We start from the raw sequence: 47,233 nt of genomic DNA, 5'->3' as shown, positions 1-47,233 counted from the left end.
GCTCGTCGGGCTCATAACCCGAAGGTCGTCGGTTCAAATCCGGCCCCCGCAACCAATTGATGTGAGTCGTCCATCAAGAAAAGTGAAAGTAGTAAAAGATAGTCAAAAGTAAAAGCAAGTACGGACGCGGGGTGGAGCAGCCTGGTAGCTCGTCGGGCTCATAACCCGAAGGTCGTCGGTTCGAATCCGGCCCCCGCAACCAATTGATGTGAGTCGTCCATCAAGAAAAGTGAAAGTAGTAAAAGATAGTCAAAAGTAAAAGCAAGTACGGACGCGGGGTGGAGCAGCCTGGTAGCTCGTCGGGCTCATAACCCGAAGGTCGTCGGTTCGAATCCGGCCCCCGCAACCAATTCAGACTTCGTCAATAAAGAACAACGCGATAAAGCACCTTAACGGGTGCTTTTTTGTTTTCTGCACGACCCATGTTTTCTCTGCATTTTCTACGTACTACCCATTTCTAAAGGCATCACGTTGCTACGGGCAATATCCCACATGTTCCCTCTGAACCGCGCCTGCCAGACGCGGCCATCAGGTAACATTAAGCAGCATCAACTACCGCTGAGCCTGACTGGCAAAATAGGTTTTGATTCCTGCAAAAATGGATTCGGCGATTTGCTGCTGGAACTGACTGGTGCGCAACTTGCGCTCTTCCTCCAGATTACTGATAAAGGCCGTCTCAACCAAAACAGAAGGAATATCTGGTGCTTTCAGTACCGCAAAGCCTGCCTGATCGACGCTGTTTTTGTGCAGGCGATTCACTCGACCTAGTCGAGTAAGGATCTCTTTACCAAACTTCAGACTATCGCTGATGGTGACGGTCTGCACCAGATCGAACATGGTGTGATCCAGATAGCGATCGCCACTCATACTCACGCCGCCGATCAAATCCGATTCGTTCTGGGTCTCTGCCAAAAATCTGGCGGCGGTACTGGTTGCTCCTTTCTTCGATAGCGCAAAAACCGACGATCCTCTTGCCGATCGATTGGTAAACGCATCCGCATGAATCGAAATGAACAGATCGGCACGCTGCTTGCGCGCTTTCGCCACTCGTACACGCAGCGGAATGAACACATCTTCATTACGCGTCATATACGCCTTCATGTTAGATTCATTATCGATCAGCTTGCGCAGGCGGCGGGCGATTTGCAGCACGATGTCTTTCTCACGCGTTTTATTCTTGCCAATCGCACCAGGATCTTCACCGCCGTGACCGGGATCGAGCATAATAATCAGCGGACGATCCCGCCCGGCTTTCCCGGCTTTCGGTGCTTCTGCCGGTAGCGTACGTTCCAGCTCGCCTTTGTTGTAATCCTCCAGCAGCGCCAGCAGCGGATCGTCTTCGTTGTCGTAGCGCCCTGCGGCAGGATACAAATCCAGTACCAATCGGTGCTTGAATTCGGCCACTGGCCCCAGCGTAAAGACTTTGGTCGTCGCCTGCTGCTTGAGTTCCAACACCAAGCGCACCGTGGTTTTATCAAACTGACCAATGCGCGCCTCTTTAATCAGTGGATCGTTATCTGACGTAAACTGGCTGGCGATGTCCTTCAATACGCTGTTCAGATGAACATTTTCGATATCCACCACGATGCGTTCAGGATTACTCAGACTAAACTGTTTATATTTCAGCGGGTTATTGGATTCCAGCGTGACGCGGGTATAGGCAGAAGACGGCCAGACGCGCACGGCAACGACCTGTGTTGTCGCCGCTAGTCCTACACCACTTACGCTTAACAGCCAGGTTGCTGCTGCGCTTTGTAATAGACGCCGTCGAGTCAGATGATGATTCGAATGAGACATGCCACTCCGATTTGATTGCTGTGCGTTACCCTGCATTGCCGTGTTGCTGGTGCGCTGGCCAATATGCTGAATAGTGCTGTCAAAAAATGTAAAAAGGTAAAGATTGTCAAAAACTTTAACGAATCTGCTCTGCCCTGTCATGCAAAAATCATCTGCAAGCCTTATAACAGGCGGATATCATAAATTTGAGGCATTAACCTCGCTTTTCTAGTGAATACTTCCTCTTGCCTTTTACGCCATAAAGAATAAAAATACATAAATTACGAATAAAAATGCAAAGAGGGCTCGCAGTGAAGGAACGTAGTACAGAACTGGTTCAGGGCTTCCGCCATTCAGTTCCCTATATCAATGCCCACCGTGGCAAAACGTTTGTCATCATGCTAGGTGGCGAAGCCATTGAACATGCCAACTTCTCTAGCATCGTAAATGATATCGGGCTGCTGCACAGTCTGGGGATTAAGCTGGTGGTCGTTTATGGCGCTCGTCCCCAGATCGATGCCAACCTGACAACGCATCACTACGAGCCTCACTACCATAAAAACACCCGCATCACCGACAGCGCTACGCTGGAGCTGGTTAAGCAGGCGGCAGGGATGTTGCAACTGGACATCACCGCCAGACTGTCGATGAGCCTGAACAATACGCCGCTGCAAGGTGCCCATATTAATGTCGTCAGCGGTAATTTTATTATCGCGCAGCCGCTGGGCGTGGATGACGGCGTGGACTACTGCCACAGCGGCCGTATTCGTCGTATTGATGAAGAGGCCGTTCACCACCAGTTGAATAGCGGCGCGATTGTGCTGCTCGGGCCAGTCGCGGTGTCAGTCACAGGTGAAAGTTTCAATTTAACCTCGGAAGAGGTTGCAACCCAGCTCGCAATTAAACTGAAAGCAGAGAAGATGATCGGCTTCTGTTCGTCGCAGGGCGTGACCAATGAAGAAGGCAGCATCATTTCCGAGCTGTTCCCGGATGACGCACAGCAGCGGATTGATGTGCTGGAACAGGCTGGCGATTACCATTCGGGGACGGTCCGGTTCCTGCGTGGCGCAGTCAAAGCCTGCCGTAGCGGCGTACGCCGCAGCCATCTGATTAGCTATCAGGACGACGGCGCGCTGTTGCAAGAACTGTTCTCACGCGATGGAATCGGTACTCAGATCGTGATGGAAAGCGCCGAGCAGGTTCGCCGTGCGACCATCAATGACATTGGCGGCATTCTGGAACTGATTCGCCCGCTGGAAGAACAAGGCATTCTGGTGAGACGCTCGCGCGAGCAGTTGGAAATGGAGATCGACAAATTCACCGTCGTGGTACGCGATAACCTGACCATCGCCTGCGCAGCACTTTACCCGTTCCCGGAAGAGAGCATCGGCGAAATGGCCTGCGTCGCGGTTCACCCGGATTATCGCAGCTCATCACGCGGCGATATGCTGTTACTGCGCATTGCCGCTCAGGCGCGTCAGCAGGGTCTGCAAAAGCTGTTTGTGCTGACGACGCACAGCATCCACTGGTTTCAGGAGCGCGGCTTTTTACCCGCCGAAGTGGAGATGCTGCCGAAGAAGAAACAGGCACTATACAACTATCAGCGGCGTTCAAAGATTCTGGTGATGGATCTCTGAACTATTCCACTTGATGAGGCTTTTCGTGGCCGCTCGTAAAATCGGCCACGCATCTCTCCTCAGCTTATGGCTGCTTGCCAAACTCACAGCTCAGCATCGTCCACGTTCTGGCCTGTTCACTCAACGTGAACCCAAGTCCCAGACGATCGGATACCCACATACGCCCATCGCGCAATTCTAGCTGCTCGTTGAAGAGCGGATTCAGCCACTCGAAGTGTTCCAGCCACGGTTCAATCGGATAGGCCGCGGCCAAATGCAAATGTACTTCCATCGCAAAGTGCGGCGCCAGCTTACGACCATGCTTCGCCGCCAGATCCATGATTTTCAAGAAAGGAGAAATCCCGCCCACGCGCGGTGCATCCGGCTGGACGAAATCACTGGCGTTCCCGAGGATCAACTGTTCATGCTCGCGGAAGCTGGTCAGCATCTCGCCAGTCGCAATCGGCGTATCCAGCGCCGCCGTCAGCGCTGCATGGCCTTCCACATCGTAGGCATCCAGCGGCTCTTCAATCCAGATCAGATTAAAGGCTTCCATCTTTCTTCCCATCCGAATCGCCGTTTCGCGATCCCACTGCTGATTGGCATCCACCATCAGCGGGAAGTCATCTCCCAGCGCCTCGCGCACCGCCGTGAGGCGACGGATATCCTCTGCCGTATTCGGCTGCCCAACCTTCAGTTTTATCCCGCCGATACCGCTTTCACGCGAGATGACAACATTTTTTAATACCTGATCCAATGGCGTATGCAGGAAGCCACCGGAGGTGTTGTAGCACTGCACGGAATCACGATGTGAGCCCAACAACTTAGACAGGGGCAAACCTGCACGCTTGGCTTTCATATCCCACAGCGCGATATCAAGTGGAGAAATCGCCTGTACCGCCATGCCGCTGCGGCCAACCGATGCCCCGGCCCACAGCAGCTTGGTGTAGATCTTATCGATATCATTCGGATCTTCGCCCAACAGGTTATCCGCAATCTCTTTCGCGTGCGCATAAATTCCCTGTCCGCCCGCCCGCTTGGAGTAACTGAACCCTACCCCTTCAAACCCATCTCGACTGCGAATTTCCGCAAAAATAATGGCGACTTCGGTCAGCGGCTTCTGCCTTCCGGTCAGCACTTTCGCATCGCTAACCGGCGTGGCCAACGGCAAAAACGCCAGAGAAAGCTTTACCCATTCAATTCGATCGCCCGACTCGGCAGCCGTTCTGACGTTCGTGACTTTTGCATAGCTAACCGCCGCTGAATTTGCACTGATTGTCATGCCTCACCCCTCAAATGATTGCGCTAACATTTATAAATAAAAAGGAAGATAGAGATAAAAGAAGAAAAAAAACGCAATAAAGATCACAGAATAATCATCTACATGATCAATACGTTCATTACGAGATAAGAAAAATGATTGCGCAATCACCATAAAAAGTAAGAGGATACAGCGGGAATACCGCCCGGTAGCTCAAAAGCGAATTCGAAAACATGAGACCATACGCCAGGTTGTCAGAAACAACGGTGACTGGAAAACCATTGTGCCATCAACGATAATCCGGCAACGTGCGAATGCGCGCACAGCCTCAGAAGGTAACCCGTGATTGAAACGCGATAAGTACGCCAGTAGCTCCTCACCGCGTGCGCCCACGCTCGAAGATGTGGCACGTGCCGCAGGCATTTCCCCCATGACGGTCAGCCGCGCGTTGAACAACCCGAAAATTGTTCGTGAGGAAACCGTAAACAAAGTGATGGAAGCCGTCCGCACGACGGGTTACATCCCCAACATGTTAGCGGGCGGACTCGCCTCTCGTCGCAGCAAGCTAATTGCCGTCGTCGTTCCGCAAATCAATAACAGCATGTTCGTTGATACCGTTCAGGCAATAAGCGACGAACTGGCCGCGCGCGGCTACCACATGCTGCTGTGCGTCGCGGGCTATACCAATGAATCCGAGGCAGAGATTGTCGCTACCCTGCTTTCTCGTCGCCCGGATGGCATCGTCCTCACCGGGATTCACCACACGCCCGAGCTCAAACGTCTTCTGCTCAATGCGACGATCCCTGTCGTTGAAATCTGGGACCTCACACCGACGCCGCTTGATATGCTGGTCGGTTTTTCCCATGAAAGTATTGGGAACGCTATCGGGCATTATTTGCTGGATAAAGGACATTCACGCTTTGGCCTTGTTTGGACTGAAGACGCGCGGGCTGGGCTGCGTAAGAAAGGTATTTACGACGTCATACAAAAACAGCCGCATAGTTATATACGTGAGGCCATCGCCCCCTGGCCCGCCACGCTGGCCCTTGGGCGACAAGGGCTGAGCGATCTGCTCGCCGATGGTGAGGTATTTGATGCCATTATTTGCAGTTCCGATACGCTGGCACAAGGTGTGATGATCGAAGCCGCAGCCAGAGGATTAGCGGTGCCAAAGAATCTGGCAGTGATGGGATTTGGCGATCTGGACTTCGCCGCCCACAGCACACCGGCGATTACCACCGTCAGGATCGATCGCTGGAAAATCGGCACCGATGCAGCAGCAATGCTGGCGGAAAAGATTGAAGGGAAAAACGTCTCCTCTCCTATCGTGGATATTGGTTTTTCGCTGATTGAACGTGAGTCATCCTGACGCTCTATTCATCTGATGTGCTATCCACCCGACGTTCTATCCGCCACACGTCAGACTGCATGTACGTTGGCTTCCCTTACCGCCATGGGTCTTTCCTGTCTGCCATGCGAATAATTTAGGGTGTGTCGCCACTCATTAGTGCGCTAATTCGCGCTTCCAAACCGCTATAGCGCTGCGTTGGCGTCTTCACCGCACGACAGAGGATCCTGATGTCGGTATAGAGAGACAAACGCTGGCGCGCGCGGGTAATAGCGGTATACACCAACTCCCGCGTCAGCACCGGCAAATAGTGGTTCGGCAGCACCAGCGCCGTATGATCAAACTCCGATCCCTGCGATTTATGCACCGTCATGGCATAGGCCGTTTCATGCGGTGGCAGACGGCTTGGCGTGACATCTTTGGTTTCGCCATTCGGCAGGGCGAAAAACACGCGTAGCTCACCGCTCTCCCCCATCATGGCAATACCGATGTCGCCATTGGATAGGCCCAATGCGACATCGTTCCGTTCAATCATAACGGGTCGGCCAGGATACCAGCGGTTAAGCAGATTACGGCTGCGCAGAATCAACCCAGCCTGATGCAACGCCTGCTCAATACGCTGATTCAGCCCTGCGACACCAAACGGCCCTTCACGCAACGCGCACAGTTGGCGGTAACGCTGGAAGGCGAGTAGCACGGCATCCGGCGTTGCCCCCGCCGTAATAAGCTGTAGATAATTACGATACCCTTCGACACACTGTGCCAGCATGGCCTGATACTCTTCGGCCTCGGATAATGGACTACAGGTGATATCAGCAAACTCGCCGTTCAGCACCGCACGCACACGAGCATCATCGCCGCCGTTCACCGCCAGCGCCAGTTGGCCAATACCGGAATGCGGATCGAAGCGGTAGCTCCGGCGTAACAGACAGATACTGTCACTGACCGTCGTCTGCCCTTCAGGGCCGTTTTCATCCAAATGACAGCCCGTCAGCCTCTGCAATTGCTGCGCCCGCGCTCGGCTATAGCCAGCCTCGGCAAAACGGCAGATATCGCCCAATACCGCCCCCGCCTCGACGGACGCCAGCTGATCGCGATCGCCCAGAAAGATAATTCTGGCGTGTAGCGGAAGCGCAGCGATCACATTCGCCATCATCGGCAGATCGACCATCGACGCCTCATCCACAATCAGCACATCCAGATGCAGCGGATTGTCCTGATGGTGACGCAGACGCTGGCTATCCGTCACCGCGCCCAACAGCCGGTGCAGCGTTGTCGCTTCCTGCGGAAACGCATACCGCAGTTGAGGTTCCACCGCCAAACGACGCAGAGCCTGACCCAGCGACTCCGTAAGCCGCGCTGCGGCTTTCCCGGTCGGTGCGGCTAATTGAATACGTAACGCATCTCCCGTATTCAGTTCAATCAGTGCGGCCAGCAGTTTGGCCACCGTCGTGGTTTTCCCCGTCCCCGGGCCGCCGGAAATAATCGCAATGCGGCGCGTCAACGCGACAGCAGCGGCCACCTTCTGCCAGTCAATCGCTTCCCCCGTGTCAGGAAATAACCGATCCAACACCGCTCGGATCGCAGGCTCATCAACAGGTAGCGTATCGCGCTCGCTGGCGATAAACCGCGCCACGCGGCCCTCACTCTGCCAGCTACGCTGTAAATAAAGCTTTTCTTCTTGCAGCACCAGCGGCGTCGACGTGCTGCCGTCGCTGACGGCCTCAGACGCCAGCAAACGCTGCTGCCATGCGGCAACCGTGTTTAGCCCTGCCTCCGTAAGCAGCTGTTGTGCCAGTTCAGGCTCACGACCGTCAAACAGCGTCTCTGCCTGCAAATTCTCCAGCGGTAAACACACATGTCCCGCGCCCGAGTGCGCACTCAGGCAGGCGGCGACCAGCAGCAGATCGGGCTGCGTCTCATCTGCCAACATTCTGGCAAACTGCATATCCAGCGGGCGCAGCAGTCGCCGCGCCAATGCCGTTTCAAGCAAGGTAATCATGAGGAAATTCCTGTATCAGCATCGTCAGGCGTCTTTCCCTTAAAAAGCGCATCCAGCCCGAAAACCAATTCAGCGGAAGGACGACAAGCAAAGATCCCATTACCGGGGTGAGAATCCTCAACACCGCGTAAAAACAGATAAAACACCCCGCCAAAATGGCGCTCATAGTCATAATCCGCAATGCGATGACGCAGATAGCGGTGCAAAGCCAGCGTGTAGAGCTGGTATTGCAAGTCGTAGCGATGTTCGGCCATCGACTGCATCATGGCCGTTTGGGTGTACGCACTGGCATCAGGGCCGAGCCAGTTAGATTTGTAGTCCAGCAGGTAATAGCGCCCTTCCCAGCGGAACACCAGATCGATAAACCCTTTCAGCATGCCTTTCACCTGCTGAAAAGAGAGCGCAGGGCAGCGTGCAGATAGCGGATCGTGATGTTTTGCCAGCCGATCGAGCTGCGCCGCCTGTATCGGGGCTTCGATCGGTAGATAGAACTGTAATTCAGCCTGCTTATCGGCGTTATCCAGCACCGACAGTGTTATCCCTTGCTCGTTAAGCGGCGTATGCAAAAGCGTATCCATCCACGCCTTCAACACCGGATGCCAGTGCGCTTCAAATCCCTGTAGCTGTAACTGCTCCGCCAGCCAGCCATCATCGACGGGCTGAGTGAAATCCAGCGTTTCAAACAGGCTATGCAAAAACGTTCCCGGACTCGCACCGCGTGGAAACGTATGCGGCGTCAGTTGTGTTTCATCCGCTTCCTGACGCTCGCCTATCGCTTCAATATCCAGACGCGGCACCAGATCCTGTGCGTTTGCAGAACCATGTTGCTGAAGCCCCGAATAGCTGGTGACTCGCCAGCCATCGCGCAGTTGGCGTTCAATGTGGCGAGCCTGTAGCTCTGCCAATTCTGGTCTATCCGGCTGCCAGCGCTGTTCTTCCGTCGCCTGTAGCGGTGTCAATGCGACGCCGTCCCCGACCATGCCTTCCAGCTCGCTGACTAAGGTGGCAGCCTCAGCTTCTTTACCTCGCTGGAGCAAATAGCCCAGCGCGCTCTGATGCATATCGCTGCTGCCATCTTTCTTACGCGACCGCTGAACAGGCGCAACGCCCACGCTACAGTGGTAGATAGAACGGGTCAGCGCGACGTACAGCAAACGTAAATCTTCAGCCAGCCGCTCTTCTTCCGCCAGCATCTGACTTTCTGCATTATTTTGCAGATCCAATACGGCCTGATAGCTCTCGCGATCGTGATAAATGCCTTGCTCCTGCACACGGAAATTGCTGATGAAAGGCAACCACACCAGCGGGTACTCCAACCCTTTTGATTTATGGATCGTGACGATCTGCACCAAATGGCGGTCGCTTTCCAGCCGTAGCTGTTGATTCTCGACCTGCGGATTCGGCTGGACAATCTGTTGCGATAGCCAGCGCACCAGCGCATGCTCACTGTCGAGCGTTGCCGAGGCATCCTGCAATAGCTCACCGATATGCAGGATATCGGTAATGCGGCGCTCCCCGTCCACACTCGCCAGCAAGTTTTCCGCCAATTGATGTTGGCTCATTAACGCACGCAGCATCGGCAGTACACCTTTCTGACGCCACAGCGTACGGTAACCGGCAAACTCATCCACCAGTGCATCCCACGCGGCTTCGCTTTGCCCTAACGCATCAACCTGCTCGGCATCCAGCCCCATCAGCGCCGTCGCCATTGCACTACGTAACGTGCGCTCCTGCTCCGGTGCCAGCACCGCCTGCAACAGCCACAACATATCTCTGGCTTCCGGCGTGCTGAATACGCTGTCGCGATTGGACAGATACACCGAGGGAATGGACAAACGGCTCAGTGCATCACGAATCAGCGAGGCTTCACGTCGGCTGCGTACCAGCACACTCATGTCGGAGGCTTTGACCAAACGCCGGGAATCATCGCTGACCAGCCAGGCTTCATGACGCTGGCTGGCCACCAGCCAGTCACGAATCTGCGCCGCACACTGTCGCGCCATCTGCTGCTGATAATCCCCTATGCCGATCGGTTCTGAGCCCGTTAGCCAGAATTGCAGTGCAGGCTGAGGCTGCCCGGCAACTTCAAACACCAGGCCGCGTTTAGATTCGGCAGGTTTGACCGGCAGGAAAGGTATATTGTGGAAAATAAAAGGATGTTCGAGGCGTTCAAACAGACGATTAACGCCGCGTACCATCTGATGTGACGAACGCCAGTTCGTGCCCAGCGTATAATGCGCAGCCACTTCTCCGCGCGCGTGCATATAGGTAAAAATATCCGCGCCGCGAAACGCATAAATAGCCTGCTTAGGATCACCGATCAACAGCAGCCCACACTGCGGCTGTCCAACGTACAGCGTTTGGAAAATACGGTATTGCTGGGGATCGGTATCCTGAAACTCATCAATCATCGCTACCGGATAGCGCTCGCGAATGGCGCAGGCAAGTTGCTCTCCCCCCGGCTGCTGCAACGCAATATCCAGACGGCTCAGCAGATCGTCAAATCCCAGCTCCGCACGCTGCTGTTTCTCCTCTCGCACCGAATCCCGAATCGCCGACAGCGCACGCACAATCACTAAATCACGCAGCGATAGCGGCGTTTCCAGCAACCGCTCAGTTTCCTCAAATAGAGCATGAACAGGCGGCTCACCTTTCTTTGTCTTCTCGATCAGCGTTTGCTGGGCAAACCTCACCAGATCTTTCGGCAATTGATAATCCAGCGTCAACTGCTCTGCCCATCGCGTGATTTTCTGTAGCCAGTTGGGAAGATGTTTACTGCTGTAGCTGCGTTTATCGACACCAGAAGCGCTAATCAACGCTTCCAGTTCCGCTGCTGACGCCAGCCAGCGTTGTTTGTATTCATCGATCGTCGCCACAATCTTCTCATGCCGACTCTGCAACGTTTCGTCTTCTTCTGGCGGCAAGAGAAACGCAGGTGCTTCACCATGCAGATAAGGAGCCAGATCGGCCAGCAGGTTTTCCGGCCCTTTCCACTCCAAACCGACAATACGCGCGACCTCTACCGGCAGCGGATAGCAATAACGACGCCAAAAATCGGCGCAGGCCTGACGGCGCAACGGCTGCTCATGTTCTATCAGCACCTGTTCAAACAGCACGCCGGATTCAAACGCATTGGTGCTGAGCATACGCTGGCAGAAACCGTGGATCGTGTAGATTGCCGCCTCGTCCATTTGCCGTTCAGCCGCCAGCAAGACGTCGGCCGCATCGCGATGATCCGAAATCTCCATCAGCAATTGCGCGAGCGAAGCATCTTTAGGTTTCTCCGCTTCCTCCCCCTGTGCGCTTTTACGCAGGCAGGCGATACGCAAGGCATGGATTCTGGCACGAATACGCTCCCGTAGTTCTTCCGTCGCAGCCTCCGTAAAGGTCACAACCAGAATTTCCTCAACCAGTAGCGGACGTGGATACGCGGCTTGCTTACCCAGCCCCAGCAGCAACCGCAGATAAAGCGCAGCCAGCGTATAGGTTTTCCCCGTTCCGGCCGACGCCTCAATCAGCCGCTCCCCGAGGAGCGGTAACGTCATGACGTCTAATGATTGCGGCACGGCGTTTGTCATTGTGCTGTAACCTTACCGACAGCGTTCGATGTCTCGGTATCCGCCGCGGGCTGTGCGGCTGGCGCAGGAATCATCGCAGGCGCTTTCTCACGCGGTAACGTTTTCTGCAATGAAGATGCATCCGCGTAGGTGTGCCATCCTTTGGGTGCAGCATAGTCCGCTTTACCATGATGGCTACCGGAAACCTGCGACAGGATAGCCAGACCTTCAGGCTTCAGCGCCTGCTGGAAGAAGTCTGCCAGTTGTGCCACCGTCAGCGGTTTGATTTGTTCGAGCAGTTTCTCCCGCGAGTCAAAAGCAAAGTTTTCTCGATCCAAATCCTTACGCAGTCGGCTGACTTCTTCGCCCAATGTCTGCGGACGTTGATTCAGTTCATTCATCACACCTTGCTTATACTGTGCGAACTCTTCTTCACTCATTTCACGCAGTCGTTTTTGCGCTTTCAGGTAAAAATCTTCATAGCGCTGATACAGATAAGCAGGCTGTTTGCTGTTACTTTGTAGCAGGAAGCCGATACCCATCTGTCGGCCAACCGACATCGGGAAAGCAAACACCGCATAGCCCAACTGCTCTTCCGTTCTCAGTTGGCTATAGAACCAAGGCTGAATGATCTGCCCCAGCACCGAGCTATACGCCATGCTTTGCGTTTCCGAGTAACCCGTTGGTACATACACCGCCGCTAGCGCAGAATCCGTGCTGCTGCCTGGACGCTGTAGATTAGCGAGCTGCGGCTTGCTGACTTTGACATCATCACTGCGCGACAGATTTTCACCATTCGCCTTCAGATGCGCTTTCAGCGTCGTCGCTAACTCGGTCACTCGCGCCGGTGTCAGATTACCGACAACCAGCATTTCCGGCGTGGCTTTTTGCAGCAGATCGTTGCGATAGTTAACCACATCCTGTAAGTGAATATCTTTCAGCAATTTACGTCGATCACGGCGCTCGAAGTAAGGCAGTTGAGATACCGCCTGAATCGGCTGCATCGCCTGTTCAAAGGCTTTTGATTTTTCGACCGCATCCAACTGCTGCAAATACCAAGATTTTGCCTGCTCCAGTTGCGCTTCTGTCGAGGTAAAGGAGGCATAGCCATCCGCTAACGTGAGTAATAGCTGTGGTAAATGCTGGGTATAGCCGTCGGCGCTAATCACCAGACCATCATTGCTGCGGGTAGAGAAGCTAATGCCGCCAATCGACGCCTGATAGCTCAGTTCATCCAACGCCAGCCCCGCCAGATAGTCATTTAACGCGAACAACACCTGATTCCGTGCGGTACTGCGCGCTTCCTGATTACGCAGGAGCAGAGTGACTTCTGCTTTCGGCTCATCGGCGAAATAGTGGCTTGGCATGTACAGCACGCGTAACCCAGGCTGATTCAGCAGAAGCGTCGGCTTGGTTATCGACTTATCCGCTTTGATCAGAGAAAAATCATCTGGGATATAAGGGTTGATCGTTGGCAACGACAGCGACATTTTCTGCCCCAGCGTTTTCCATTTTGCGAATGTTGCTGACGAGATTTTATTCATCTCATACGGCGCATCAACAAAATAGGCCACTTTGTTATGCGGTTCATTCGGGCTGATGACCCAGACACGTGCGTTCTGCGGCATCATTTCGTCCAGACGTGCGGCAATCGCCTTCGGATCGTAGCGATCCGCAACATACTGCGCATCCAGCGTATGTTCGACTGGCACGCGCAGCATGGTATCCACCAGCCATTCGATGTAATCCATGTCCCGGCTGATGGATGGATAGCGGAAATCCAGATCCAGTACGTGTGCGATCTCATCAAAATAACGCTGTTGAATCCCCTCGGTGCGGATTTGTTGCAGGTAACGGAATATGGCTGCAACCACCTCATCACGCTGTGCCAGACCTTTATCGGTCAGCGAGACTGAAATAGCGAACATGCCACCGTTACGGTCGATGATCGGTGAAGAACCGGCACCAATAGACTCAACCAGCCCTTCTTTTTGTAACCAGTCAGAAAGCGTATTCTTACTACGGTTGCCGATCAGATAGCTAATGTAGGTATCCGTCTTGCTGCGAAATTCCTGGCTACTATCGCTGACACGAAATTCAATACGCAACTGCTTTCTCGGCTGCGCTGGGACATAGTGAATCATTACGCCGCGCTGCTTTTCCGTCGTGACAGGAACGGTAATCGCAGGAACGCTGGCGTTGTGATTAGCAATACGCCCGAATGTGTCAGCCGCCAGTTTCGCTAATTCAGGCAAAGGTTGATTGCTGTAAATCACCCCTTTCATCAGATTGGCCGAATAGTATTTCTGATAGAATTTCACCAGCTCATCATGCAGTTTGCTGCCTGGCTTATCGCTCAGAGTTTCAAGATTCCCCCCCGAAAAACGCGCGCTCGGGTGTGCCGGATTCAGCGTCTCTGCGCCTACCTGCGCCATACGGTGACCGTCACGCGAACGCGCCATCGTCAATTCCGCATTGACCGCGTTACGCTCGCGATCGGCATTCACCGGATCGAGCAGCGGCTCCGCAATCGCATCGGCCATCCGATCCACAGCGGGTCGCAGCGCATCATTTTCCACTTCCAGATAAAACGCCGTGCGGTAAGACGCCGTGCTGGCATTGTGGCTACCACCATGTTTTTTCAAAAACTCGGACAGCGCTTCCGGCTCTGGATAACGCTTCGATCCCATTAGCACCATGTGTTCAAGGTAGTGCGCTAACCCCAGTTGGTTATTGGGATCATCCAGTGAACCAATAGGCAACGCCAGTGATGCCAACGATTTAGGTGCCTGAGGATCGGAAACCAGCAAAACAGTCATGCCGTTATCCAGTTTGATCGCCTGATATTGCCGCGGATCTTTTTCGCTTTTTCGAATGGTCTGAGCCAGCGGCTGCCAGCCCGTTTGTGCCCAACTCGCCGGAAGCCAGAATGTGAATAAAAGAAACCACCCGGCAATCCAGACCCACTGTTTACGCATGCAATTCTCCAACCTCATATCCATCACTTTTCACGTTGCAGTGCGTTATCTTCTCGCACCTCAAAATCGACTCGGGCATTACCCAAAACAAATTCATCACGCCAGATTAGAGCGGAACGGCGGCAGTAGCCAGATTTGCGCCGCTTCAATCACTTCGTTCATACGTTTTTCATCAAACTCACGAATAATACGTTGCAGGTAATAATCCTCACCTTCACCCCGCATTCCCATATTGCCCTGCCAGGCTTGCATTACACGTGCGCGCGCTTTGTTCTGCGTCTCCTCATCCAACCGCAGGCTATCGCTTTCGCGATCATAACATTCAGTCAGCCAGGCGCTCCCCGCTTTATTGAGCAGTAACAGAGGTTTGCTCATTCCTTGACGATATCCATCCAGCATGAGGGCCAGATGTTCTCTGGCCTGCATTTCGGACAAGGCCGCAAATCGCCACGCGGTATCTTCCCGCCCATACAATCGGCTTTCGCCCTGTCCGCCCGTTGCGCAGTAGGCCAGATGCTCCAACCACAGCGTCATGCCATCCTTCATAGAAAGCGTGCCGGGACGCCAGCGCAGCAAGCCATCTGGCTGGACCTGATTCAACCAGCCGCTGATGCGCACACCGTTAAGGAGGATATCCACTTCCCAGCTCACCGATAGCGAGGGCGTTAACTCATCACGCACGCGCGCAGCCAGTTGCGCCATATCCTGCTGTTGTTCCTGCCAGTAAATTTCGCCAAACGCACCATAGGGAAGCTCGCCCGCCGCTCGGGCACGGCGATACAGTGTTTCCGTATCACCGTCATTAATCAACGTATTAAGCAACTCGCTGTTCAATTGATAGCGGTTAAGGCTATCAACCACAAAGGGCTCTTGATCCAGCAGTTCATCGCTGTGCAGCATAAAACTCACACCAAGCCGCAGTTGAAAAAAAGCTTGCACCGGATGACGATAAAAACGTTTCAGATCGTCCAGACTCACATTCCTATCATTCGCTCTTTCGGACAATGCCTCACGATCGAAATCAGGCTGGGCTTCCCCTTTTCGGTTCGCCGCCGCCAGCCACTCTGCCGCAAAGCTCAATGGCTGCGGTGCCGACAGGAAGTTATCTGCATCGAAAGGCATACGGCTATGTTCACGGCAGAGGTGTTTCACCACCCGCTCAGCGCTGCTATCGATATCCAATGTTTCATCGCCCGGCAGGACGTAACTTTGCGCGATATACTCCGTCAGTTCGCTCACCAATACGGAAGGATAGCGACGCGTATTATCCTGAATCGAGCGCCCGATATGGCTGATATAAAGTTTGTGCTGCGCCGACAGAAGCGCCTCGAGAAACAGATAACGGTCATCGTCACGTCGGCTACGATCGCCGCGCTTGATCTTCCGCCCCATCAGATCGAATCCGAGCGGCGGCATCGTCCGGGGATAGACACCATCGTTCATCCCTAGCAAACATACGACCTTAAAGGGGATGGAACGCATTGGCATCAGCGTACAAAAGTTGATCGCACCGGCCAGAAAACGCTGGCTGAGACGTTCCTGATCGAGACGTCGCGACAGTTCATCACGTAACCGGGAAATCGGCACCTGTTGCGGATAGCGCGCCATCATGCCCATACCAATCACGTACTGCCACTGTTTTTCCACCAATGCCAGCGCCGCTTCGGTCTCGCTATCAGCATCAAAGAAGGTTTCGATCAGTTCTCGACACAGTGGTAACCAGTCGACAAGCACGCGCGGCTGAGACAGGCGCTGATGCCATTGATGAATTTGCATCAGCAGTTCGGCCAGTTGACCAGCCAATTCCGCAATCAATCCACTGGATTCATCATAAGGCAGCACGCCCTGCCAGTCGCCAACCTGACTGTCCATCGCATAGCCCAGCAGCATTCTCGTCAGGCCAAAACGCCACGTATGCTGGCCCGTCGGCGGCAGCATAAGATCGCGCACGTTATCGTCATCCAGTCCCCAGCGAACACCGGACTCCACCACCCACAGGCGCAGACGCCGTAGTCCTTCTTCCTGAATACCGAAACGGGCAGCCAACGCGGGCACTTCAAGCAATGCCAAAACCTGTTCCGCCGTAAAACGGCTTGTTGGTAAATCCAGTAGACTGATTACCGCCTGCAAGGCGGGATGTGCATGCCGCGCACGCTGATCGGAAATGCTAAAAGGCAGATAACGGTTATCCGGCGCGTTGCCAAATACCGCCTGAATAAACGGCGTATAGCTGTCAATATCCGCCATCATCACAATGACGTCGCGCGGCATCAGCTCAGGATCATCTGCCATCATGGCCAGCAGTCTATCGTGAAGCACTTCCACCTCACGCTGCGGACTATGGCAGGCGTGAAAATCAACCGAACGATCGTCGAGTGCCAGCGGGCGTTTTTGCCTGCTGGTGTTCTGCGTCTCGTGACTAACAGCCACGACGGCGTGGTCTTCCAGTTCAAGAATATCGCGCTGCAAAGTTTGCAGCAGATTTTCGCCATCCGAATCAACAAAAGCGTCAACTTCCTGCACGTTATCCAGCTCAGCCAGTAGATAAAGGTTATCGCGCCCCAGTTTTCCCCACGACGCCAACAACGGATTATTAATCGACTGCTGACCGTCGTCGTTGAACAGCGTTTCTGCCAATGCAGGATCGCGAAAAAGCGGACGAGTTTCATCAGTCAGCTCATCGTCAAAACGATGTAAACGGCGGTGGCGGGCTTTTAGCTTCGCCAGAAATTTATAATCCTGAATGTCACTCCAGTAATGGCGGCAGGGGTTGGTAAATAGCAGGTGCACGTCAATGTGCCGCGCCAGTGCGTTCAACGCCTGTAAATAGATAGGGGGTAGCGCCGAAATACCGCAGATAAAAACGCGCGGCGGCAGACCGTGCGGGCACACTTTTTCCTGCTCTAACGCATTGATAAATCGTTGATAAAGAATCGCATGGTGCCACTCGGGCTGCGCCAGTTCTCGTGTGTAATCCACCAGCGCACGCCACAGCGCCGACTGCCACTGCTGGTTCCCGCCGAGATCGTCAACCTGTTTTCCCTCTTGCCAGGCTTTGATCCACTCAGGGCGATAAATCAGGTATTGATCGAAAAGATCCGCGACGCGCCCGGCAAGCTGATGCAGTTTTCGCTGGTTATCATCATCTTGCAGATAGTGATTAAGTGCCGAAAAGTCAGGTTGTGCCAATAAATCGGGCAACAAGTGCATGAGTTTCCACGTCATTGCATCTTTGCTGAAGGCGCTTTCTTTTGGAATATCTGGCAGCACGTGACGACACATATTCCACAAGAAAACACCGGGCAACGGGAATTGAATATTGGCAGCAATATCGAAGTGCCCAGCTAGTTCTATTTGCAACCATTGCGCCATCCCCGGACTTTGCACCAAAATCACTTCCTGCTGGAAGGGATCGGCAAGCGGCTGACGTTTTATCAACTCAACCATCAGTCTTTTCAGGATATCCAACTGATTGGAGTGATAGATTCTAAACATTCTGGCTCCTGCTACCGCTGCTTACGATTGATAACTGACAGTTGACTCAAACAGGCCTATTGAACAGGCGATGACTGGCAAAACCAACGGTTTAGTGTAGCCTGATAGCGGCGTGGCGTCATGACTCTTACCGTTACCTGACGGCATTCTCCGTTCTGTCGCAATTCTGACAGACTAAACTGCCAGTGTTTACTCGACTGGGATGCCGCATTATCAAGAGTAAACGGATGAGGCACTCCTGCTTCATAGGCCTCCAACTGCTGTATCGCAAACCGCCAGGCCTGACGCTGCTGCCACTGGTGCTGAAATGATTGCTGTAACATCTGGTGATATTGCAGTAATCCCATCAGCGATACGGCAAACAGCAGCGCCGCCACCAGCGTCTCCGGCAGGCTAAAACCAGCTTGATGATTCACGAATCTCTTGTTCACTGCGCTATTCCGTTACATCACAGCGTGTCACATCTTTATCAGGGCAAAAATCCAGCCAGCCGTTACCCAATGGTTGAATCGCTATCAGACCTGACGGCAACGACGAAAGTGACACGCGCTGGTACAGCGTCAACGGACGCGCCGAAGCGGGGAGCGCGCCTTCACCACGCAGTAGCCCCAGCGACCTATCCGAGGCAGCACGCAGGCACACTACAAGCTGTTCCGACGACAACTGCTGACACTGCCAGCTTTCCGTTAGCGCATTCCAACGCAGCCCTTTTCCCCAGTTCAGCGAGGACAATGCCTGATTGAAGGCGCGCAGATAATGCCGCTCGTCATTGCCTACCTGAATGGCAGTATCAAGCTGACGTTGCAAACCAGACATCAACAGCAGGCCGATAACGGCAATCAACAGCACCATAGCCAACGTTCCGCTTCCCGCTTGCAAGCCTTTCTTCATAGGTTACGCCCCAGTATCAGGCGGGCAATATGTTGCTTAACGGCAGGACGTTTGGCCCAGTATCCCGCCAGTTGCAATTCATACAGCGACACATCACTTTGCGCAGCCAGCCGCTGTAGCCGGAACATCGTGAGTACCACTTCCTGCGGATCAAACAGCTTCTCCCATCTGTCCCCCTGGCAGTTGTGCGCCCCGCTTTGAATTTCCAATGATCGACTGCGCAGGCGATAGCCAAAAGACTCGGCATCCTGTTGCTCTCCGCCATCCCAAATACCATTTCGGTTCAGATCGTAAGAGACATTCAGGCAGCTGTTTTCCATCTCTCCCGGATAGTTCCCTATGCTGATCGCCTTTCCCTGACAGGTTCCCGCACAAAAGCCCGCCCGACGGATGTCTTTCTCAATCCCCATCGCGACCTGACTGAACAACTGCTCCAGCCGGAAACGCTGTGCGCTGTCCTGACTTTGACTATGCAGCAGAGGGTACAATTGTGCCGCCGACAGCATAATCAGGCTGCCCAGGCTCAGCGCTAACAAGATTTCCGGCAGAGTGAAGCCGCACTGCTGGTTTCTCAGCCTTGGATGCCTCAATTCTGTTTGTCTCCACATCATCGGTTTCAGCATAGGGGGATCGCCAGAACAGCCTGCGACTCGCTGCACAGACGCATGCGTCCTCTCACCGAGATGATGAGACGCACCTGACCGACAGCATTCGACAATGAGATGTGTCCGGCCTGTGCCGCGTTACGCAAGCCAAAGAACGTAAACACGTTGCTTGTGAACGTTGCCAACACAACCTCCTGCGTGCGGCGAACGAACTGCCCCGGATGGTTCTCACGACACACCTCCTCCGCCTGTTTTTCATTCTGCCCCGCGACCATACACCATCGCTCTCCCTGCGATATGAGTTTCGCCGTGCGGGTTTCGTTATGCCAGTAGGCATTCGCCTGAACCCGACTCAGAAAATCCAGCAGTTGCTGCGCACTCTGTTCGAGACGGATGGCCTGCTGATACTGCATCCAGCTATGCAAGCCGCCGCCCGCCATCAACGCCACAATCGTCAGTACCACCAATAATTCCAGCAAGGTAAAGCCTCGCCGTTGTCGGTTCCCTGTTTTCATGAAAGCAGGATAGTGATTTCTATCTGTAAAAACAGCGCATTACTGGCGTTATTCGTAGCGGCTCGCAATGTTTTACTGCAACGATGTAACCACAAAGAAAACCTGCGAGGAGGTGGGGAATGTACAATGAAAAAACGGCATCTGCCCGCAGGGAAGACACCGTCTGGTTGGGTATATCGTTAAATCAGTGCTCGGTTACGCCCCGCCCCCCGTTCACCGTCGTTGGTAGCCCCTGACGCAGGGGACAATAGAGGATTAGCGGGACGGTTCAATACGTGCTCTGCCTGACGTACCCGCTTTCATTATTTTGTCCCGCGGACTTGCCCCATAGCGATAAACGGTACGGCCTGACCATCGCGGTCTCACAGCGTCACCCCCCCTCTGTGTACCGAGCTTCCCCGCTAATTATCCTTAAAACGCATCGCCAGCCACTGAGCCTGCTGTTGCGTCACCAGTAGTTGACCATTCTGCTCACGCCACTGAATATCCCCCTGGCTAAGGCAGCGCCTGAGCTGCTCCAGTGATGCCACCTGGAAACAGAGCGCCACCATTTTCGCCGGAGCCTGCGCGGCGACAGGCGGCAGCGCGAACTCCAGGCTTGCCTGCTGATGCGTGATGATACGCAGGCAGCAGGTTCCTGAATCAAGCACATAGCCACCGTTGGCCTCAGGGCTGAACGCCGTACTGAACAACTGACGATACAGCGCCAGTGTCTGTTCAGGTTGAGGCGAGGCAATAACGAACGCGGACAGCGCCTGTACGCCATTAGGATGAACTTGCCAGGCAGGCTGCCAAACGGATTGCGGCGTTTGATGTTCGCAGAAAAAACTGAAGCCGTATGCCAGCGCGCTGGCGCGGATCCGTGAGATACAGAATCGGGCCTCAGCCTGACGGCCATCCGGCAGTATAACGGGCCGGAAGAAGCGGGTCGGCGGTTCGCCATCGAGTTGGCACTGCTGGAGGTGCTGCCATACCGCATGCGCATCCGGGGTTTTCCAGACCAGTCCGGCAAGGCCTGGAGCAACGTTCCATAAACCGCGCGAGTCTGCCTGCCTGTCAGGCTCATAACCTAAAAGCTCCAGATAGTCATCTGCAAATACGGCCAGATGGTTGCTGGAGCCCATCGAGTGGTGTCCCCGCCTACTGAGTTGAAATCCCATCCGCTGGAACAAGCATTGCGCCTGATCCAGTTCTCCATCGACATTAATCACCGCGTGATCGATAACCGGGGTAATCGGCATGGCGTATTCCTTCTGTTCTTTTTATTGATCCTGTCAGGCGGCGCGACCGCCAAAATAGAGCTCACGCATACGGGGGTCGTCCAGTAGATCCCGCGCGTGGCCCTCCATCGCCACTTTCCCCAACGCCAGTACGTAGGCCCGGTCGGAAATGTGCAGAGCTTCCATGGCATTCTGCTCGACCATCAAAATAGTCACTTTTTCCTGACGGCGAATGGTTTGTATAGCGCTAAACACTTCCGCCAGCATTTTCGGTGACAGCCCGGCCGAAGGTTCATCAAGCAGCAGAACGGCAGGCTCGGGCATCAATGCGCGGGCGAGCGCGAGGATTTGTCGCTCGCCGCCGGAAAGCGCTGAGGCGGGTGATTGCCACTTTTTATGTAACACCGGGTAATGTTCCGCCAGTTGCGCCATCCGTTGCTTACGCTGGCCGGGCGGTAAAAACTGTCCCCCGGTTTGCAGATTTTCTTCCACGGTCAGCGTGTTGAAGACGTTGTCCAGTTGCGGGACAAATCCGAGAGCACATTCACGGATTTTCCGGTGTACCGGAATGTTTACCGTTTCCTGTCCATCAATTTCAATCCGCCCTTCACGCGGGGAGACAAAGCCAGCAATCGATTTCAGCAAGGTGGATTTGCCACAGCCATTTGGCCCCAGCAGCGTTACGATTTCCGCCTGTTTAACATGCAATGAAATACCGTGCAGAATATCAATCCCAGGGGTATAACCGGCGACCACGTTTTCGAGGGTAATCATACGGCCTCCTGCAATATTGCGGTACTGTGCCCCAGATAGGCCTCCAGCACCTGCTGGTTCTGCGCCAGTTCGTCTGGGCGGCAACTGGCGACAATCTGCCCGCGATCCAGCACAATGCAGCGCTGGCATAAGGCGTTGATAAAGTGCATGTCGTGCTCTATGACCAAAAGTGAAATGCCCTGACGGCTCAGGTTGAGCAGCGTTTCCACCAGATCCTGGCGTAATTTAGGGTGCACACCGGCCATCGGTTCATCCAGCATCAAAAGCGTCGGTTTGCCCATCAGCGCACAAGCGATGCCCAGTAATTTTTTCTGACCGCCGGAAAGCGCAGCAGCAGGCAGGTCTTTCACGTTGGTTAACAATAAGATATCCAGTAATTCGCGGGCGCGGGCGCGGCCTTCCTGTTCAGCTTTACGCCCGGAAGCCAGCCCCAGCAGCCCGTTGAATAACCCGTGCTGACGAGTATCCGCCGCCATCACGACTTCCATGACACTCATCTTTTCCGGCATGACGGGGAGCTGGAAGGTGCGCGCAATGCCCGTCTGGATAATCCGGTAGCTGGGCTGACAAGCAATGGCGTGACCATCGAAGGTAATGCTGCCGCCATCCGGTCGGGTAAACCCGGAAATGGCGTTGAGCAGCGTGCTTTTACCGGAACCATTCGGCCCCAACAGACCAAGAATTTCTCCCTTTTCCAGCGTAAAGGAGACGGATGTCAGTACCTGATTGCCGCCAAAGGCTTTGCTGACATCCACCACTTCCAGCAAACGGCTCATGATAACGTCCTTAATTTTTCCGGTAACAGGCCGCCCGGGCGGGTGAGCAGACACAGTAATAAAGCCAGACCAACCAATCCCAGACGCAGAGCGCCAGTCAGGTCTGAGCTGATGTGGAAATAGTCTTTTGCAAAGGGGATAAAATTATACAGCCCTTGCACCAGCAACACGCCCAGCAGCACACCCCATATATTGCCAATACCGCCTATCATCACCATGCTCCAGATAAGAAAGGTTTCCGAAGAGAGCAAATAGTCCGGGCTGACATATTCGGTGTACCAGGCCAGCAACATGCCGGCCAGAGAGCACATCACCGCACTGCTCATTAACGCCCGGCATTTCAGCCACGGCAGCGCATAGCCCATGCAGATCGCTAACTGAGGTTGCTCGCGCATCAGGCGCAGCGCCCGGCCAAACCGGCTGTCGCCGATCCGCAGGCTGGCGAGCGTGGCGATGATGACGCTGAACAGGATAATGACCACGAAGATACGTGTATCGGCGACGGTATCGCCTGTTGACCAAGGCGCGAACAACCCGCCAACTCCTTGCGCACCGCCCGTCAGACGGTCTTCATTGACGATCGCAATACGGATGATCTCAGCCAGCGCCAGTGTGGCAATGCCCCAGTAATCCGCCGTTAGCTGACGCCCCAGCAACGTCATCAGCACGCTGATAACAATGGCACACAGTAACCCGGCGGGGATCACCAGCCACAGCGGCAACCCAAAATTGCTTCCCAGACCGACGGCATAAGCGCCAGTTCCGACAAACACGATATGACCAAAATTCAGCAACCCCGCGTAACCTGCCTGTAAATTCAGGGCAAGCGCGACAATGGCATAGATCCCGGCAAGGCAAAAGATATGCAGTAAAAACTCAGACACGGCGAACCTCCCGGTTAAACAGGCCATAAGGACGCAGCAACAGCGCCAGCAGCAGAATGACAAACGATGAAGCATTCACCCAGGTCACTGGGATAAACAATAAGTCACCACCGAACAGCCAGCTCCAGTCGATGTTGGTCACGAGGGTTTCGGTTATCGCGATAAGGAGTGCGCCAAAAATGGCACCCATTGGGTTTCCCAGCCCGCCGAGAATGGCTGCCGCGAGTACCGGCAACATCAGATCATTGCCCTGATTAACCCATGCGCTGGCATTCATCGCCAGCATGCTGCCTCCCACAGCGGCCAGCATTCCGGCCACAAAATTGACGGTGTGGATAATGGCGCTGGCATTTAACCCTGAGGCCGCCGCCAGATCCCGATTGCTTGCCAGCGCACGGATAGCGCGGCCTTGCGGCGTGCAAAACAGCAGCAGGCTGAACATCACCACCAGCGACAGCGTGATGCCAAGGCTCCAGAGTTCGTCGGCGGAGATGCGGGTGTCACCCACCAGCAAGATCTCTCCCACTGGCAGGTAATAATTCACCGGGGCCGATCCCTCAACCCCGAGAACCAGTGCAATCAGCACCATCGATACCGCCAGCGAGCCAATCATGGCGTTAGCGGTGCCACTTTTCAGCAGCGGCTGGTACACCCAGTGATACAACATCGTGGACAGCATGCCGCAGACGATTGCCGAAAACACGATTGCCAAAGACAACGGCATGCCAAGGCGAAGCCCGGCGGCGGTAATAAATGAACCGACCATGGCATATTGCATATGAGCGATGTTGGCGAACCGTACCAGCCCGTAAACCAGACTTAATCCCAGCGCGACCAGCGACAAATCCGCAGTGCGAATCAATGTATCAATCAAAAACTGCAGCATGGTTTCTCCCCGATAATGTAGCGTGAACTGGCAAGGTAAAGCGGCTTATTACCGGGGAACAGGTACGCCACCAGACGCGTTGACTCTCAGGTATGGCTGGGACTGACGCTGGTTATCGGCATCCAGATTCAATGTGCCGGTAATGCCGATAAAGCCTGGCGCAACGGTTTTCATTGCCGCTATCATGGCTGCCGGCTCGGCACTGTGCGCTTTATCAATAGCCGCTGCCGCCAGCATCACGCTGTCCCAGGCATAGCTGCCGTACACGGAGCGAGGTTTTTCATGGAACTTTTTCTGATAGAGATCAGCATAGTTAGCGCCGTTGTCGCTCGCCGCTTTCTGGTCAATACCTGCGACTTCCATACCCACCTGCCCGTTGGTGTACTGCGCCGGGGAACCTTCAATAGCCATCGTTAAATACATGCCATACCAGGGCGTTTTATTCAGACCCAGTTCCCAAGCCTCACGGTTCAGCACAATCGCATCCTGGCCGTAGCTGGTGTAGACATAGGCTTGTGGATGAGCGCGGGAGATTTGCTCCAGTTCGCGGCGATAAGAAGGCTGACCGCTGGTATAGAGCACTTTGGCGACGACTTTGCCGCCCGCTTTTTCAAACGCTTTGCTGAATTGCTCCGCCATACCCTGACCGTACGCCCCATCCGGCGCGATAAAGGCCACTTTGCTGTAACCAAGCTGGCGTACATCTTCTGCCGAGAAACTCGCGGAAAGGGAATCCAAGCCAATAACGCTCCAGGAGGTAGCGCCGATTTTACGGATATCAGTGCTGGTACCGGAAATATTGATGTGCAGCAGGTTGTTCTTCACCAGATATTGCCCAACCGGAATAGTGACGCTGGAGGAAAAACTGCCCACCACTAAGGGAACATGGTTAACCTGAGTTAACTTGCGTACAGCATTCAGGCCGGTTACCGGGCTTCCGGCGGAATCTTCCACGATCGCACGTAGCGGCTGACCATTAACGCCGCCCTGAGCATTGACCTGTTCCACCGCCAGTTCAATACCGCGACGCTGATCTTCACCAATGCTGGCGCTGGTGCCGGTTAAGGGCAAAACCGCGCCAATGTTTACATCGGCCTGCGCCGTGTGCGCCAGACCTAACAGCGTCATACCTGCCAGTGTTGACAACGTCGTACCCTGCCCAAAAAGGTTTTTCATGTTGGTTCTCCGGTTTGCTGTTGCCGGCTTCTGAGGCCGGTGTTTTATCGCCTGCACAAACGTGTACAAGCCTGCCTGGTAATGCTGAAAAGAACGCACCAAAGTGAATATATAAGTGCATACACTTCTGCATTAAGCAAAGACAATGCCAGAGAGCAGCACGTTCCAGACATCACGCGCTTATTTCAGGTGAGAAGAATGCAAATTCGTGAATAAATACAAGGAAATCGAAAATATTTACAACCGCGCCATGAAACCTTTATTTTCCTTTTTCCCGTAGCCGGTAAAAATAGCTGCATGCAAAAATGCAGACACGTTGAGTAATTTTGGTGCAATGTTGCCGTAAAATGGTGCGGAAAAATTCCACGACAATAAATAAGATAAAAGTCCTTTACCTATTACAAGAAAGTGTATTCACTTTTGTGTTGAGTTGTTTTTTTCGCTGTGTTATCTATAAAAATATTACGTGAAATAACCTGTACAGCATTTTTATTTTCGTGCTGGGCGTGCAGGAAATAAAGGGGATAGTGTGGTTGCCATTAAAAAGAAATCCCGTAGTGCTGACAGTGTGGAAAAAGTCTACGAGAAAGTGAAAGGCCTCGCGATTGATTACCACTTTCGTCCCGGCGAACGGGTGAATGAGGTTGAGCTTGCGGCACAACTGGGGGTTTCGCGTACGCCGGTGCGGGAAGCGCTGAACCGTCTGGCAAAAGACGGCTTTATGAACGCTGTACCCAACCGGGGTTTTTACTCCCGTGATCTGACACCAGAAGGTGTGCGCGAGCTTTATGAAGTGCGAATGGTGATAGAGCAATCGACCTTTCGTTTCGCCTGTCTGCGGGCCACAGATGAAGAGATCGCGGCAACCACGGCTATCTGGGAGGAAGTGAGCCAGCATCACCCGGCGCAAACCGAACAGGACTGGGCGAAGATTGCGGAAATTGATGAGCGTTTCCACATGGCAATAGCCCGCATTTCCCATAATAGCCGGCTCTATGAAATGCTCGATAGCCTGAATTCACTGAGCCGTTTTTTCCGGCGCATCGATCTCGAAACGCCCGTGCGCAGGAACAATGCCTATGACGAACATGTCGACATTATCGCGGCATTACGTCAGCGAAATATAGAAAAAGGCGTGATGCTGATTGAGCAACATATTTCATTGAGTGCCGAGCACGCGGTTGAAGTCACCAAAGAAGGACTCGCCAGAATCTATTTTGGCAAACCCTGAGCCACGCTTTTCCTCAGGGTCAAAATGATAATTTAATGAGTTACCAGAGCATATTACGCGCATTTTGATAATCCATTCACAGCATTGCGCTGGGAAAGTGCAGAGGGAATATGCACTCTATTCCCGAAGAGATTATTCAACAGGCGATGATGATTATCTGGCGACGTGAGATCCACGCGCCCGGAGGTTGGCTTACAAGAGTTCCATACTTCCGCAAAAATCAGCAGCCTGCTGCGCGAATAGTATCTTGACGTGCATACCGGTAATGCGGGTGCGGTATTACATCACCCGCATGACGATTTTAATGGCCAACTTATCGCACCGGGCATCGGTCTTTGGGGGATGCTGGTGGAGAGGTCATTGAGCCCTGTTTCTGTTATTTCCGAGGATTCACTATGAGCCATATCCACTTTATTGGTGCTGGTCAAATGACCGAAGCGATTCTGCGCGCCGCCTTAAAACGCGGCGTATTAACCCCGGACGAGGTCAGCTTATCGGATATTGACCAAGGACGCATTGAAACGCTGAAAACGCGCTATCAGTTGAGCAATACACAAGATCTGCCCGATGCGCTGGCCGCAGCGGATCACATCGTGATTGGGGTACGTCCACAGGATAATATTGCCAGTGTCGCACAACTGATTAAACAGCATGCAGCGCCACAGGCGTCGGTTATTTCTATTATTGCTGGCGTAACGCTGGCCCAGTTGTCTTTGATGCTGGGCGAGTCACGCCCGATTACGCGAATCATCCCGAATACGCTGACGGATACCGGATTGGGCTACAGCGGCGTGGCGTTTAATGCCCATGTCGACAGCGCGTCCGTCATACCGTTCCTCGAAAGTTTCGGCAAGGTGATGGTGCTAGAGGAACGGCTGATTGACGTCTTCACCGGTTTTGCTGTCGCCGGCGTCAACTATGTCTATTACTTTGTCGAGGCGCTGGCTGACGCTGGCGTTCTTGCCGGATTAACCCGGACTCAGTCAACGCAAGTGGTGTGGGAAAACCTGGTGGGCGCGGTTGAAATGCTTAAGTTATCCGGGCGCCATCCGCGCCAGTTGATGGATATCAACAACTCTCCGGCGGGGGTCGGCATTAATGGCTTATACGAGTTGAATAAAAGTGATTTCGCCGCCGGCCTGCAAAGCAGCGTTCTGGCTGCGGTACGTCGTACAACAGAGCTTTCCGGTCAAAAATAACGCGACGGTTTAACAAGGTGGGTTTATTCAACTTCCCAGGCACCTGAACAAAAAGGGCCACATTACGCGGCCCCAAGACGGTGAAAAACGTGAAAAAGATTTAGATGGCAACCGGCGCTTTAATAGCGGGATGCGGATCGTATCCCTCAATTTCAAAGTCCTCGAAGCGGTAGTCGAACAACGTATCCGGGCGGCGCTTAATCACTAATTTAGGCAGCGCGCGCGGTTCACGACTCAACTGTAAATGCGTCTGCTCCAGGTGATTGTTGTACAGATGCGTGTCGCCTCCTGTCCAGACGAAGTCACCGACTTCCAGGTCACACTGCTGCGCCACCATATGCACCAGCAGCGCATAACTGGCGATGTTAAACGGCAGGCCGAGGAAGATATCGCACGAGCGCTGATAAAGCTGGCAAGAGAGTTTGCCATCCGCCACGTAGAACTGGAAAAACGCATGGCACGGTGCCAGCGCCATTTTATCCAGTTCACCCACGTTCCAGGCAGACACGATAATACGGCGAGAATCTGGATCCTGACGCAGTTGAGTCAGGACATTCTTCAACTGGTCGATCTGACGACCGTCTGTGGCCCCCCACGAACGCCACTGCTTACCGTAAACTGGCCCCAAATCACCGTTCTCATCTGCCCATTCGTCCCAAATACTGACTTTGTTTTCATGCAGATAGGCGACATTGGTATCGCCGTTCAGGAACCAGAGCAGTTCATGAATAATTGAACGCAGGTGGCATTTTTTGGTGGTAACCAGCGGAAACCCGTCCTGCAAGTTGAAACGCATCTGATGGCCGAAAATAGAACGCGTGCCCGTGCCGGTGCGATCGGCTTTCGGTGTGCCCTCTTCAAGCACTTTTTTCATCAGATCCAGATACTGTTTCATACTACCTCACCACAAAATTAAAAAGGACGGCGGATTATTACTGCGCAGGCTGGCGGCGATAGGCCCAGACCATCATCAAAATACCAGCGATCACCATCGGCAGTGACAGGATTTGCCCCATGCTGAACAGGCCGCCGAACAGCCCCAGTTGCGCATCCGGCTGGCGGAAGAATTCGGTAATAATTCGGAACGTGCCGTAACCGATCAGGAAAAGCCCTGAGACGCTGCCCATCGGCCGAGATTTACGGATAAAAAGATTCAGAATGATAAACAGTGCCACACCTTCCAGCAGCATTTGATACAGTTGAGAAGGATGACGCGGCAACATGCCATACTGATTGAAAATCGCCTGCCACTGCGGGTTGCTAACGGCCAGCATCATATCTTCGCTACGTGAGCCTGGGAACAACATTGCCCACGGGGTATCCGTCGTCACGCGCCCCCACAGTTCACCGTTGATGAAGTTGCCCAAACGGCCAGCCCCCAGCCCAAAAGGAATCAAGGGAGCAATGAAATCAGCGACCTGGAAGAAATGGCGTTTGGTTCGATGCGCGAACCACAGCATGACGCAGATCACACCCATTAAGCCGCCGTGGAACGACATACCACCATCCCAGACTTTGAAAAGATAGAGCGGATTTTCAAGAAATGACGGGAAGGCATAAAACAGAACGTAGCCCAGACGCCCGCCGACGAAGACCCCAAGAAACCCCATATACAGTAGGTTTTCGACTTCATCTTTAGTCCAACCGCTACCCGGTTTATTCGCCCGACGCACCGCTAACCACAGGGCAAATACAAAACCCACCAAATACATCAGCCCATACCAGTGCAGCGCCAACGGGCCAATTGAGAAAATCACTGGATCAAATTGAGGAAACGCCAGATAGCTTGTCGTCATCATTCACCACATATTTTATTGTGTTATCCCCGCTTCCGGGATCATCATTGATAGGCAAAAGGCAGGAGAATGAATCCGTACCTGCGAACCGCGGTGGCGAATCATAGCATACGCCCCCGCGCTCGTTGACCGCTGAGGGGAAAAGTTCTGTAAAACATTGAGTCGCTATTAAACATTTACTCGCAATTAACTGTTACTCGCAGTTAACTGTCGATGTATCCGTCAATATCGCCCGACGTCAAATTATCGCCCGCCGCGAATCAAGCCGCCCAGCCCGCGTTCTTCCATGAACATCGCCGCCCACTGCCGGACTTCCGTCGCGCTTTGTGCATTCAGCAATTGCTGCACCAACGACTGCGATTCAGCCAGCGTAATTTGGCGCAGCAGATATTTAATTCGCGCAACGCTGCGCCCGTTCATACTCAGCGAGCGATAACCCAGCCCGGTCAGCAGCAGTGCGCCGAGCGCTTCTCCCGCCATTTCACCGCACACGGAAAGCGGAATGTTATGCCGCTCGCATTCGACGGCGATCATGTTCAACGCCTGCAACATGGAAGGATGCAAACTGTCATACAGCGATGCGACATGGGCGTTATTACGATCGACCGCTAGCAGGTACTGCGTCAGATCGTTGGTGCCAACTGAAACAAAATCGATGCGGGAAGCCAGATGAGGGAGCAGGAACAGCATCGACGGTACTTCGATCATGATGCCAATCCGCGGTTTGGGCTGCGGGAAACCCAGTAATTCTTCGACCTCACCCGCAGCCTGATCGATCAGACGACGCGCTTCACCGATCTCATCCAGACTGCTGATCATCGGCAGCAGGATATTGAGATTGCCACTATGCGCGTTGGCACGCAGCATGGCACGCACCTGAATCAGAAAGATTTCAGGCTGATCGAGCGTAATACGAATGCCGCGCCAGCCGAGACATGGATTCTCTTCGCTGATAGGTAGATAAGGCAGCGGCTTATCCGCGCCAATATCCAGCGTGCGCAGCATCACCGGGCGCGTAGGATAAAGCTGCAACATGCTTTGGTATTGCGCCATCTGCTCATCTTCGGACGGAAACCCGCTTTGCAGCATAAAAGGAATTTCCGTGCGGTACAGGCCCACGCCATCAACTTGATTGATAAAGCGTTTTTCGTGTTCAGTACTTAGCCCCGCATTCAACATGACCTGAATGCGCTCACCGCTTTTCAGCACGGCAGGCTGCTCCATTTCGCCTTCGGCCAGGCGGGTCAGCTCATTTTCTTCCGTCAGCAGGCGCTGGTATTCCTGTACCAGCACGGGTTCAGGATCGACCAGCAGCTCACCGCGATAACCGTCAATGATCAACTGGCGCTGGTGCAGCGAATCGGGCTGAATATCCGCGCCAACCAGCGTCGGAATGCCCATGGCTCGAACCAAAATCGCCGCATGAGAATTGGCAGCACCGTCGTACACGACAACGCCCGCCAGCCGATCCGGCGGCAGTTCCGCCAGCAGCGTAGCTGTTAATTCGTCCGCCACGAGGATAAAGCGTTCAGGCCACTGCCCCATGATTTGCGCGTTATCATCGAGGTGAAACAGCAGCCGCTGCCCTAACGCACGCAGGTCGACCGCACGCTCGCGCAAGTAGGTATCCTGCAAATTGGTGAACTGTGCGGCAAAACGTTCAATCACCAGTTTGACACCCCACTCGGCGGCATGACCCGCATCCACTTCCTGAAACAGCGCACGCTTGAGCCGCACATCATTGAGCAAATGCGAGTACAAATCGAAAATTGCCGCGCTCTCCTTCTGCGCGCTCGCGCTAAACCGCTTGCTGAAACGACGGAATTCCGCCGTTGCCTCTTCCAACGCCTGCGTTAAGCGGGAGCGCTCACGCTCGCTGTCCAGACTCGACGCGGGGAACACCTGATCCAGAGAAGGCTGGGTACAATCCTGCCAGCCGGGGGCGATCGCCACACCGGGAGCAGCCACTAGCGCTTTCACGCGCGTCTGGCGGTATTGACCGAAGAGTGTTTTGATCTGCGAAAGGGAAAGAATAGCGGCCATCTGCGTGGCCAGCGTCACCATGAACGATTCTTCGTTTTTATCAAACTGACGATGTTCACGCTGTTGCACAACCAGTACGCCCAGCAGATGGCGACGGTGGATAATGGGAACGCCAAGAAAAGAGCGAAAATGTTGCTCTTTCACCGCGGGGATGTATTTGAAACTGGGGTGTGCACGGGCATCAGCCAGGTTGATAGGCTCAGCGCGTTGACCAACCAGCCCGACAATGCCTTGCCCAAACGCCAGCGTAACCGTGCGCCCGCGCGGCTTTTTCAACCCGCGCGTTGCCATCAGGTAATAACATTGGCGATCGTGATCGGCCAGATAAATGGAACAGACTTCCGTGTCCATAGCCTGACAGGTCTCATTGACCAGAATGTCCAGCGCATCACTAAGGCGGGCCGTTGCCGCAACGTTTTCGACAATTTCTCGCAAGCGCGTGAGCATAATGTGCCTGAATTACCCTCTTTTTCGCCGAGGACCAGATGGGGTTGTCATCCGAGCCGCAACACTCTCCTGAAGCAATATCACCGGATTGATAAATTCCTTCATCACGCGACGATACACATCTCGCTTAAAAGAGACGACCTGCCGTACCGGATACCAGTAGCTCACCCAGCGCCAGCCATCAAACTCCGGCGTGCCGCTGCTCTGCATATTGATATCCGACTCATTACACATCAACTGTAGCAAAAACCATTTCTGCTTCTGGCCGATACAGACCGGTTTTGTATCCCAACGCACCAAACGCTTTGGTAATTTATAGCGTAACCAGTTGCGGGTAGATGCCAACACGCGCACATCCTTTTTTCTTAACCCGACCTCTTCAAACAGTTCGCGGTACATCGCCTGCTCAGGACTTTCACCGGGGTTAATCCCCCCCTGCGGAAACTGCCAGGAGTGCTGACCATAGCGCCGGGCCCACATCACCTGCCCCTGCCGATTACAAATTACAATACCAACGTTTGGGCGGTAGCCATCATCATCGATCACCGGACTACCTCGATAAACATCAATGCAAAGATGACCTGATTGTTTCACACTCCCGTCAGGCGGTAAACCACTGCTTAGAAAGCATGTGATACTAATAAAATTAAGATAACCCACAGATAAGATCAAAGTTATAAACACGTGAAGACAGGAATCCGCAATTTATTCACTTTTTCTGTGGACATCTTTGTGCAGAACCCATGAAGAAGTGAGTAAAACTCATTTTTGATGAAGAAAAAAAATCACTACAAAATAAAAAATAGTGTTTTATATTCATATAATTACAAATTATGTCACTGGTAATGGCGACCCCTTGATTCTTGTTTAAATGACATACAATGCAAGATTGGCTAAAGATCGCGCTACGTCGATTTTATCCACAGGGAATGCTTCAAACTCAGGCAATAAATAGGCAAAGACAGCAAAAAGGCCGGGCGTCAAGGCTGTAAATCGAACCAGTGATTCATGTTTATGTGGGTTATCCAAGAAATCTGTGGATAACCTAGTGTAAGATCCTGTTTATTGTCGGTGGCTAGTCGTGCACAGTTTGCAAAACTGTGTGTAGTGATCGCCATCACACTGAAAAAAAGCGCTACAAATCATGCTATTATTGTTTTTCTTCACAGTCTCGCAGGCTGTGTATGGGTATTCCTTATCTGTTGTGTTTTTTTTTTGAGCGGAAAAATATCGGGCTATACGCTATGAATTTACCCACGGTTCACACGACTGCGCCGCCACATGAGCAAGCCTTGCTGGAACGTGCGCAATCCCTTGCGGGTTATAATCTCGCGGAATTAGCGGACATCGCTCGCCTGCCCCTTCCCGCCAACCTGAAACGCGATAAAGGCTGGATTGGCGTCTTGCTGGAACGTTTTCTGGGGGCAAGCGCAGGCAGCAAACCCGAGCAGGATTTCCCCGACATCGGCGTTGAGCTAAAAACCATTCCGATTGATGAACAGGGTAAACCGCTGGAAACCACCTTCGTCTGTGTCGCGCCGTTAACAGGTAACAGCGGCGTTACGTGGGAAAGCAGCCACGTACGACATAAGCTTGCGCGAGTGCTATGGATTCCCGTGGAAGGCTCGCGACACATTCCGCTGGGGGAACGTCGTATTGGCACACCGCTCATCTGGAGTCCCAATGAGGAAGAAGAGGAACAATTGCGCTGCGATTGGGAGGAGTTGATGGATCTGATCGTGCTTGGACGGGTAGAAAGCATCACCGCCCGACATGGCGAAGTCCTGCAATTACGACCTAAAGCGGCAAATAGCCGGGCTTTAACAGAAGCCATTGGCGAATTTGGTCAGCCGATTCTGACCTTACCACGCGGGTTCTACCTGAAAAAGACCTTTACTGCGCCGTTGCTGACCCGCCATTTTATGCAGATCAGCAACTGAGTTTCATTAGCGCTATGCTTCATCAGGACGATACTTCGTCGTACACTAACCTTGTACGCCGCAGTCGTACAACAAGGGAGTTGATCAGCAAAAGCCTGACACCGACCCAGATAAAAAACCAGAGCAAAAGGGATGCCAGATACGGGCCGCGATGCAAAGTATGACAAGTATATCTCTACGACATCACACTTTCGCTTGCCTACGCACCGAGCTGGCGGAGTATAATACCGTTTACGTTTCGTTTAAGGTGTATTGATATAATGTTTGATTGGATTGTTGATCCGAACGCATGGTTGGCATTGGGAACGCTGACTATTCTGGAAATCGTTCTTGGGATCGATAACATTATTTTCCTGTCTTTGGTTGTTGCCAAACTGCCTAAAGCCCAACAAAACAAAGCTCGCCGTATCGGGTTGATGGGTGCGATGTTAATGCGTTTGGGACTGCTCGCCTCCATTGCCTGGGTCATGCGTTTGACCGAACCGCTGTTTACCGTACTCGACAATGAAATTTCCACGCGCGACCTGATCCTGTTCTTCGGGGGACTCTTCCTGATCTGGAAATCGAGCATGGAAATTCACGAAACCGTCGAAGGCGGTTCAGAAGAACACACGTCCAAGGTGTACTCTTTCTTTGGCGCGATTGTGCAGATCATGTTGCTGGATATTATCTTCAGTCTGGACTCTGTTATCACCGCTGTCGGCCTGTCTGACCATCTGTTCATTATGATGGCCGCCGTGGTTATTGCCGTTCTCGTGATGATGTTCTCTGCGCGCCCTATCGGCGAATTTGTCGAACGCCATCCGTCCGTAAAAATGCTGGCCTTGTCGTTCCTGATTCTGGTCGGGTTCACCCTGATTCTGGAAAGCTTCGACATTCACGTACCGAAAGGCTACATCTACTTTGCGATGTTCTTCTCGATGTCTGTTGAAGCGCTGAATCTGCTGCGCAGTAGAAAAGATAAAACGGTACATTAATCGTCGTATCGCGCACGCTTTCGCGACAAACAGCTTAACCGGGCGGTAAATTGCCGCCTGGTTACACACAATTAACGTCCTCAACACGCATTTTTCCATTATTCCTACGTTATCCCTCGCAACCCTTTGCTAGACTCACTTAAGTTTTGCATTTATTAACGGGTTAATACGATGAAAGTACGGATGAAAATGGCAGTCACACTGGCGTTATTATTTACCCTTGCGGGCTGTTCCAGTGATTACGTGATGGCGACAAAAGAAGGGCAAATGCTACTGACGCAGGGAAAACCCGTGCTGGATAAAGATACCGGGCTGCTCAGCTATATCGATGAGCAAGGTAATCAGAAACAGATCAACAGCGACCAAATCTCCCAGATCGTGCAGCGCTAACGGCAACATTAGCCCGATATTCCCCCCCATCGGGCTACGCGCTCTGGCAGAATCCTGCTAAAGGGCAGCAGAAGGGGCTTCCCCACTCGCCACGGCTTCGTTATAGTCAAATTCAGGTGTGTTCTCCCAAACTCATTGGAATCGCAAAAAATCATGCGGAAATGAGGAGAAATACACCTGCTATTTTCAGACATAAGGAAGCTGGCAATGCAATATCACCGTATTCCCCATAGTTCTTTAGAAGTGAGCGTGCTGGGTCTTGGTACGATGACCTTTGGCGAACAGAACAGCGAAGCAGACGCTCATGCCCAGTTAGATCACGCCATTGCCGCAGGTGTTAACCTGATTGACACAGCAGAAATGTACGCCGTTCCTCCACGCCCGGAAACACAGGGGTTAACCGAGAGCTATATCGGTTCCTGGCTGAAATCCCGTGGCGGCCGTGAAAAACTGATTGTGGCGAGCAAAGTCTCCGGCCCTGTGCGCGGAAACGATCACAGCATCCGCCCACAGCAGGCACTGGACAGAAAAAATATCCGTGCTGCGCTGGATGCCAGCCTACAACGCTTGAACACCGACTATATCGACCTCTATCAGTTGCATTGGCCCCAGCGCCAGACCAACTGTTTTGGCAAGCTGAACTATCAATATACTGACGATAAACCGGCCGTTACGCTGCTGGAAACGCTAGAAGCCCTGAATGAACAGGTACGTGCTGGTAAGATTCGCTACGTCGGTGTCTCCAACGAAACCCCGTGGGGCGTGATGCGCTATCTGCATCTGGCGGAAAAACACGATCTGCCGCGCATCGTCTCGATTCAGAACCCCTACAGTCTGCTGAACCGCAGTTTTGAAGTCGGTTTAGCGGAAATCAGCCAGTATGAAGGCGTAGAACTTCTCGCCTACTCGTCACTGGCATTCGGTACGCTGACGGGTAAATACCTGAATGGTGCAAAACCCGCTAACGCACGCAACACGTTGTTTAGCCGCTTCACCCGCTATACGGGCCCGCAGGCTCAGGCAGCGGTTGCCGAATACGTGGCGCTGGCGCAAAAGCACGGTCTGAATCCGGCGCAAATGGCATTGGCGTTTGTGCGCCAGCAGCCGTTCGTCGCCAGTACGCTGCTGGGCGCGACCACGCTGGAACAGTTGCAAATCAACCTCGACAGCCAAAACCTGACGCTGGACGGCGAGGTCCTTGATGAACTGGAAGCGATCCACCGTCGGTTCACGTTCCCGGCACCGTAAACGCAAAAAAACCGGGCACTGCCCGGTTTTCTTTAATCTGTGAACAAGCGCAGAACGCTTATTTCAGCGTCTGCAACAGGCTCTTGCGCTGATTTTCTAACGATGTAACGCGGCTGCATACGTCATTACCAAAACGCTGGAACTCCAGTTCCTGATTATTCCACTCGGCCTGAATCGCTTTCTGCAAACCACCGAGGTTGCCCATCATCGCCTGTAACGGGTTACCGCCGCTAGACATCTGTTTTACGCCCATCTCGTTCAGGCTATCCTGCAAGACACCGCCCATGCTTTGCTGCACGATCTGTTTGCCATCTTGCTCAACCTGCTTAATCGCCTGATGGTGGAGCGTCAGACCATCACTGCGGTGTTCGATAATACGGTTCATCTGCTGTTTGAGCTGTTTATCCAGCGTCGTCAGACGATTACGCACATTGCTGTCACTGCCGAGCTCCTGCACGATCACGTTATCCAGCGCAACTCGCGCCTTTTCCAGATGCTGCTGCGCCCCCTGATCGATCCACGGCAACTGCTGGCGTAAATCCGCCTGATAGGCTTTGGCCTTCTGGCGCTGTTCGCCGTTCAGGGTCAGCGGCGTACCGTTGCGGACGATATCGCCCTGCGGGGAAAGCTGTAAATTGCCGCTGGCCCCCACGACCTGTACGTGCTGCGGACTGATAATGATGTCGTCCTGCGGGTTCACATTGCACTGGTAAGCTGCCTGTGCTTGCCAGGACAGCAACATCCATAAACCTAAGGTCATTTTACGCGACATATTTTCTCCTGAAGAAAACAACGGCAGTGGCGGGAAAGCGGCGATGTACCCTTTGATGAGGCGGATAACACCTGAGCCAAAATCAGCTCAGGCATTTTTTTGCTTAGATCAACGCGTTGGCGTAAACCAAGGCCTTTCTGTTTTTACAGAAGCAAAAATTACAGCAGGTTTTCTGGCAGATCCCACCAGATGTCGAACAGATCGCTGACTTTCACATCTGTCAGTTTCTGCTCTTCCAACCAGCGGCTAACCAGTTGGCGGTGCTCTTCGGTACAGTGACCCAGTTTTTGCAGGCAGATGAGACCTTCCCAGTGCAGATAACCGCTGCCTTCAAATGCCAGCCCCTGTGGTTCAATCACCTCATCGACGAACTTATCCATCAGTCGATCGATGTCTTCCACGTTAGTGCCTTCAGGAAAGCGAAAGCTGACCGAAAAGCCTAATTCCTGAAACTCATCAATGTGCAGTTTTTTACGTAAACGACGGCTACGAGCTTGTGCCATTTTATTTTATCCTCTCAAACATCAGATCCCATACGCCATGCCCCAAACGCTGGCCGCGCGCTTCAAATTTCGTCAGCGGACGCGAATCCGGCCGCTCAACATAGTCATTCTTATCGGAAAGGTTGCGGTACCCGGCGACAGACGTCATCACTTCGAGCATATGTTGCGCATAAGGTTCCCAATCTGTTGCCATATGGAACACGCCGCCAACTTTCAGCTTACTCTGTACCAGTTCGACGAAAGGCACCTGAACGATACGGCGTTTATTATGGCGGGCTTTGTGCCACGGATCGGGGAAGAAAAGTTGAACCATGGACAGTGACCCCTCTGGGATCATCTTCATCAGCACATCGATCGCATCGTGACACATTACGCGCAGATTGTTGATGCCCGCCTCTTGTGCGGAAGCGAGGCACGCCCCCACACCTGGAAGGTGAACTTCAATACCGAGGAAATTCTGCTCGGGATGCTGTGCCGCCATGGTCACCAGCGAGGCCCCCATCCCAAAACCAATTTCCAGCACCACTGGCGCGTCACGACCAAATAGCGCGTTGAAATCTACCTGCTCGGTCTGATATTCCACGCCCATCACCGGCCAGTAATTATCCAGCGCCAGCTGTTGCCCGTTGGTCAAGCGCCCCTGACGGCGGACAAAACTGCGGATACGACGCATCGGGCGCCCATTTTCATCAAATTCCGGTGAAATGACGTTGTTAATCATAAAGAGTGCTTACTTGCTGTCCGATTTCGTTAAGGAAACGCGCATTATGCAAGGATACCGTGGTTTATCAAGCCCACTGCCTCGGAAAGTTCCGGTTTACAGCACATTCACTCTGTGCTGGAATCGCTGTCAAACTTTTTACCTGTCGGATAGTGACCCCATTTTATGATGCAAGCGCAACAGTTCGCCCATCAGGTGCTGGACTGGTATCAACGCTATGGCCGCAAAACTCTGCCGTGGCAGCTTGATAAAACTCCCTATAAAGTATGGCTATCCGAAGTGATGTTGCAACAAACGCAGGTCACCACGGTTATTCCCTATTTCCAACGCTTTATGGAACGTTTTCCAAACGTGAGCGCGCTGGCGGCAGCGCCGCTGGACGAAGTGCTCCACTTATGGACCGGGCTGGGCTACTACGCCCGTGCGCGCAACCTGCACAAAGCGGCCCAGACCATCGTGTCACGCCACGGTGGCGACTTCCCCACCACGTTTGATGAAGTCGCAGCGCTGCCGGGCGTCGGGCGCTCCACCGCCGGCGCCGTATTGTCGCTTTCTCTCGGCCAGCATTACCCGATTCTCGACGGCAACGTGAAGCGCGTGCTGGCACGCTGCTACGCCGTTGACGGCTGGCCGGGAAAGAAAGAGATCGAAAAGAAACTGTGGGCGCGGAGTGAAGACGTTACACCAGCCGAGGGCGTCAGCCAGTTTAATCAGGCGATGATGGATCTCGGAGCGATGGTCTGTACCCGCAGCCGCCCCAAGTGTGAGCTGTGCCCGCTGAGCACGGGCTGCATGGCCTATGCCAACCACAGCTGGGCACAATATCCCGGTAAGAAACCAAAACTGACGCTGCCGGAGAAAACCGGCTGGTTCCTGTTGATGCAGCAGGGTTCTCAGGTCTGGCTGCAACAGCGCCCCGCCGTAGGCCTGTGGGGCGGGCTATTTTGCTTTCCGCAGTTCAGCGAACGTCGGGAATTGGAACTCTGGCTGCAACAACGCGGTCTGAATCCTGATGGATTGCAACAGCTTGTCGCGTTCCGCCATACATTCAGCCATTTTCATCTGGATATCGTTCCGCTCTGGCTGGACGTATCACAGACCGATCGCTCACAAAACAGGTCCTGCATGGATGACGATGCAGGTCTCTGGTATAACTTAGCGCAGCCGCCGTCTGTCGGACTGGCCGCCCCGGTAGAACGCCTACTGAGGGAGCTGGCTCACCCGCAGTCTACACGTTTGAATGCCTGCGCCATTGATGAGGAAGAAGCATGAGCAGAACGATTTTTTGTACTTTTTTACAACGCGACGCCGAAGGGCAGGATTTCCAACTCTATCCCGGCGATCTGGGCAAGCGCATCTATAACGAAATCTCTAAAGACGCCTGGGCGCAGTGGCAAACCAAACAAACCATGCTGATCAACGAGAAGAAACTCAGCATGATGAATGTTGACGATCGTAAACTGCTGGAACAGGAAATGATCAAATTCCTGTTTGAAGGGAAGGACGTACACATCGAAGGCTATACGCCTCCGAGTCACTAAAATGGCGGGTCTTCGGGCCCGCTTACGTCCCCATTCCGACACGGCTTGTTATATGAAGAAAATGTTAGCGCTGCTGGTAATTGCACCACTGCTGGTTTCCTGTTCGGGAAACAAAGGGAATGCCGACAACGAAGAGTTTATCAAGGACACCAACGCCTTCGATATTTTGATGGGGCAATTTGCCCACAACATCGAAAATATCTGGGGGATGAATGAAGTACTGATCGCCGGTCCGAAAGACTACGTTAAATACACCGATCAATATCAGACACGTAGCCACATCAACTTTGATGCAGGTTCAATCACCATCGAAACGATTTCGGCGACCAACTCCATCGCCAGCCTGCGTCAGGCGATTATCACTACCCTACTGATGGGCGATGACGCCACTAACACCGATCTGTATTCCGACGCGAACGATATCCAGATCAGCCGCGAACCGCTGCTGTACGGGCAGGTACTGGATAACACCGAACAGCCGATTCGCTGGGAAGGCCGTGCCGCCAGCTTCGCGGATTACCTGCTCCAGAACCGTCTGCAAAAACGCACCTCTGGCCTGCACGTTATCTGGTCGGTCACGATCCAGCTCGTCCCTAACCATCTGGACAAGCGTGCACACAAATACCTGCCGCTGGTGCGTAAGGCTTCCGAGCGTTACGGCATTGAAGAGTCGCTGATTCTGGCGATTATGCAGACAGAATCCAGCTTCAACCCTTACGCCGTCAGCCGTTCTGATGCGCTGGGTCTGATGCAGGTGGTACAGCACAGCGCAGGGCGCGACGTCTTCAAGATGAAAGGGAAATGGGGGCAACCGAGCCGCAGCTACCTGTTTGACCCGGAAAACAATATTGACGCGGGGACGGCCTATCTGTCTATTCTGAAGAACAGCTATCTGGCCGGTATTGAAAACCCAACCTCGAAACGCTATGCCGTTATCACCGCGTATAACGGTGGCGCAGGCAGCGTACTGCGCGTATTCTCTAGCGATCGGGATCGCGCCGTAGGCATTATCAATAGCATGTCGCCGAGCGATGTTTATCAAACGCTGACGACGAAGCACCCGTCTGGCGAATCACGCCGCTATCTATACAAAGTGAACACGGCGCAGAAAAATTATCGCCGTTAATTCACGCGTGCCACAAAACGCCGCGCGATCGGATTGACTCCGGCAGCGCGGCTTTATCAGACCGGCTTGCTAAAAACGATATTCATAAAAAACGTTTCTGACGAATACAATGACCGCGATTCCCCTACCGTTTATCACCGCACTTCTGTTGGCTATTTTATTTTTTCGCATCCGTTTTCTGGACAGGCAGAATAAAGAGGCTGAAAGGCGCAATCCCAAAGCAGAGGCGCTATTCATCGGCGTGAGCTGTCTTGCCCTGACGCTGGTCGCGTTACGCTGGAGCGTCCATGTTGTCTTACCCTGGTTTATCCAACCCGCTATCGCCGCATCGATTCCATCACTGTTATGGCTTTGCCTTTTTCATCACGACAAAACCCGCAGATGTCTCCGTGCTCTCCGGCACCTGTTAGCGCCTTTGCTCATTCTTGGCACCAGCGCTATCCAGAGCAGAACGCCCGTTCCGCTCATCGATCTGATGCTGGTGAGTATTTACTTCGGTTATGGGTCAGCGCTGATTTACACCGCGCGTCGCCTGAAAACGCCCCCTGACCGGTGGAAAAACGCACCGTTTATCGCCGGGCTGTATGTGCTGCTCTCCGGCGCTATCGATACGGTGATTGCACTGGATATCGCTTTCTACCGCGGCAGTCGCGCGACGACCATCATCACCGCATTCCACTTTGTCATGCTGGCGATATTGACCCTGCTGATCGTCACACACCGCACAACGCCCCAAGCAGGGCTTGCACCGCCTGCTGACCAGAAAGCGGAAGCACCGCCCGCCACCGAAGACGAGCACCAGCTCGCAAAAACGTTAGACGATTTCATCCGCACTCACGCGCTCTACTCCGACCCTAACATGACGCTTCAACGCCTGAGCAGGCGCATGGGCATACCGCTCCGGCGCTTGTCCGAAACCATCAACCGCGTTCACGGTCGTAACTTTTCGCAGGTGATGAACGAATACCGCATAGAGGAGGCGAAGCGCCTCCTCAGCCAAACCGATGCCCGAATCACGGATATCATGCTGGACAGCGGGTTTCAGACTAAATCAAACTTCAACCGCGAGTTTTTGCGACTCACGGGCACGAGCCCCAGCGTCTGGCGTAGTCAGTACCCACTTCAGGAACAGGCTACGGCCTCCGCCACGCCGCCTGAAGAAACTCTCTGACGTCCTTCACAACGTCCTGATGAATCAGCTCACGCGAACGCGCACCGCCATCGAGACAAATCATGCCGTCCCCTGGGTTTTCGGCATTGATAATTTCAACAGCGCCCGGTTTACAAAGCTGCATGAAGCTAAAATGCGTCGCGTCAGCTATTTCCTTATACGCTGAATGTGCTGGCGGCAATTTCTTCGCCAACTCGTGAGATTCAAGCTCAGCAGGCAGTTCCTCATTGGGATACCCCGCAGCCATAATCAAGACAGGAATATTTATTGCCGCCAGACTCTCGGCGGTAATCCCTCGCGCCAGCCCCATATCCAGCGAAATCACAGCGCTGATACGTGGATCCGCGAGTGGCTTATCAAGCTGTGCGCGTGATGACGCATTCTTTGCGACCTGCATCTTGTCATAGGCTTTGCAGGACGCCAGCCCCACATGCGTCAGACAATCACGCTCAAATTGCTGAGTGCTAAAACGCCCACCCGCTAACGCCAATACCGTCCATCCCCCCAGCGAATGACCAACTGCGGCAATACGCTGCGCATCAACACGCCCCGTTTTTTCTGGGGCAGCGAGTAAAGCGGTAATAACGCGGCTAATATCGTTGGGTCGTAGCCATAATTCCTGAGCCTTCTCAACCCGCATATCTTTAGTGGTCGTTCCTGGGTGATTAGGCGCGGCAACAATATAGCCTTGTTTAACCAACGCCTGTGCCAGCCAGAGTTGATTAAACCAACTCCCGCCATAGCCGTGTGAAACCACGATCAAGGGATGATCACCGGATTCAGGAACGGCGTTTTTACTCACCGCTATGCCGGGAAAAACGGCATTGTCACCCATGGTTGTGGCCTGTGAGGATGACGAAACCGGATAAAATACGGCGACGTCTAACGGCCTGTTATTGGCCTCATCCGCTAGCGTTATTTGTTGAAAGCCAATGCCAGCGTTTGCCATAACGGCAAAGCTGAGTAATAAGTTCGTGACTAATCCGATCGTGATACGCCATGTCATGCCTATTTCTCCGAAGTTTCTGCACTGTGAAAAATGGCAGTTATAACAATGACTTTCATCCCTGTGCGACCTAAAACGCTATTGAGTACCTCTCTGTGGTACACAAATTGGGTGGTACATAAATCTGTAGGACACAAAAAACTGCGGCCAGCATCTGCTGGCCGTATTCCCTGATATTGGCGCAAAAATTACCCGCCTTTGTTCCAGCGTTGGGACATCAGCAGATAGAGAGCCAAAAAGTATGTTAACGCTTAATTTTTTTGAATTGCTGTGTAGTAGCCGTTAATGCGGTTTCTGTCGGCAGCCGCTCCATCGAGCTGGCACCGTAAAAACCATCACATTGCGGGCAGTGATCCATAATGAACTGCGCATCCTGCGGTGTTGAAATCGGCCCGCCGTGGCACAGCACAATCACATCCTTACGTATCGCCTTCGCCTCATCCGCCCAGTGATTAATCAACGGCACACAGTCTGCAAGATTTAGCGCCGTTTCCGCACCAATGTTGCCGCCGGTGGTTAACCCCATGTGCGGGACAATGATGTCCGCGCCCGCTTTCGTCATCGCGACCGCATCTGCCGCACTGAACACATAAGGCGTTGTCAGCATGTCTTTTTCGTGCGCCAGACGAATCATGTCCACTTCCAGCGCATACCCCATCCCGGTTTCTTCGAGGTTGGCACGGAAATTACCGTCAATCAGGCCAACGGTTGGGAAGTTCTGCACACCAGAGAAACCCAGCGCTTTCAGGTCATCCAGAAATTTATCAAACTGACAGAAAGGATCGGTCCCGTTTACGCCCGCCAGCACCGGCGTATGCTTCACAACCGGTAGCACTTCTTTCGCCATATCCACGACGATCTCATTCGCGTTGCCGTAAGCCAATAGGCCAGCCAGCGAACCTCTCCCTGCCATGCGATAGCGCCCGGAGTTGTAGATCACGATCAGATCGATGCCGCCCGCTTCTTCACATTTCGCGGAAAGCCCTGTTCCCGAGCCACCGCCGATAATCGGCTCGCGGCGCGCGATCATTTCGCGGAATTTTGCCAGCAACGCCTGACGATTCATGCCTGACTTCATACTTTTCCCTTCTTATTTCACTAAAGCCCGAAACGCATCGACAGCCGCGTGGGCAAATAAAGGATCGTTAATATGGAAAGGCAGACGAATAATCTGTCGTCTTGCCGTTTGCTGAACGACGCTCTCCAGCGTGCTGATAAACGCGTCACGCGCTTCCGGATGCCAGAATGCCTGATCTGGCGCATCCAGCGCGGAGAAACCACCTTCCGGAATCAGGAAGCGCACCTCGCCTTCGCAGCGGTTCAGCTTCTCCCCAATCCATCGCGCCATCACGATATTTTCGTCTATCGTGGTACGCATCAGAGTGACCTGTGCGTTGTGGTTGTAGAACAGACGATGCGCGTATTTCTCCGGTATGCTGGCGGGCGCGCCAAAATTCACCATGTCCAGCGCACCGCAGGACACCACATAAGGCACCTGCGTCTTGGCTATCGCGTCAAACCGTTCCGGCCCGCAGGCCAGCACGCCATCAAACAGTAAATCGCACACCTCCGTCGTCGTGAGATCGAGCACGCCTGTGAGCAAATGGCTGTCCACCAGCTTTTCCATCGCTTTCCCGCCGCTGCCCGTCGCGTGAAAGACCAGACAGTCAAACTCCGCTTCAAGCAATTTATTGGCTTCCTGAATGCACGGCGTCGTTACGCCAAACATGGTCAGGCCAATCGCGGGCTTATCGTCATGATGTTCCTGAATCTTAAACTTCACGGCACCAGCGATCTGGTGCGCGGCGTTGCCAAGAACCTGACGAGAAATGCGGTTCAGCCCCGCAACATCGGTAACGGAATACATCATGTTGATGTCGCTGGCGCCGATGTAACCGGAAATATCACCGGAAGTCATCGTCGACACCATCAGCTTCGGCATACCAATCGGTAATGCCTGCATCGCGGGCGTGATCAACGCCGTACCGCCGGAGCCGCCCAGCCCGATCACCCCGGCAATATCATCACGGGACAGCATGAAGTGCTCAAACGCAACGGCCATGGCACCAATCGCCTGCCCTCTGTCATGGCAAAACACCGCCGACGCGCCCTGTGAGTGGTACGATGCCACCGTTTCTGCGCTGATATCGGTCACCTCTGACACCCGAGCATCCGTTGACAGACGTGCCGTTGACAGATCGACCGTGACGGTTTTCAAGCCTGTCGCAGCGATTAAATCGCGAACGTAAATCTGTTCTTTCCCTTTAGTATCAGCTGTACTTGCAATATAAACGCTGCCAACTTTACTTCCCACCAGGTCTCCCTCCCACCATTAGTGAAACAATTAACAGATTGATATAAATAACAATTACAAGAAACCAAAAACAGACAAGATTAATTTATCGCCATATTGAGACTTGAGTATCATAAAGACAAATCATTAAACACCCAAATGAGACAAAAGTCTCAAAATGTTATGTACGACATTACATTAACAGTAAGAAAGCTTGACGTGGCACAAGAATCACGCAATTTGCTATAGTTCTGGCGATAACGCCGTGTTGCCCGATAGCTTCCGGCCCGAAAATTCAATGAGGTCTATGTGATTGAACGGGATGAAAAACTGACATCAACACGGGCGAAAACCCGTCGTTTATTGATTGATACCGCTATGAATATGTTCGACCAAGGCATATTCCCCTCCATTACCGATGTTGCCGCGACGGCTCAGCTTTCACGCGCGACGGCTTATCGTTATTTTCCGACGCAAAGTGCGTTAGTCTCCGCCGTGGTCGGCGAAAGCCTCGGCCCCATTCTGGCGTGGCACCCGACACAACCGGATGCCAGCGAACGCGTTGCCGAACTGCTGCATTTTGCTTACCCCAGGATGCTGGAGCATGAAGGTGCGCTGCGTGCCGCCTTGCATCTGTCACTGCAACAATGGGCCGACCGCCGTTCTAATCGCCTCCATACGGACCCCTTGACGCGCGGCAATCGTAAACGTCTGCTCAAGATTGCGACTGAACCGCTGGAAGGAAAAATCACACCACAAGCTCACCAGCGGGTGATTTATGCCTTATCGCTCATTTACGGTTCCGAGGTTTTTCTGGTGTTGAAAGATATCTGGCATCTAGAAGAAGACAGCATTCAGGATGTTACGCAGTGGGTTGCCAAAGCCATTTTACGGCAGGCGGAAGAAGACGCCGCGCAGGCCGATTCACAGAAAACCTAACGAATGCATTCATGCTGCGTCCCGCCCTGTCACCGGATACGCAGCAACGGAAGCACATTCTTTACCAAGGGAACACATGATGCTGAAAGGTAAACGCGCGGTTGTCACCGGCGGTGGCCGCGACTTTGGA

40 protein-coding genes and 2 tRNA genes (1 of these 42 running past the window's edge) are annotated in these 47,233 nt (G+C 53.4%); 16 read left to right on the top strand and 26 right to left on the bottom strand.

Translation table 11 applies throughout. The features are described from left to right. Positions 1–125: 125 nt before the first annotated feature. Positions 126–202: transfer RNA gene (locus ACKQAD_RS13645), tRNA-Met, on the top strand. A gap of 70 nt (positions 203–272) precedes the next feature. Beyond that, positions 273–349 (top strand) — tRNA-Met (locus ACKQAD_RS13640). 203 nt (positions 350–552) lie between these two features. Here ACKQAD_RS13640 and amiC read toward each other — a convergent pair. Beyond that, the gene (gene amiC / locus ACKQAD_RS13635; RefSeq protein WP_409160663.1) at positions 553–1,797 is read right to left on the bottom strand and encodes an N-acetylmuramoyl-L-alanine amidase AmiC; all 1,245 of its coding nucleotides are present in this window, start codon (positions 1,795–1,797) and stop codon (positions 553–555) included. A 272-nt stretch (positions 1,798–2,069) separates the two neighbouring features. Here amiC and argA point away from each other — a divergent pair, with 272 nt between their 5' ends. Then, positions 2,070–3,413: an amino-acid N-acetyltransferase gene (argA, locus tag ACKQAD_RS13630; RefSeq protein WP_409160662.1), complete on the top strand. Its 1,344-nt coding sequence runs from the start codon at positions 2,070–2,072 to the stop codon at positions 3,411–3,413. Between the two features lie 64 nt (positions 3,414–3,477). On the opposite strand, the gene ACKQAD_RS13625 is transcribed toward argA, so the two are convergent. Continuing rightward, positions 3,478–4,674, bottom strand: a complete 1,197-nt coding sequence (locus tag ACKQAD_RS13625) for an L-talarate/galactarate dehydratase (RefSeq protein ID WP_409160661.1) — start codon at positions 4,672–4,674, stop codon at positions 3,478–3,480. A gap of 325 nt (positions 4,675–4,999) precedes the next feature. On the opposite strand from ACKQAD_RS13625, the gene ACKQAD_RS13620 reads away from it, so the two are divergent. Beyond that, positions 5,000–6,022, top strand: a complete 1,023-nt coding sequence (locus tag ACKQAD_RS13620; protein ID WP_409160660.1) for a LacI family DNA-binding transcriptional regulator — start codon at positions 5,000–5,002, stop codon at positions 6,020–6,022. Positions 6,023–6,137: 115 nt separating this feature from the next. On the opposite strand, the gene recD is transcribed toward ACKQAD_RS13620, so the two are convergent. The 14 genes from recD to ACKQAD_RS13550 all read right to left on the bottom strand — a co-directional run bounded on the left by recD (position 6,138) and on the right by ACKQAD_RS13550 (position 25,760). Then, the gene (recD, locus tag ACKQAD_RS13615; protein ID WP_409160659.1) at positions 6,138–8,003 is read right to left on the bottom strand and encodes an exodeoxyribonuclease V subunit alpha; all 1,866 of its coding nucleotides are present in this window, start codon (positions 8,001–8,003) and stop codon (positions 6,138–6,140) included. Then, complete coding sequence (recB, locus tag ACKQAD_RS13610; RefSeq protein WP_409160658.1) at positions 8,000–11,581, bottom strand: exodeoxyribonuclease V subunit beta; 3,582 nt, start codon at positions 11,579–11,581, stop codon at positions 8,000–8,002. Before recB ends, recD begins: the two co-directional genes overlap by 4 nt. Continuing rightward, complete coding sequence (ptrA, locus tag ACKQAD_RS13605) at positions 11,578–14,538, bottom strand: pitrilysin (RefSeq protein ID WP_409160657.1); 2,961 nt, start codon at positions 14,536–14,538, stop codon at positions 11,578–11,580. Before ptrA ends, recB begins: the two co-directional genes overlap by 4 nt. Positions 14,539–14,634: 96 nt before the next feature. After that, positions 14,635–18,033 carry an exodeoxyribonuclease V subunit gamma gene (recC, locus tag ACKQAD_RS13600; RefSeq protein ID WP_409160656.1) on the bottom strand — a complete coding sequence of 1,133 codons (3,399 nt, stop codon included), beginning with the start codon at positions 18,031–18,033 and terminating at the stop codon, positions 14,635–14,637. A 56-nt stretch (positions 18,034–18,089) separates the two neighbouring features. Further along, positions 18,090–18,464: a prepilin-type N-terminal cleavage/methylation domain-containing protein gene (locus ACKQAD_RS13595; protein WP_409160655.1), complete on the bottom strand. Its 375-nt coding sequence runs from the start codon at positions 18,462–18,464 to the stop codon at positions 18,090–18,092. Between the two features lie 4 nt (positions 18,465–18,468). Beyond that, the gene (locus ACKQAD_RS13590; protein ID WP_409160654.1) at positions 18,469–18,924 is read right to left on the bottom strand and encodes a YgdB family protein; all 456 of its coding nucleotides are present in this window, start codon (positions 18,922–18,924) and stop codon (positions 18,469–18,471) included. Continuing rightward, positions 18,921–19,532 (bottom strand): prepilin peptidase-dependent protein, encoded by a 612-nt coding sequence (locus ACKQAD_RS13585; protein ID WP_409160666.1) that lies wholly within the window; start codon positions 19,530–19,532, stop codon positions 18,921–18,923. Before ACKQAD_RS13585 ends, ACKQAD_RS13590 begins: the two co-directional genes overlap by 4 nt. 8 nt (positions 19,533–19,540) lie before the next feature. Then, positions 19,541–20,044, bottom strand: coding sequence for a prepilin peptidase-dependent protein (locus ACKQAD_RS13580; RefSeq protein WP_409160653.1), 504 nt, complete (start codon positions 20,042–20,044; stop codon positions 19,541–19,543). 401 nt (positions 20,045–20,445) lie between these two features. Further along, a complete protein-coding gene (locus tag ACKQAD_RS13575; protein WP_409160652.1) occupies positions 20,446–21,285 on the bottom strand; it encodes a VOC family protein in 840 nt (279 codons plus the stop codon). Positions 21,286–21,318: 33 nt separating this feature from the next. After that, a complete protein-coding gene (locus ACKQAD_RS13570) occupies positions 21,319–22,038 on the bottom strand; it encodes an ABC transporter ATP-binding protein (protein WP_409160651.1) in 720 nt (239 codons plus the stop codon). After that, positions 22,035–22,814: an ABC transporter ATP-binding protein gene (locus tag ACKQAD_RS13565; RefSeq protein ID WP_409160650.1), complete on the bottom strand. Its 780-nt coding sequence runs from the start codon at positions 22,812–22,814 to the stop codon at positions 22,035–22,037. Before ACKQAD_RS13565 ends, ACKQAD_RS13570 begins: the two co-directional genes overlap by 4 nt. Then, complete coding sequence (locus ACKQAD_RS13560; RefSeq protein ID WP_409160649.1) at positions 22,811–23,698, bottom strand: branched-chain amino acid ABC transporter permease; 888 nt, start codon at positions 23,696–23,698, stop codon at positions 22,811–22,813. The genes ACKQAD_RS13565 and ACKQAD_RS13560 overlap by 4 nt, the downstream gene beginning before the upstream one ends. Next, entirely contained in the window at positions 23,691–24,584 is an 894-nt protein-coding gene (locus ACKQAD_RS13555) for a branched-chain amino acid ABC transporter permease (RefSeq protein ID WP_409160648.1), read from the bottom strand. Before ACKQAD_RS13555 ends, ACKQAD_RS13560 begins: the two co-directional genes overlap by 8 nt. Positions 24,585–24,632: 48 nt before the next feature. Beyond that, positions 24,633–25,760: an ABC transporter substrate-binding protein gene (locus ACKQAD_RS13550; protein WP_409160647.1), complete on the bottom strand. Its 1,128-nt coding sequence runs from the start codon at positions 25,758–25,760 to the stop codon at positions 24,633–24,635. A 529-nt stretch (positions 25,761–26,289) separates the two neighbouring features. Between ACKQAD_RS13550 and ACKQAD_RS13545 the strand changes: the two genes are divergently transcribed. Together ACKQAD_RS13545 and ACKQAD_RS13540 are read left to right on the top strand one after the other, a co-directional pair. Then, positions 26,290–26,991 (top strand): GntR family transcriptional regulator, encoded by a 702-nt coding sequence (locus ACKQAD_RS13545; RefSeq protein WP_409160646.1) that lies wholly within the window; start codon positions 26,290–26,292, stop codon positions 26,989–26,991. Positions 26,992–27,386: 395 nt separating this feature from the next. Then, positions 27,387–28,190: a pyrroline-5-carboxylate reductase family protein gene (locus tag ACKQAD_RS13540; protein ID WP_409160645.1), complete on the top strand. Its 804-nt coding sequence runs from the start codon at positions 27,387–27,389 to the stop codon at positions 28,188–28,190. Between the two features lie 100 nt (positions 28,191–28,290). Here the strand turns inward: ACKQAD_RS13540 and thyA are convergent, their stop codons facing one another. The 4 genes from thyA to rppH form a co-directional block, all read right to left on the bottom strand. Beyond that, complete coding sequence (gene thyA, locus ACKQAD_RS13535; RefSeq protein WP_409160644.1) at positions 28,291–29,085, bottom strand: thymidylate synthase; 795 nt, start codon at positions 29,083–29,085, stop codon at positions 28,291–28,293. A 37-nt stretch (positions 29,086–29,122) separates the two neighbouring features. Next, entirely contained in the window at positions 29,123–29,986 is an 864-nt protein-coding gene (gene lgt, locus ACKQAD_RS13530) for a prolipoprotein diacylglyceryl transferase (RefSeq protein WP_409160665.1), read from the bottom strand. A 243-nt stretch (positions 29,987–30,229) separates the two neighbouring features. Beyond that, the gene (gene ptsP / locus ACKQAD_RS13525) at positions 30,230–32,476 is read right to left on the bottom strand and encodes a phosphoenolpyruvate--protein phosphotransferase (protein WP_409160643.1); all 2,247 of its coding nucleotides are present in this window, start codon (positions 32,474–32,476) and stop codon (positions 30,230–30,232) included. A gap of 12 nt (positions 32,477–32,488) precedes the next feature. After that, on the bottom strand, positions 32,489–33,022 hold the full coding sequence (gene rppH / locus ACKQAD_RS13520; protein WP_409160642.1) for an RNA pyrophosphohydrolase: 534 nt from the start codon (positions 33,020–33,022) through the stop codon (positions 32,489–32,491). A gap of 698 nt (positions 33,023–33,720) precedes the next feature. Here rppH and mutH point away from each other — a divergent pair. The 4 genes from mutH (at position 33,721) to ACKQAD_RS13500 (ending at position 37,031) form a co-directional block, all read left to right on the top strand. After that, positions 33,721–34,416 carry a DNA mismatch repair endonuclease MutH gene (gene mutH / locus ACKQAD_RS13515; protein ID WP_409160641.1) on the top strand — a complete coding sequence of 232 codons (696 nt, stop codon included), beginning with the start codon at positions 33,721–33,723 and terminating at the stop codon, positions 34,414–34,416. Between the two features lie 260 nt (positions 34,417–34,676). After that, positions 34,677–35,393: a TerC family protein gene (locus ACKQAD_RS13510; RefSeq protein WP_409160640.1), complete on the top strand. Its 717-nt coding sequence runs from the start codon at positions 34,677–34,679 to the stop codon at positions 35,391–35,393. A gap of 171 nt (positions 35,394–35,564) precedes the next feature. Further along, on the top strand, positions 35,565–35,783 hold the full coding sequence (locus ACKQAD_RS13505) for a YgdI/YgdR family lipoprotein (protein WP_043881720.1): 219 nt from the start codon (positions 35,565–35,567) through the stop codon (positions 35,781–35,783). A gap of 207 nt (positions 35,784–35,990) precedes the next feature. Next, a complete protein-coding gene (locus ACKQAD_RS13500; RefSeq protein ID WP_409160639.1) occupies positions 35,991–37,031 on the top strand; it encodes an NADP(H)-dependent aldo-keto reductase in 1,041 nt (346 codons plus the stop codon). Between the two features lie 58 nt (positions 37,032–37,089). Here ACKQAD_RS13500 and ACKQAD_RS13495 read toward each other — a convergent pair whose 3' ends face one another. The 3 genes from ACKQAD_RS13495 to trmB all read right to left on the bottom strand — a co-directional run bounded on the left by ACKQAD_RS13495 (position 37,090) and on the right by trmB (position 39,027). Next, a complete protein-coding gene (locus ACKQAD_RS13495) occupies positions 37,090–37,803 on the bottom strand; it encodes a YggN family protein (RefSeq protein WP_409160638.1) in 714 nt (237 codons plus the stop codon). Positions 37,804–37,961: 158 nt separating this feature from the next. Next, positions 37,962–38,306: a YggL family protein gene (locus ACKQAD_RS13490; RefSeq protein ID WP_271876392.1), complete on the bottom strand. Its 345-nt coding sequence runs from the start codon at positions 38,304–38,306 to the stop codon at positions 37,962–37,964. A 1-nt stretch (position 38,307) separates the two neighbouring features. Further along, positions 38,308–39,027, bottom strand: a complete 720-nt coding sequence (gene trmB, locus ACKQAD_RS13485; protein ID WP_409160637.1) for a tRNA (guanosine(46)-N7)-methyltransferase TrmB — start codon at positions 39,025–39,027, stop codon at positions 38,308–38,310. Between the two features lie 165 nt (positions 39,028–39,192). On the opposite strand from trmB, the gene mutY reads away from it, so the two are divergent. From mutY to ACKQAD_RS13465, 4 genes are all read left to right on the top strand, one after another. Then, positions 39,193–40,299 (top strand): A/G-specific adenine glycosylase, encoded by a 1,107-nt coding sequence (gene mutY / locus ACKQAD_RS13480; RefSeq protein ID WP_409160636.1) that lies wholly within the window; start codon positions 39,193–39,195, stop codon positions 40,297–40,299. Then, complete coding sequence (locus ACKQAD_RS13475; RefSeq protein WP_225087105.1) at positions 40,296–40,568, top strand: oxidative damage protection protein; 273 nt, start codon at positions 40,296–40,298, stop codon at positions 40,566–40,568. The genes mutY and ACKQAD_RS13475 overlap by 4 nt, the downstream gene beginning before the upstream one ends. Positions 40,569–40,620: 52 nt before the next feature. Then, positions 40,621–41,694, top strand: a complete 1,074-nt coding sequence (gene mltC / locus ACKQAD_RS13470) for a membrane-bound lytic murein transglycosylase MltC (RefSeq protein ID WP_409160635.1) — start codon at positions 40,621–40,623, stop codon at positions 41,692–41,694. Between the two features lie 109 nt (positions 41,695–41,803). Next, entirely contained in the window at positions 41,804–42,865 is a 1,062-nt protein-coding gene (locus ACKQAD_RS13465) for a helix-turn-helix domain-containing protein (RefSeq protein WP_409160634.1), read from the top strand. Here the strand turns inward: ACKQAD_RS13465 and ACKQAD_RS13460 are convergent. The 3 genes from ACKQAD_RS13460 to ACKQAD_RS13450 form a co-directional block, all read right to left on the bottom strand. After that, positions 42,828–43,871, bottom strand: coding sequence for an alpha/beta hydrolase family protein (locus ACKQAD_RS13460; RefSeq protein WP_409160633.1), 1,044 nt, complete (start codon positions 43,869–43,871; stop codon positions 42,828–42,830). The genes ACKQAD_RS13465 and ACKQAD_RS13460 overlap by 38 nt on opposite strands. Before the next feature lie 244 nt (positions 43,872–44,115). After that, entirely contained in the window at positions 44,116–44,949 is an 834-nt protein-coding gene (locus tag ACKQAD_RS13455; protein WP_409160632.1) for a phosphoenolpyruvate hydrolase family protein, read from the bottom strand. 12 nt (positions 44,950–44,961) lie between these two features. Then, positions 44,962–46,185 (bottom strand): Tm-1-like ATP-binding domain-containing protein, encoded by a 1,224-nt coding sequence (locus ACKQAD_RS13450; RefSeq protein ID WP_409160631.1) that lies wholly within the window; start codon positions 46,183–46,185, stop codon positions 44,962–44,964. Positions 46,186–46,473: 288 nt separating this feature from the next. On the opposite strand from ACKQAD_RS13450, the gene ACKQAD_RS13445 reads away from it, so the two are divergent. Then, a complete protein-coding gene (locus ACKQAD_RS13445) occupies positions 46,474–47,103 on the top strand; it encodes a TetR/AcrR family transcriptional regulator (protein WP_409160630.1) in 630 nt (209 codons plus the stop codon). A gap of 79 nt (positions 47,104–47,182) precedes the next feature. Next, positions 47,183–47,233, top strand: partial view of an SDR family oxidoreductase gene (locus tag ACKQAD_RS13440; protein ID WP_409160664.1) — the start only. It continues 690 nt past the right edge of the window; only the first 51 of its 741 coding nucleotides appear in the window; its start codon is at positions 47,183–47,185; its stop codon lies beyond the right edge, outside the window.

The sequence above is a fragment of the Pectobacterium artocarpous genome, assembly GCF_046159765.1.
Lineage (GTDB): Bacteria > Pseudomonadota > Gammaproteobacteria > Enterobacterales > Enterobacteriaceae > Pectobacterium.
The sequence above is the reverse complement of the archived record's forward strand: the minus strand, read 5'-3'. Positions and strand labels throughout refer to the sequence as shown.

Excerpts from the sequence above, each read along its gene's own strand:
- ACKQAD_RS13590 (WP_409160654.1), bottom strand. The coding sequence starts at position 18,924 with ATGAAGAAAGGCTTGCAAGCGGGAAGCGGAACGTTGGCTATGGTGCTG.
- ACKQAD_RS13570 (WP_409160651.1), bottom strand. The coding sequence starts at position 22,038 with ATGATTACCCTCGAAAACGTGGTCGCCGGTTATACCCCTGGGATTGAT.
- recD (WP_409160659.1), bottom strand. The coding sequence starts at position 8,003 with ATGATTACCTTGCTTGAAACGGCATTGGCGCGGCGACTGCTGCGCCCG.
- ACKQAD_RS13465 (WP_409160634.1), top strand. The coding sequence starts at position 41,804 with ATGACCGCGATTCCCCTACCGTTTATCACCGCACTTCTGTTGGCTATT.
- ACKQAD_RS13585 (WP_409160666.1), bottom strand. The coding sequence starts at position 19,532 with ATGTGGAGACAAACAGAATTGAGGCATCCAAGGCTGAGAAACCAGCAG.
- ACKQAD_RS13495 (WP_409160638.1), bottom strand. The coding sequence starts at position 37,803 with ATGTCGCGTAAAATGACCTTAGGTTTATGGATGTTGCTGTCCTGGCAA.
- ACKQAD_RS13555 (WP_409160648.1), bottom strand. The coding sequence starts at position 24,584 with ATGCTGCAGTTTTTGATTGATACATTGATTCGCACTGCGGATTTGTCG.
- ACKQAD_RS13455 (WP_409160632.1), bottom strand. The coding sequence starts at position 44,949 with ATGAAGTCAGGCATGAATCGTCAGGCGTTGCTGGCAAAATTCCGCGAA.
- ACKQAD_RS13490 (WP_271876392.1), bottom strand. The coding sequence starts at position 38,306 with ATGGCACAAGCTCGTAGCCGTCGTTTACGTAAAAAACTGCACATTGAT.
- mutY (WP_409160636.1), top strand. The coding sequence starts at position 39,193 with ATGATGCAAGCGCAACAGTTCGCCCATCAGGTGCTGGACTGGTATCAA.
- lgt (WP_409160665.1), bottom strand. The coding sequence starts at position 29,986 with ATGACGACAAGCTATCTGGCGTTTCCTCAATTTGATCCAGTGATTTTC.
- ACKQAD_RS13550 (WP_409160647.1), bottom strand. The coding sequence starts at position 25,760 with ATGAAAAACCTTTTTGGGCAGGGTACGACGTTGTCAACACTGGCAGGT.
- ACKQAD_RS13460 (WP_409160633.1), bottom strand. The coding sequence starts at position 43,871 with ATGACATGGCGTATCACGATCGGATTAGTCACGAACTTATTACTCAGC.
- ptrA (WP_409160657.1), bottom strand. The coding sequence starts at position 14,538 with ATGCGTAAACAGTGGGTCTGGATTGCCGGGTGGTTTCTTTTATTCACA.
- ptsP (WP_409160643.1), bottom strand. The coding sequence starts at position 32,476 with ATGCTCACGCGCTTGCGAGAAATTGTCGAAAACGTTGCGGCAACGGCC.
- ACKQAD_RS13580 (WP_409160653.1), bottom strand. The coding sequence starts at position 20,044 with ATGAAAACAGGGAACCGACAACGGCGAGGCTTTACCTTGCTGGAATTA.
- ACKQAD_RS13565 (WP_409160650.1), bottom strand. The coding sequence starts at position 22,814 with ATGAGCCGTTTGCTGGAAGTGGTGGATGTCAGCAAAGCCTTTGGCGGC.
- recB (WP_409160658.1), bottom strand. The coding sequence starts at position 11,581 with ATGACAAACGCCGTGCCGCAATCATTAGACGTCATGACGTTACCGCTC.
- ACKQAD_RS13500 (WP_409160639.1), top strand. The coding sequence starts at position 35,991 with ATGCAATATCACCGTATTCCCCATAGTTCTTTAGAAGTGAGCGTGCTG.
- ACKQAD_RS13475 (WP_225087105.1), top strand. The coding sequence starts at position 40,296 with ATGAGCAGAACGATTTTTTGTACTTTTTTACAACGCGACGCCGAAGGG.
- ACKQAD_RS13540 (WP_409160645.1), top strand. The coding sequence starts at position 27,387 with ATGAGCCATATCCACTTTATTGGTGCTGGTCAAATGACCGAAGCGATT.
- ACKQAD_RS13510 (WP_409160640.1), top strand. The coding sequence starts at position 34,677 with ATGTTTGATTGGATTGTTGATCCGAACGCATGGTTGGCATTGGGAACG.
- ACKQAD_RS13505 (WP_043881720.1), top strand. The coding sequence starts at position 35,565 with ATGAAAGTACGGATGAAAATGGCAGTCACACTGGCGTTATTATTTACC.
- recC (WP_409160656.1), bottom strand. The coding sequence starts at position 18,033 with ATGTTTAGAATCTATCACTCCAATCAGTTGGATATCCTGAAAAGACTG.
- argA (WP_409160662.1), top strand. The coding sequence starts at position 2,070 with ATGCAAAGAGGGCTCGCAGTGAAGGAACGTAGTACAGAACTGGTTCAG.
- amiC (WP_409160663.1), bottom strand. The coding sequence starts at position 1,797 with ATGTCTCATTCGAATCATCATCTGACTCGACGGCGTCTATTACAAAGC.
- mutH (WP_409160641.1), top strand. The coding sequence starts at position 33,721 with ATGAATTTACCCACGGTTCACACGACTGCGCCGCCACATGAGCAAGCC.
- ACKQAD_RS13625 (WP_409160661.1), bottom strand. The coding sequence starts at position 4,674 with ATGACAATCAGTGCAAATTCAGCGGCGGTTAGCTATGCAAAAGTCACG.
- ACKQAD_RS13575 (WP_409160652.1), bottom strand. The coding sequence starts at position 21,285 with ATGCCGATTACCCCGGTTATCGATCACGCGGTGATTAATGTCGATGGA.
- thyA (WP_409160644.1), bottom strand. The coding sequence starts at position 29,085 with ATGAAACAGTATCTGGATCTGATGAAAAAAGTGCTTGAAGAGGGCACA.
- trmB (WP_409160637.1), bottom strand. The coding sequence starts at position 39,027 with ATGATTAACAACGTCATTTCACCGGAATTTGATGAAAATGGGCGCCCG.
- mltC (WP_409160635.1), top strand. The coding sequence starts at position 40,621 with ATGAAGAAAATGTTAGCGCTGCTGGTAATTGCACCACTGCTGGTTTCC.